Source organism: Streptococcus raffinosi (genome assembly GCF_030284685.1).
GTDB lineage: Bacteria > Bacillota > Bacilli > Lactobacillales > Streptococcaceae > Streptococcus > Streptococcus raffinosi.
Map to the genome: position 1 here is coordinate 178,020 of NZ_JASUZV010000002.1, position 57,671 is coordinate 235,690.

Annotated in this window: 48 protein-coding genes, 2 tRNA genes and 1 pseudogene (2 of these 51 cut by a window edge); 40 read left to right on the plus strand and 11 right to left on the minus strand. The window is 41.3% G+C overall.

The window, feature by feature from the left end; translation table 11 throughout:
- The 5 genes from QRD39_RS02320 to QRD39_RS02340 form a co-directional block, all read right to left on the minus strand.
- On the minus strand, positions 1-156 hold the start of the coding sequence (locus tag QRD39_RS02320) for a redox-sensing transcriptional repressor Rex (RefSeq protein WP_002889417.1). The gene continues 504 nt to the left of window position 1, outside the view; 156 of the gene's 660 nt are visible here — the first part of the coding sequence; it begins with the start codon at positions 154-156; the stop codon falls past the left edge of the window.
- A 143-nt stretch (positions 157-299) separates the two neighbouring features.
- Positions 300-647: a DUF1831 domain-containing protein gene (locus QRD39_RS02325; protein ID WP_002889416.1), complete on the minus strand. Its 348-nt coding sequence runs from the start codon at positions 645-647 to the stop codon at positions 300-302.
- A gap of 1 nt (position 648) precedes the next feature.
- The gene (locus QRD39_RS02330) at positions 649-1,761 is read right to left on the minus strand and encodes a cysteine desulfurase family protein (RefSeq protein WP_285955525.1); all 1,113 of its coding nucleotides are present in this window, start codon (positions 1,759-1,761) and stop codon (positions 649-651) included.
- Positions 1,762-1,764: 3 nt separating this feature from the next.
- Positions 1,765-2,736 carry a ribose-phosphate diphosphokinase gene (locus QRD39_RS02335; protein ID WP_143568001.1) on the minus strand — a complete coding sequence of 324 codons (972 nt, stop codon included), beginning with the start codon at positions 2,734-2,736 and terminating at the stop codon, positions 1,765-1,767.
- A gap of 314 nt (positions 2,737-3,050) precedes the next feature.
- On the minus strand, positions 3,051-3,626 hold the full coding sequence (locus QRD39_RS02340) for a CYTH domain-containing protein (protein ID WP_285955526.1): 576 nt from the start codon (positions 3,624-3,626) through the stop codon (positions 3,051-3,053).
- 95 nt (positions 3,627-3,721) lie between these two features.
- Here QRD39_RS02340 and yjbM point away from each other — a divergent pair, with 95 nt between their 5' ends.
- The 10 genes from yjbM to QRD39_RS02390 all read left to right on the plus strand — a co-directional run bounded on the left by yjbM (position 3,722) and on the right by QRD39_RS02390 (position 14,269).
- Entirely contained in the window at positions 3,722-4,396 is a 675-nt protein-coding gene (yjbM, locus tag QRD39_RS02345; protein ID WP_037608995.1) for a GTP diphosphokinase, read from the plus strand.
- On the plus strand, positions 4,368-5,204 hold the full coding sequence (locus QRD39_RS02350) for an NAD kinase (protein ID WP_021146215.1): 837 nt from the start codon (positions 4,368-4,370) through the stop codon (positions 5,202-5,204). The genes yjbM and QRD39_RS02350 overlap by 29 nt, the downstream gene beginning before the upstream one ends.
- Positions 5,201-6,100 carry an RluA family pseudouridine synthase gene (locus tag QRD39_RS02355; RefSeq protein ID WP_285955527.1) on the plus strand — a complete coding sequence of 300 codons (900 nt, stop codon included), beginning with the start codon at positions 5,201-5,203 and terminating at the stop codon, positions 6,098-6,100. The genes QRD39_RS02350 and QRD39_RS02355 overlap by 4 nt, the downstream gene beginning before the upstream one ends.
- A gap of 9 nt (positions 6,101-6,109) precedes the next feature.
- On the plus strand, positions 6,110-7,093 hold the full coding sequence (gene pta / locus QRD39_RS02360) for a phosphate acetyltransferase (RefSeq protein WP_002889407.1): 984 nt from the start codon (positions 6,110-6,112) through the stop codon (positions 7,091-7,093).
- Positions 7,094-7,325: 232 nt separating this feature from the next.
- A complete protein-coding gene (locus tag QRD39_RS02365; RefSeq protein ID WP_285955528.1) occupies positions 7,326-9,296 on the plus strand; it encodes a peptide ABC transporter substrate-binding protein in 1,971 nt (656 codons plus the stop codon).
- A 342-nt stretch (positions 9,297-9,638) separates the two neighbouring features.
- Positions 9,639-9,836: a hypothetical protein gene (locus QRD39_RS02370; protein WP_021152352.1), complete on the plus strand. Its 198-nt coding sequence runs from the start codon at positions 9,639-9,641 to the stop codon at positions 9,834-9,836.
- On the plus strand, positions 9,833-11,326 hold the full coding sequence (locus QRD39_RS02375) for an ABC transporter permease (protein ID WP_002889404.1): 1,494 nt from the start codon (positions 9,833-9,835) through the stop codon (positions 11,324-11,326). Before QRD39_RS02370 ends, QRD39_RS02375 begins: the two co-directional genes overlap by 4 nt.
- Positions 11,326-12,252: an oligopeptide ABC transporter permease OppC gene (gene oppC, locus QRD39_RS02380; protein ID WP_008535160.1), complete on the plus strand. Its 927-nt coding sequence runs from the start codon at positions 11,326-11,328 to the stop codon at positions 12,250-12,252. The genes QRD39_RS02375 and oppC overlap by 1 nt, the downstream gene beginning before the upstream one ends.
- A gap of 9 nt (positions 12,253-12,261) precedes the next feature.
- Entirely contained in the window at positions 12,262-13,347 is a 1,086-nt protein-coding gene (locus QRD39_RS02385) for an ABC transporter ATP-binding protein (protein WP_285955529.1), read from the plus strand.
- Entirely contained in the window at positions 13,340-14,269 is a 930-nt protein-coding gene (locus QRD39_RS02390) for an ATP-binding cassette domain-containing protein (RefSeq protein ID WP_285955530.1), read from the plus strand. Before QRD39_RS02385 ends, QRD39_RS02390 begins: the two co-directional genes overlap by 8 nt.
- 53 nt (positions 14,270-14,322) lie before the next feature.
- Here the strand turns inward: QRD39_RS02390 and QRD39_RS02395 are convergent, their stop codons facing one another.
- The 3 genes and pseudogenes from QRD39_RS02395 to QRD39_RS02405 form a co-directional block, all read right to left on the minus strand.
- On the minus strand, positions 14,323-15,108 hold the full coding sequence (locus tag QRD39_RS02395; RefSeq protein ID WP_285955531.1) for an ABC transporter permease: 786 nt from the start codon (positions 15,106-15,108) through the stop codon (positions 14,323-14,325).
- Between the two features lie 11 nt (positions 15,109-15,119).
- A pseudogene (locus tag QRD39_RS02400) lies at positions 15,120-15,847 on the minus strand (ABC transporter ATP-binding protein).
- Positions 15,848-15,851: 4 nt separating this feature from the next.
- A complete protein-coding gene (locus QRD39_RS02405; RefSeq protein ID WP_008535155.1) occupies positions 15,852-16,229 on the minus strand; it encodes a GntR family transcriptional regulator in 378 nt (125 codons plus the stop codon).
- Between the two features lie 182 nt (positions 16,230-16,411).
- On the opposite strand from QRD39_RS02405, the gene QRD39_RS02410 reads away from it, so the two are divergent.
- From QRD39_RS02410 to QRD39_RS02530, 25 genes are all read left to right on the plus strand, one after another.
- Positions 16,412-17,206 carry an HAD family hydrolase gene (locus QRD39_RS02410; protein WP_285955532.1) on the plus strand — a complete coding sequence of 265 codons (795 nt, stop codon included), beginning with the start codon at positions 16,412-16,414 and terminating at the stop codon, positions 17,204-17,206.
- Entirely contained in the window at positions 17,199-18,017 is an 819-nt protein-coding gene (locus tag QRD39_RS02415; protein WP_285955533.1) for a Cof-type HAD-IIB family hydrolase, read from the plus strand. The genes QRD39_RS02410 and QRD39_RS02415 overlap by 8 nt, the downstream gene beginning before the upstream one ends.
- Positions 18,018-18,027: 10 nt before the next feature.
- Positions 18,028-19,500, plus strand: a complete 1,473-nt coding sequence (gene ftsY, locus QRD39_RS02420; protein ID WP_285955534.1) for a signal recognition particle-docking protein FtsY — start codon at positions 18,028-18,030, stop codon at positions 19,498-19,500.
- 233 nt (positions 19,501-19,733) lie between these two features.
- Positions 19,734-20,363: a guanylate kinase gene (gmk, locus tag QRD39_RS02425; RefSeq protein ID WP_008535152.1), complete on the plus strand. Its 630-nt coding sequence runs from the start codon at positions 19,734-19,736 to the stop codon at positions 20,361-20,363.
- A gap of 21 nt (positions 20,364-20,384) precedes the next feature.
- Positions 20,385-20,699, plus strand: a complete 315-nt coding sequence (gene rpoZ, locus QRD39_RS02430; protein ID WP_002889391.1) for a DNA-directed RNA polymerase subunit omega — start codon at positions 20,385-20,387, stop codon at positions 20,697-20,699.
- Positions 20,700-20,840: 141 nt separating this feature from the next.
- Positions 20,841-23,237, plus strand: a complete 2,397-nt coding sequence (locus QRD39_RS02435) for a primosomal protein N' (protein ID WP_285955535.1) — start codon at positions 20,841-20,843, stop codon at positions 23,235-23,237.
- 17 nt (positions 23,238-23,254) lie between these two features.
- Positions 23,255-24,190 carry a methionyl-tRNA formyltransferase gene (gene fmt / locus QRD39_RS02440; protein WP_285955536.1) on the plus strand — a complete coding sequence of 312 codons (936 nt, stop codon included), beginning with the start codon at positions 23,255-23,257 and terminating at the stop codon, positions 24,188-24,190.
- Entirely contained in the window at positions 24,180-25,502 is a 1,323-nt protein-coding gene (gene rsmB / locus QRD39_RS02445) for a 16S rRNA (cytosine(967)-C(5))-methyltransferase RsmB (RefSeq protein WP_285955558.1), read from the plus strand. Before fmt ends, rsmB begins: the two co-directional genes overlap by 11 nt.
- A 43-nt stretch (positions 25,503-25,545) precedes the next feature.
- Positions 25,546-26,283 (plus strand): Stp1/IreP family PP2C-type Ser/Thr phosphatase, encoded by a 738-nt coding sequence (locus QRD39_RS02450; protein ID WP_037613505.1) that lies wholly within the window; start codon positions 25,546-25,548, stop codon positions 26,281-26,283.
- Positions 26,283-28,148, plus strand: a complete 1,866-nt coding sequence (gene pknB, locus QRD39_RS02455) for a Stk1 family PASTA domain-containing Ser/Thr kinase (RefSeq protein WP_285955537.1) — start codon at positions 26,283-26,285, stop codon at positions 28,146-28,148. Before QRD39_RS02450 ends, pknB begins: the two co-directional genes overlap by 1 nt.
- Positions 28,149-28,457: 309 nt before the next feature.
- Entirely contained in the window at positions 28,458-29,156 is a 699-nt protein-coding gene (gene liaF, locus QRD39_RS02460) for a cell wall-active antibiotics response protein LiaF (RefSeq protein WP_002889373.1), read from the plus strand.
- Positions 29,153-30,163, plus strand: a complete 1,011-nt coding sequence (locus QRD39_RS02465; protein ID WP_002889372.1) for an envelope stress sensor histidine kinase LiaS — start codon at positions 29,153-29,155, stop codon at positions 30,161-30,163. Before liaF ends, QRD39_RS02465 begins: the two co-directional genes overlap by 4 nt.
- The gene (locus QRD39_RS02470) at positions 30,153-30,797 is read left to right on the plus strand and encodes a response regulator transcription factor (protein ID WP_008535144.1); all 645 of its coding nucleotides are present in this window, start codon (positions 30,153-30,155) and stop codon (positions 30,795-30,797) included. Before QRD39_RS02465 ends, QRD39_RS02470 begins: the two co-directional genes overlap by 11 nt.
- Positions 30,798-31,095: 298 nt before the next feature.
- Positions 31,096-31,167, plus strand: a tRNA-Gln gene (locus QRD39_RS02475).
- 29 nt (positions 31,168-31,196) lie between these two features.
- Positions 31,197-31,268: transfer RNA gene (locus QRD39_RS02480), tRNA-Glu, on the plus strand.
- A gap of 276 nt (positions 31,269-31,544) precedes the next feature.
- Positions 31,545-32,063 carry a ribosome maturation factor RimM gene (rimM, locus tag QRD39_RS02485; protein WP_285955538.1) on the plus strand — a complete coding sequence of 173 codons (519 nt, stop codon included), beginning with the start codon at positions 31,545-31,547 and terminating at the stop codon, positions 32,061-32,063.
- Positions 32,053-32,772, plus strand: a complete 720-nt coding sequence (gene trmD, locus QRD39_RS02490; protein WP_021146191.1) for a tRNA (guanosine(37)-N1)-methyltransferase TrmD — start codon at positions 32,053-32,055, stop codon at positions 32,770-32,772. Before rimM ends, trmD begins: the two co-directional genes overlap by 11 nt.
- Position 32,773: 1 nt before the next feature.
- Entirely contained in the window at positions 32,774-33,772 is a 999-nt protein-coding gene (locus QRD39_RS02495; RefSeq protein WP_285955539.1) for an NAD(P)/FAD-dependent oxidoreductase, read from the plus strand.
- 99 nt (positions 33,773-33,871) lie between these two features.
- The gene (locus QRD39_RS02500; protein WP_285955540.1) at positions 33,872-36,286 is read left to right on the plus strand and encodes a DNA translocase FtsK; all 2,415 of its coding nucleotides are present in this window, start codon (positions 33,872-33,874) and stop codon (positions 36,284-36,286) included.
- A gap of 199 nt (positions 36,287-36,485) precedes the next feature.
- Positions 36,486-38,681 carry a type I pullulanase gene (pulA, locus tag QRD39_RS02505; protein WP_285955541.1) on the plus strand — a complete coding sequence of 732 codons (2,196 nt, stop codon included), beginning with the start codon at positions 36,486-36,488 and terminating at the stop codon, positions 38,679-38,681.
- A gap of 121 nt (positions 38,682-38,802) precedes the next feature.
- On the plus strand, positions 38,803-40,677 hold the full coding sequence (gene glgB / locus QRD39_RS02510) for a 1,4-alpha-glucan branching protein GlgB (protein ID WP_002889364.1): 1,875 nt from the start codon (positions 38,803-38,805) through the stop codon (positions 40,675-40,677).
- Positions 40,678-40,847: 170 nt separating this feature from the next.
- Positions 40,848-41,990 (plus strand): glucose-1-phosphate adenylyltransferase, encoded by a 1,143-nt coding sequence (locus QRD39_RS02515; protein WP_285955542.1) that lies wholly within the window; start codon positions 40,848-40,850, stop codon positions 41,988-41,990.
- On the plus strand, positions 41,980-43,116 hold the full coding sequence (glgD, locus tag QRD39_RS02520) for a glucose-1-phosphate adenylyltransferase subunit GlgD (protein ID WP_285955543.1): 1,137 nt from the start codon (positions 41,980-41,982) through the stop codon (positions 43,114-43,116). The genes QRD39_RS02515 and glgD overlap by 11 nt, the downstream gene beginning before the upstream one ends.
- Positions 43,113-44,543: a glycogen synthase GlgA gene (glgA, locus tag QRD39_RS02525; RefSeq protein ID WP_285955544.1), complete on the plus strand. Its 1,431-nt coding sequence runs from the start codon at positions 43,113-43,115 to the stop codon at positions 44,541-44,543. The genes glgD and glgA overlap by 4 nt, the downstream gene beginning before the upstream one ends.
- 485 nt (positions 44,544-45,028) lie before the next feature.
- Positions 45,029-47,434 (plus strand): glycogen/starch/alpha-glucan phosphorylase, encoded by a 2,406-nt coding sequence (locus QRD39_RS02530; RefSeq protein ID WP_285955545.1) that lies wholly within the window; start codon positions 45,029-45,031, stop codon positions 47,432-47,434.
- A gap of 148 nt (positions 47,435-47,582) precedes the next feature.
- Here QRD39_RS02530 and QRD39_RS02535 read toward each other — a convergent pair whose 3' ends face one another.
- Together QRD39_RS02535 and QRD39_RS02540 are read right to left on the minus strand one after the other, a co-directional pair.
- Complete coding sequence (locus QRD39_RS02535) at positions 47,583-48,425, minus strand: nucleotidyl transferase AbiEii/AbiGii toxin family protein (RefSeq protein WP_285955546.1); 843 nt, start codon at positions 48,423-48,425, stop codon at positions 47,583-47,585.
- Positions 48,422-49,012: a type IV toxin-antitoxin system AbiEi family antitoxin domain-containing protein gene (locus tag QRD39_RS02540; RefSeq protein ID WP_021146178.1), complete on the minus strand. Its 591-nt coding sequence runs from the start codon at positions 49,010-49,012 to the stop codon at positions 48,422-48,424. Before QRD39_RS02540 ends, QRD39_RS02535 begins: the two co-directional genes overlap by 4 nt.
- A 189-nt stretch (positions 49,013-49,201) precedes the next feature.
- Between QRD39_RS02540 and QRD39_RS02545 the strand changes: the two genes are divergently transcribed.
- The 3 genes from QRD39_RS02545 to QRD39_RS02555 all read left to right on the plus strand — a co-directional run bounded on the left by QRD39_RS02545 (position 49,202) and on the right by QRD39_RS02555 (position 51,969).
- Positions 49,202-49,762 (plus strand): GNAT family N-acetyltransferase, encoded by a 561-nt coding sequence (locus QRD39_RS02545; protein ID WP_143567981.1) that lies wholly within the window; start codon positions 49,202-49,204, stop codon positions 49,760-49,762.
- Positions 49,763-49,862: 100 nt separating this feature from the next.
- Positions 49,863-51,407 (plus strand): DUF1310 family protein, encoded by a 1,545-nt coding sequence (locus QRD39_RS02550; protein WP_285955547.1) that lies wholly within the window; start codon positions 49,863-49,865, stop codon positions 51,405-51,407.
- On the plus strand, positions 51,331-51,969 hold the full coding sequence (locus tag QRD39_RS02555; protein WP_285955548.1) for a hypothetical protein: 639 nt from the start codon (positions 51,331-51,333) through the stop codon (positions 51,967-51,969). Before QRD39_RS02550 ends, QRD39_RS02555 begins: the two co-directional genes overlap by 77 nt.
- A gap of 61 nt (positions 51,970-52,030) precedes the next feature.
- Here the strand turns inward: QRD39_RS02555 and gshAB are convergent, their stop codons facing one another.
- Positions 52,031-54,307, minus strand: a complete 2,277-nt coding sequence (gene gshAB / locus QRD39_RS02560; protein WP_285955549.1) for a bifunctional glutamate--cysteine ligase GshA/glutathione synthetase GshB — start codon at positions 54,305-54,307, stop codon at positions 52,031-52,033.
- Positions 54,308-54,938: 631 nt separating this feature from the next.
- Between gshAB and QRD39_RS02565 the strand changes: the two genes are divergently transcribed.
- Both QRD39_RS02565 and QRD39_RS02570 read left to right on the plus strand, forming a co-directional pair.
- Positions 54,939-56,684: an ABC transporter ATP-binding protein gene (locus tag QRD39_RS02565; protein ID WP_285955550.1), complete on the plus strand. Its 1,746-nt coding sequence runs from the start codon at positions 54,939-54,941 to the stop codon at positions 56,682-56,684.
- A protein-coding gene (locus QRD39_RS02570) for an ABC transporter ATP-binding protein (RefSeq protein ID WP_285955551.1) crosses the window boundary here: on the plus strand, positions 56,674-57,671 show its 5' portion. 871 nt of this gene lie beyond the right edge of the window; the window shows 998 of its 1,869 coding nt (coding positions 1-998); the start codon lies at positions 56,674-56,676; the stop codon falls past the right edge of the window. Before QRD39_RS02565 ends, QRD39_RS02570 begins: the two co-directional genes overlap by 11 nt.

The window sequence follows — 57,671 nt, forward strand, 5'->3', positions numbered from 1 at the left end:
GTCCCGACGAACAGTAGCAGGGTCAATCCCGATAGCTTCAGCAATTTGCTTGGAGCTTGCTTTTTCAATATTTTCACGATGGAATCGTTTGAAAATACGATAGTAGAGAGAGAGACGTTTGGCGGTGGCGTTTGGGATGTTTTTCTCAAAAGTCATTGATCGCTTTCCTTTCTTGAATTAGTTTGAATATCTTATATTTTAAGAAAAGATTGTGAAGATTGCAACAAAAGAGTGTAAATGAAGCGATATAAAAAACCTATCACAAGGATAGGCGCTTTCTATGTAGCTAGAAAAATGTCTTAGACTTCTTCTTGCTCAAATACTTGACGATCAACTAGACTCTGCATCAAGAAATAAAATTTTTCTTGTAAGATGTGGTGGTCTTCTTTTTTAAAGATATTAACGTTACGAAGACCAGATTTGTCTGTGATGGACAATTTGAAGCCGGTCAAGTCTTTGTTAATAGTGATTTTAAGTGGGAAACCTTCGCCTGAGTTAGGTACTTTTTCGAGTAGGCGGTGTAACTCGTAGTTTCCGATTTTATTTTGCACAAAAGTCGTGTCACGTAGGGTGAATTTTTTGACATTGGGGCTGATGCTATAACGGTATTTGCAGTCAGCTAAATGAATGCTTTTTTCAAATGCCATGTTAGTCTCCTATGATTTGATTAAGTTTTTCGGCCAGAGCTAGAAGTTCTTCAGCAGTGTTATCCTCTGATAAACTAATACGGATAGCAGTCTTAAGCTTGTCAGAATCCTTGCCATAGAGGGCTTGAATGACATGGCTGGGGTCAACAGTTCCGGCAGTACAAGCAGAGCCCGTTGAGACAGCGAAACCAGCCAAATCTAACAGAGTTAAGAGAGGACCATTTTCCTTACCAGGAAAACTGATGTTGATAACGTGAGGTAGGCTAGGACCAGCGCTATTAATCTCGTAAGGAACGGTAAGAGCGTCTAGGAAAGTCTGACGAATTGTTTCCACATGTTGGTAATTGTCTTGGTAGTGGTCGCTGGCTTGCTTGTAAGCTGCGGTCATCCCTACAATTCCGACTAGATTTTCAGTACTGGCACGACGTTTTTCCTCTTGTTCACCACCATGGAGAAGGTTGTCAAAGTGCAAGTCATTATGATAGAGCATGCCGACACCTTTAGGTCCATGGAATTTGTGGGCGCTGATAGAGACGAAATCGGCACCGAGTTCCTCAGGGTGAATAGGAAGTTTCCCTGCAACCTGAACGGCATCCACATGGAAAGCAGCCTGGTGGTCAGCGAGTAAGTTCCCAATTTCCTTGATAGGAAGCAGTTGGCCAGTTTCGTTATTGGCATACATGACAGAAACGAGAATGGTATCGTCACGTAGAGCGTCAGCGATTTGTTGGGCTGTGATAACCTGATTTTTCGGTTGAATATAGGTTACTTCAAAACCAAAGCGTTCTTCCAGATAGGCCATGGTGTGAAGGACCGAGTGGTGTTCAATGGCCGTCGTAATCAAATGTTTCCCCTTAGCTTGATTGGCGAGGGCGTAACCTTTGATAGCTGTATTATTTCCCTCGGTCCCACCAGAAGTGAAGATAAGCTTGCGGGCAGGAACGTCGAACTGTTTGGCCATTTCCTCACGTGCTTCACGGAGTTCTCTGGAAGCTTGGCGCCCATAAGCATGAAGACTCGATGGATTTCCAAAGGTTTCAGTCATGACATGGGTCATAGCTGAGATAGCAGCGGCATTCAATGGTGTTGTCGCTGCATTGTCCAAATAAACCATAACTTAGTCCTCATTAGATTTATAAGCAAAGAGTGGGCTAAGTGGTTGGCGTTCAAAGATACGAGTAATAGCGTTGGCAATGAGCTTACTTGCTGAAATGTATTTAACGTTTGTTGGAACTTTTTCTTTAGTTGCAACGGAGTCTGTCACCAAGATTTCTTTGATTGGTGCAACGTTGAGGATTTCAGCAGCTCCACCTCCGAAGAGACCGTGGCTAGCTACGGCATAGATGTCTTTCACACCAGCACGTTCAAGGATTTTGGCAGCTTCGGCAAAAGTTTTACCAGTATTAAGAATATCATCAACAATGATGGCTGTTTTGCCTTCAACTTCACCGATGATATAGCCTTCTTCACGTTCAGCGTCATCTTGGGCGTAGTCGATGATAGCGATTGGGGCATCAAGGTATTCTGCCAAGCCACGAGCACGTTTGACACCAGAGTTTTTAGGACTAACAACGACAATATCACTACCTGTGAATCCTTTTTCGTTGTAGTATGCCGCAAATAAAGGCATCGTGAAGAGATTATCCACTGGAATGTCAAAGAAACCTTGAACTTGGACAGCGTGAAGATCAAGAGTCAAAATGCGGTTAACGCCAGCTTTAACAAGCATGTTGGCAATCAATTTAGCAGTGATTGGTTCACGTGAAGCAGCGATACGGTCTTGACGTGCGTAACCAAAATAAGGCATTACCACGTTGACAGAGTTTGCACTGGCACGTTTGCAGGCATCAATCATGATTAGTAATTCCCAGAGGTAGTCGTTGACAGGTTTATTAGTAGATTGGATGATATAGATATCGTCCCCACGAACAGACTCTTCGATGTTAATCATGATTTCTCCATCAGAGAATTGACGTGAAGAAACTTTACCAAGTGGCAATCCGGTAGCCTCAGCAATTTTTTCAGCAATTTCGGGATTTGAGCTGAGAGAGAACAATTTCAATTGTGGGTTTGCTTTTTGATGTACCATGATAATGGTGACTCCTTTAATAAATAAGTGCTAAGCCCAGTTAGGGCTATTATAAATTAAACTACAGATAGTTCTATTTTAGCAAAAAGCAGCAGAAATTTCAGCCATCAAACTATGATATGAACGAAAATGACGAACCTTTAGAGAAAAATTGTCTCTTGTATGCGTTTTTAGACCAAACAGTAATGGTATTTCTGGCTACTCCTTTGGTTATCAAAAAAGACAAGGCACAAACCTTGTCTCAGAAATGGAATGAATTTTTTTATAGACTGGCATCGTAACTAATGAGCAGATTTTTTATCAGCTATTGTTAATTAGTCTTTATCGCGCTTGAGAGTAGCTACAAAGCGTGCTACCTTACTTTTGGCATATTTAAAGTTAATGTTATTTTCTTTAAGAAAGGCATCGAAGTCATCTTTGCCTTTTTCGGCATCCAAAACTTCCAACTCCAGTTCATAGTCTTTCTTGTCAGCGTAAACATTGACATCAAGGGCCATAAGCCCAATGTTGGTCTGGTATTCACGACGGGTTGTGGTTAAATGCCCGAGAATGGTCAAGTCCTCTAACGTAACCCCACGCTCCAGAAGAATGGACTTGATTTGGCAATCGGGAAAGTCAAGTGACTTGGTCATAGCCTTAGCCTCTGCACAATCCATGGTGACGTTGTACTCCATGTTTCCAACCTTCTCAGGAATTTTCAGAGTCAGTTCTCCATGAGTCGGAAGCGTTCGGATGCGTAAAGACAACTTTTTGCTCTTCATATCACCCTGAATGGTGTCAATGTAATAGTTTGTTTGTGTAACAGGTGTTACATGGGAGAAAAGCATAGCCAAACGATTATACTCATCTTTGGTGAGTAGAGTTTTGTACTCTATCTCTAAATGGTTCATGTGTGTCCCTCCCTCGTCCTTTAAATATGGTATAATATAACAGATTGTTTTTATTTTATAAAAAACTAAAGCTTTTGACAAGGAGGAGTCCTATCTTGACCATGGATTGGGAAGAATTTTTAGACCCCTATATTCAGGCCGTAGGTGAGCTCAAAATTAAGCTCCGAGGCATTCGTAAACAATTTCGTAAGAAAAATCGTCACTCGCCCATTGAATTTGTGACGGGCCGTGTGAAGTCAGTGGCTTCCATTGAGGAAAAAATTGCCCTACGTGGCCTGTCTGTTGAGAATTTGGCCAAGGAAATGCAAGATATTGCTGGACTGCGTATTATGGTCCAATTTGTCGATGATGTGGATGAGGTTTTGGCTTTGCTTCGTCATCGTAGTGATATGACTATTGTTTCAGAGCGAGACTATATCAGAAACCGTAAACATTCGGGTTATCGCTCTTATCATGTTATCGTGTCTTATCCTGTTGATACCATTGATGGTCGTAAGGAAATCCTTGCCGAAATTCAAATTCGGACTTTGGCCATGAACTTTTGGGCCACTATTGAACATTCCCTTAATTATAAATATCAGGGAAATTTTCCAGAGGAGATTAAACTCCGCTTGGAAAATACGGCACGCATGGCCTATCAGCTTGATGAAGAGATGCGTAAGATACGTGATGATATTCGAGATGCTCAGTTGCTCTTTGATCCAATCAACAGAACTTTGAAAGATAGTGTAGGAAATAGTGATGACACAGATGAAGACCTTTTCGGATGAGATGAAGGTGGCTATTATTGCTAATGGCAAGCCCCAGAGTAGGCGTGTTGCCTCAAAACTTTTTAATGCCTTTCGAGACGATCCTGATTTTTATTTAACTAAGAAAAATCCTGATGTGGTTATCTCTATCGGTGGTGATGGCATGTTGCTATCAGCCTTTCATATGTATGAAAAAGAGCTTGCTCGTGTCCGTTTTGTTGGCATTCATACGGGGCATTTGGGATTTTATACAGATTATTTAGATGGTGAGGTTGAGCAGTTGATTGAAACCTTGCGTAAGGATCGTGGCGAGAAGATTTCTTACCCGCTCTTAAATGTCAAGCTAACCTTGGCTGATGGCCGTTCCTTTACATCAATTGCGCTCAATGAAGCAGCTATTAAACGTAATGAAAAAACTATGGCAGCTGATGTCTGCCTCAATGACATCTTATTTGAGAGCTTCCGTGGGGATGGACTGTCTGTAGCAACACCGACAGGTTCGACTGCCTACAATAAATCCTTGGGTGGTGCAGTTCTTCATCCCACTATTGAGGCCCTGCAATTGACTGAGATTGCCAGTCTTAATAACCGTGTTTACCGTACCTTGGGCAGTCCACTTATTGTTCCTAAGAATGAGAAAATTACCGTTTATCCTACCCGAATGGGGAGCTACACGCTTTCGGTCGATAATAAAACCTACACTAATCGTAATGTGCAAAAGGTAGAGTTCTCAATTGACCAGCGTAAGATTTCCTTTGTGGCTAGTGCCAGTCATACCAGTTTCTGGGAGCGTGTACGTGATTCCTTTATCGGAGACATGGAAGAATGAGATATGAATTTACTGTGGGACGTTCCTGCCGAGTAAAGACCTTTTTGAAGGAGCATGATGTTTCCAAAGGACTTTTGGCTAAGATTAAGTTTGAGGGCGGTCATATCTGGGTCAATGGTGAGGAGCAGTTTGCGACCTACCCTGTTCATGAGGGAGATGTGGTCGCTATAGAGATTCCTGATGAGGAACCACATGATACCTTAACTCCCATCCCGTTTGACTTGGATATTGTCTATGAAGATGATAACTTCTTGGTGGTGAACAAGCCATATGGTTATGCTAGTATTCCAAGTGTCAATCATGACAACACCATGGCTAATTTTGTTAAATATCACTTTGTTAGCAATGATTATCCCAATCAGCGAGTGCATATTGTGACACGTCTGGACAAGGACACGTCTGGACTCATGCTTTTTGCCAAGCATGGTTATGCCCATGCACGTATGGATAAGCAGTTGCAGCAGAAGTCCATTAAGAAGCACTACTATGCCTTGGTGGAGGGTGATACTAAACTTGAGGAACAGGGAGAAATCATTGCACCCATTGCGCGTGATGTGGATTCCATCATCACACGTCGGGTCCATAAATCAGGGAAATATGCTCATACCAGTTATCGTTTGGTAGGTGATTATGGGCGAGTTAAGTTGGTTGATATTAACCTTCATACTGGACGGACGCACCAGATTCGTGTGCACTTTGCTCATTTGGGCCTTCCTCTTTTGGGAGATGACCTTTATGGGGGCTCTCTAAATTATGGGATTGAACGTCAGGCCTTGCATTGTCACCGTCTTGCTTTTGTCAATCCCTTTACCAAGAAAGAGATGGTCTTTGCGTCTTCCTTGACAGATGACTTTGAAACCGTTATCATGGACTTACAAACTAAAAAGATTGATTGAGGAGTATTTATGCGTAGTCTATTTGGTGAACTTCGTGAACGTATTTTAGGAAAGAACATTAAGATTGTTTTTCCTGAGGGTAATGACGACCGTGTGGTTCGTGCAGCTGCCCGTTTGAAATTTGAAGGATTGGTGGATCCTATTATCTTGGGAGACCCAGCTGAGGTTCACAAAATCTTGAATGATCTTGGTTTTGCAGATTTTAACTATACGATTATTAATCCTGAAACCTATGAAGGTCTTGAGGAAATGAAGGAAAAATTTGTTGAAATCCGTAAAGGAAAAGCGACAATTGAAGATGCGGACAAGTTGCTTCGTGATGTTAACTATTTTGGTGTTATGTTAGTGAAACTTGGTCTTGCTGATGGTATGGTTTCAGGTGCTATTCACTCAACAGCCGATACAGTACGTCCTGCCCTTCAAGTTATCAAGACAAAACCAGGCATTTCACGTACTTCAGGTGTTTTCCTTATGAACCGTGAAAACACTAACCAACGTTTGGTTTTTGCTGACTGTGCTATTAACATTGATCCAAATGCTCAAGAATTGGCAGAAATTGCTGTTAATACTGCTGATACAGCTGCCATTTTCGGGCTTGATCCTAAAGTGGCCATGCTTAGCTTCTCAACAAAAGGTTCTGCCAAATCACCAAAAGTGGATAAGGTTGTTGAAGCAACAGCTCTTGCTAAGGAGATGCGTCCTGACTTGGCTATTGATGGTGAGTTGCAGTTTGATGCAGCTTTTGTTCCAGCAACAGCGGCTATTAAGGCACCAGATAGTGATGTAGCAGGACAAGCTAATGTCTTTGTCTTCCCAGGTTTGCAGGCTGGTAATATTGGCTATAAGATTGCCCAACGATTGGGAATGTTCGAAGCTATTGGGCCAATCTTGCAAGGTCTCAATAAACCAGTTAACGACCTTTCTCGTGGTGCTAGTGCCGAAGACATTTACAATCTAGCGATTATCACAGCTGCTCAAGCACTTAATAATTAAAAGTAATGATAAAAGGAGGTCTGGCCGAGTGGCTGGGCCTTTTTATGCAACTTTTGTGATTAAAAATAAATCAACTTAAACTAAAGGAAACCCTTTATTGATAAGGAATCGCAGTGGTTTTCGTGTTTACAAATGTTATCGAATTGTACAAAAGATTCTAATAATAACTGTTCTTTTTGATTATTTATGCTATAATGAAGCTGTAAAAAATTTTATATTTTGGAGAAATCTTATGAAAAAAAGTAAATGGTTAGCCTTAGCAGGCGTTGCCGTCCTTAGTGTTGGTATTTTGGCGGCTTGTTCATCTAAGTCTAGTACTAGTGGTACTACTTATGGTTACGTTTACAGTTCAGATCCTGAAACTTTGGATTACATTACCTCAAATACAGGACCTACAACAACTGCTGTGACAAATGGTGTTGATGGTCTTATGGAAACAGATAAATATGGTAATCTTGTACCTTCAGTGGCTGAAGATTGGTCTGTCTCTCAAGATGGTCTAACCTATACTTATAAAATCCGTAAAGGGGTTAAATGGTATACCTCTGATGGTGAAGAGTACGCTGATGTTACAGCTAAAGACTTTGTAACTGGTCTTAAGCATGCGGCAGACTCAAAAGCTGGTGCTCTCTATTTGGTTCAAGATTCTATTGCTGGTTTGTCTGACTACCTATCAGGTGCCAATAAAGATTTCTCAAAGGTTGGTGTTAAGGCAATTGATGACCATACCTTGCAATATACACTTAAACGACCAGAGCCATACTGGAACTCTAAGACAACTTATGGTTTGCTTTTCCCAGTCAATGCAGACTTCCTTAAAACTAAAGGAAAAGATTTTGGTAAGTCAACAGACCCAACCTCTATCCTCTACAATGGTCCTTTCCTTCTCAAATCTTTGACAGCTAAATCATCAATCGAGTTGACTAAGAACGAAAACTACTGGGATAAGAAGAACGTTCACTTTGATGCTATCAAATTGACCTATGATGATGGTTCTGATCCAGAATCTTTGGAACGTAGTTTCACTGATGGTGCTTATAGTATTGCTCGTGTCTACCCAATGAGCTCTAACTATGCATCTGTCGAAAAGAAATATAAAGATAATATCTTCTATACTGCAGCAGGTGCGTCAACATCAGCCATGAGTGTCAATATTGACCGTCAAAGTTACAAATACACTGCTAAAAAGACTGATGCTGAAAAGACTTCAACGAAAAAAGCTCTTTTGAATAAAGACTTCCGTCAATCAATTAACTTTGCTATTGACCGTACGGTATATCAATCACAAGTCAACGGTAAGGATGGAGCAGCTAAAGCTATTCGAAATCTCTTTGTTCCTTCTGACTTCGTTAGTGCAGGAGATAAGACCTTTGGAGATCTTGTTACTGAAAAGATGAGTTCATATGGTGATGAGTGGTCAGGCGTCAACTTTGCTGATGGTCAAGATGGTCTCTACAATGCAGAAAAAGCCAAAACTGAGTTTAGTAAGGCTAAAGAAGCTCTCCAAGGAGAAGGTGTTCAATTCCCAATCCACTTGGACCTTCCAGTTGACCAAAGTTCTAAACTTAATGTTTCTCAAGCGCAATCTTTGAAACAAACCATTGAAAAATCATTGGGAAGTGACAATGTGGTGATTGATATCAACCAATTGTCATCTGATGATATGCAAAATGCAACCCTTAATGCGCCAAATGCGGCTGCAGAAGATTGGGATATCTCAAATGGTGTTGTTTGGAGTCCAGACTATCAAGACCCATCAACTTATCTTAATATCTTTAAGACAACATCAAATGAAAACACTAAGACCTTCATGGGATATGATAACCCAAATAATGCGGCAGCAGCCCAAGTAGGACTTAAAGATTATGATGCCTTGCTTGACTCAGCAGATTCTGAAACAACAGATCTCAATGTACGTTATGATCGTTATGCTCAAGCTCAAGCTTGGTTAGAAGATAGTTCACTTGTCATTCCTTTGACGGTTGGTAACGGTGCAGCTCCAGTTGTCTCACGTTTGACACCATTTACAGGTTCATATACTCAAGTGGGTGATAAGAGTTCAGGTGACTACTTCAAATATGTTAAACCACAAGAAAAAGTAGTTACTAAGAAAGAATATGAACAAAGTCGTGAAAAATGGCTTAAAGAAAAGAAAGTATCTAACGAAAAAGCTCAAAAAGATCTTGCCAAACACGTTAAATAATGCAATGGAAAGAGGCGCGAGCCTTTTTCTTTTGGCCAAAGATCTATCAAAATACCTTTGAAAGTAGCTATCAATTGTGAGAAAGAAGGCATAAGACAAAATATTCTGACAATTGCTGTTATTTCGATTTTTATGGTATAATGGTGACATAACTATGATTTTTTGGAGAATGCTTATGAAAAAAAGAAGATAGTGCGTTACGAATGTTAAACTGAAAGACAAGCAAAGTTGTGGGGAGGTCATCCTCAGGCTACTTTGGTGAATCAGAGTGTCCTACCAGCGCATGCTTGATTGATAACAGACTCTGGTGACTACTCAAGTAGGAGCTGAGGGTTCTGGCAGATGTTCACACATCTTGAACCTAAAAAAGCTGTTGTCACTAAGAAAAATGATGATAAAGCCCGTGAAAACTGGTTTAAAGAAAAGTCTAAGTCCAACGAACACGCTCAAAAAATCATGAGAATGACGTTAAATAAAAGGACGATAGAACTTTCTCATTTGATTGGGAAAGTTCTTTTGGAGTTAAAGGAAGAGACATGAAAAAATACATTTTATTGAGAACCCTTCGTTCTCTATTGTCAATATTTGTCGTGACGGCCTTGACCTACACCATTATTTATACCATGGTGCCGAGGCGTCTGATTTTCAGACAGGACCCTAACTACAACAAGATTGCAAAGACAGCCGATTCGAAGGCTAACTATGAAAATACAATCTATGAGCGAATGGGTTATATTGATTACTATGACACCAAGGAATTGCAGGAAAAAGCAAGCTCGCTTGATAAGTCTGTAACGACTAAACCAACCAAGGCCAATAAGGCTATCTACCAAAAATATGTGGATAGTTTGGGACGTGGCTGGCATTTGCAGCAGTTTAAGGAAAGTAAGCAATTTTATGCGACACGTGATGTGCCAGTACTTGAACGTGTATTTGGCTTCTATAAGCACCTCTTTGAATTTGACAATACAGGATGGGTAAAAGATAAAACAAATCCAAACTTGAAACGTTACATTCGAATTGAAAATGATCCCGCTATTGGTTGGTCAGTGGTTGGTTCAGGGACTAAGCATAAATATCTGCTTTACTTTAATGGTCAGTTCCCATTTGTTCACCAAAACTTCGTGAAGATGAACCTTGGTACGTCTTATCCAACCTATGCTGATCAGGGTGTTCTTGATGTCATTACGCAGGGCCAAGGACAAACCTTAACAACTGATGTGAATTTCCCAACGGGTAAAAAGCCATCTTCAGTGGATATTTACTCTCGTACCTATAAATCACCAAGTCAGGCTGACGAAAGAGACCGTTCTTTGTTTGGCAATGATCCTTATACAGCAACGAAAAGTCATTACCAGTATCCATCAATGGTGACAAGCTCTGCTATTGCTGGATTGATTGGCTTGGTCTTGTCTTATGCCTTGGCGATTCCATTAGGGTCATACATGGCCCGCTTAAAGAACACCCTCTTTGATAGCGTGTCAACAGGTATTCTGACCTTCTTGCTTTCTCTACCAACTATTGCCTTGGTTTATATCATTCGATTGATTGGTTCTGAAATTGGGCTTCCGGATTCCTTCCCAATCTTGGGAGCAGGTGACTGGCGTTCTTATGTCTTGCCATCTGTTATTCTTGGACTCTTGTCAACGCCAGGACTTGCCATTTGGATTCGTCGTTATATGATTGACCTGCAATCTCAAGACTTCGTTCGTTTTGCACGCGCCAAAGGGTTGTCAGAAAAAGAAATTTCAAACAAACACATTTTCAAAAATGCGATGGTATCCTTGGTTTCAGGAATTCCAGCATCTATCGTAAGTGTTATCACCGGAGCTACCTTGACAGAAACTATTTTTGCCTATCCTGGTATGGGTAAAATGTTGATTGATTCTGTTCGTGCTTCAAATAATGCTATGGTTGTGGGTCTGGTGTTTATTTTCACAGCCCTCACCATCTTCTCATTGCTTGTGGGTGATATCCTTATGACAGTGATTGACCCACGTATCAAATTGACATCTAAAGGAGGTAAATAATGGCTTCAATTGATAAAAGTAAGTTCCAATTTGTAAAGCGCGATGATTTTGCCTCTGAAACAATTGATGCACCGGCTTATTCTTATTGGAAATCGGTGATGCGTCAGTTCCTTAAAAAGAAATCAACAGTAGTCATGTTGGGTATCTTGATTGCCATTGTTTTGATGAGTTTTATCTACCCGATGTTTTCAAAATTTGATTTCAATGATGTCTCAAAAGTTAATGATTTCAGTTTGCGTTATGTCCATCCTAATGCTCAATATTGGTTTGGTACCGATAGTAATGGTAAGTCTCTATTCGACAGTGTTTGGTTTGGTGCGCGTAATTCAATCCTTATCGCTGTTATCGCTACCTTCCTTAATGTTGTCATTGGTTTGCTTGTGGGTGCTGTTTGGGGGATTTCTAAGACCTTCGATATGGTTATGATGGAAATCTACAACATCATCTCAAATATCCCTGACCTCCTTGTGGTTATTGTCTTGACTTATTCATTGGGTGCTGGTTTCTGGAATATGATTTTTGCCATGACTGTGACAGGTTGGATTGGGATTGCCTATAGTATCCGTATTCAAATCATGCGTTACCGTGATTTGGAGTACAACTTGGCTTCCCGTACACTGGGAACACCAACGGCAAAGATTGTGGTTAAAAATATCATGCCGCAACTTGTGTCAGTTATCGTGACCATGGCTAGTCAGCTCTTGCCAGGATTCATCTCTTACGAAGCTTTCCTTTCCTACTTCGGTTTGGGGCTTCCCGTTACAACACCTAGTCTAGGTCGTTTGATTTCAGACTATGCTCAGAACGTTACGGTCAATGCTTATCTTTTCTGGATTCCATTGACAACCTTGATTCTCGTTTCTCTTGCCCTCTTTATTGTTGGTCAAAACTTAGCGGATGCTAGTGACCCACGTACGCATAGATAGGAGTCCAATATGACAGAAAATAAAAATGTAATATTATCGGCTCGCGATATCGTCGTGGAATTTGACGTTCGTGACCGTGTTTTGACAGCTATTCGAGGGGTTTCCCTTGATTTGGTTGAAGGTGAGGTTTTGGCCTTGGTTGGTGAGTCTGGTTCAGGTAAATCAGTCTTGACTAAAACTTTCACAGGGATGCTTGAAGAAAATGGCCGTGTAGCTAGTGGATCTATTAATTATCGTGGTCAAGATTTAACAAAACTTAAGAGTCACCAAGATTGGGCACCAATTCGTGGAGCTAAGATTGCAACAATCTTCCAGGATCCTATGACCAGTCTGGACCCTATTAAGACTATCGGTAATCAAATTGTTGAAGTCATTGTCAAGCATCAAGGTAAATCGCCTAAGGAAGCTAAGAAAATGGCCATTGACTATATGGACAAGGTCGGTATTCCTGATGCGGAGGAACGTTTCAATGAATATCCTTTCCAATATTCTGGTGGGATGCGTCAACGTATCGTTATTGCCATTGCCCTAGCTTGTCGTCCTGATATTCTTATCTGTGACGAGCCAACAACGGCTCTTGACGTGACCATTCAGGCTCAAATCATTGACCTCTTGAAATCACTTAAAGAGGAGTATGGTTTCTCTGTCATTTTCATTACCCATGACCTTGGTGTCGTAGCCAGTATCGCTGATAAGGTTGCGGTTATGTATGCTGGTGAAATCATTGAGTTTGCTACGGTTGAGGAAATTTTCTATGAACCTTGCCATCCCTATACTTGGAGCTTGCTGTCAAGCTTGCCACAGTTGGCTGCTGATAAGGGTGAACTCTTCTCAATTCCAGGGACACCACCGTCACTTTATACACCGGTTGTTGGGGATGCCTTTGCCTTGCGTTCAGACTATGCTATGCAGATTGACTTCGAGGAAAAAGCGCCACAATTCCAAGTTTCAGATACTCACTGGGCTAAGACCTGGCTCTTACATGAGGATGCGCCAAAAGTTGAAAAACCTGAGGTCATCCAAAATCTACATGAAAAAATCCGTGCCAATATGGGATTTGCACATTTAGAAGATGAGGAGGAAGGCAATGCCTGAGAAGTTAGTTGAAGTAAAAGATGTGGAGATTTCCTTCGGTGAGGGAATCAAGAAATTCGTTGCGGTCCACAATGCTAATTTTTTCATCAACAAGGGTGAAACCTTTTCCCTCGTTGGTGAGTCTGGTAGTGGTAAGACGACTATCGGGCGTGCCATTATTGGTCTAAATGATACAAGTAATGGCGACATTTTATTTGACGGTAAGAAAATTAATGGTCACTTATCTCACTCTGAGAAAAATGACCTTATCCGTCGTATTCAGATGATTTTCCAAGACCCTGCAGCGAGTTTGAATGAACGTGCGACGGTTGACTATATCTTGTCTGAGGGTTTGTATAACTTCCATCTTTATAAGGATGAAGAAGACCGTAAGGCTAAAATCAAGGAAATCATCAAAGAAGTAGGGCTTCTCGAAGAGCACTTGACACGTTATCCTCACGAATTTTCTGGGGGACAACGTCAACGTATCGGGATTGCGCGTTCCTTGGTTATGCAACCTGATTTGGTTATTGCCGATGAACCGATTTCAGCCCTTGACGTGTCAGTCCGTGCCCAAGTCTTGAACTTGCTTAAGAAATTCCAAAAAGAGTTGGGATTGACCTACCTCTTTATTGCTCATGACTTGTCAGTGGTCCGTTTCATTTCTGACCGTATCGCTGTTATTTACAAGGGGACAATTGTGGAAGTTGCAGAAACGGAAGAACTCTACAACAATCCTATTCACCCTTACACCAAGTCACTCTTGTCTGCTGTTCCTATTCCAGACCCAATCTTGGAACGTAAGAAAGTTTTGAAGGTTTATGATCCAAACCAACACGACTATTCTGTCGATAAACCAGAAATGGCTGAAGTACGCCCAGGACACTTCGTTTGGGGGAACAAGGCCGAAATCGAGACTTACCGTAAAGAACAAAGCAAATAAGTCTTTTCAATGCAAAAAAAAAATCGTGTTCCAAAAGGAACACGGTTTTTATTTTAGTCTAAATTCAAGCGCTTGGTCATGATATAGTAGGTACCAAAGTAGCTTGCAACGATAATAATGATAGACTGAATGATACCCAAAATATATGTCAAATTGTTCATTGAATTACTTGTAATATTTGAAGTCAAAGCAGCGCTAAATCCAAAGAAGAAACCAATAAAGAATAGGATAGACTGAATAGCGAAATAAGCGACAAACCCCATAAGAATTTTGTTAGTGTTGAAGAGATTTCCGATGCTAATACAGAGGTAATAAAGTAGAATACCGGCAATTGTTCCTAAAATTGTAGCAGGAATGAAGAGGTAGAGGGCCCCCATTTCTTTTAAGATTTGACCAAAGTAGCTGGTAGTCAGGAGGATATCTTTCATATCAAGGTTGAAAGCGGCTATAATTCCAATTGAAGTGAGTACAACGAGAGATGAAATCGTATCTAAAATAAAGGCTACAAAGAGTTTAGACAAGACAAGCTGGTGTGCTGAAACAGGAAGCGTGTTGCTTAGGTAGCCTTCTCGTCCGAAGACGCTGGTCGCAAAGCGTTTGATGATGAGGACAATAGTTGCGATATAGATGGTTCCCCAAACAACAATGGTAGCAATAACAATCAGTGTAAAGAAGGCCATAAAAAGTAGGCTTGGTTCCTTATGGCTATGTTCAAAGGAGACTATTAATTTTTGAAGCATTAAGCCCAAAGGTATAGACAGTAGGATGGCAATCCCGTAGATGCCAAGGTACCACTTGCGGACTGATTGTAATTCATACTTAACTAATTTCCAAAACATGCTCATACCTCCTAGTTGTGGAACATCTCTCTGAAGAGCTTGTCAATAGACTTGCCATGGGCTTGGCGGATATTATCGGCATCTCCTTGAAGTTCAATCTGACCGTATTTTAAGAAAACAACCTCGTCTAAAATAGATTCAACATCTGAAATCAAATGAGTTGAGATGATAACAGAAGCTTTTTCCGAGTATTGGTTGATGATGGTCCTGAGGATATAGTCACGAGATGCAGGGTCAACGCCACCAATAGGCTCATCAAGAAGATAGAGCTTGGCCTCTCGGCTCATAACCAAAATCAACTGAACTTTTTCCTTGTTTCCTTTTGAGAGGTCTTTGAGACGAAGATTAGGTTGAAGGTGTAGATCCTCCAGAAGTTGCAAGGCAAGAGGATAGCGAAAGTCGGCATAGAAATCTTGGAAGAAGTCCAAGTAGTATTGGATGGTCTTACTTTCATCTAAATAGGTTGTGTCAGGCAGATAAGCCACTTGTGACTTGGTGATAGGTGATGGCTCAAATCCGTTAATCGTTACAAGACCAGAAGTTGGCTGAAGGAGGCCATTCAAAATCTTAATAAGGGTAGTTTTACCACTTCCATTTGGTCCTAGGAGACCAACAATCTTTCCTGAAGGGATAGTCATAGTCACATCTCTTAGGAAGGGATAGTCATAGTCACATCTCTTAGGGCTGGAATACCATTGTAGGTTTTGGTGAGATTTGTTAAAGTTACAATATCAGTCATCAGTCTATAACTCCTTTCCTCTTTGTTCAATGTAGTCGGTGATAATGGTTTTAATTTCAGGTGAACTGAAGCCAATAGCCGACATTTCAGTGACAAAGTTCTTAATCAGGTTTTGAGCAATTTCGTGTCGTTTTTGGTTAATGAGTTTCTCGTCTTCGGTGACAAAGCGACCAGAAGTACGGGCAGAGTAAACCAAACCTTCTTTTTCCAGTTCTTGGAAGGCCCTTTGTACGGTGTTTGGATTGACACCGGCTTCTTGAGCGAATTCTCGAACGGGTAAAAGTTGTTGCCCCATGCTTAATTCTTTAGAAGCAATTTTAAGTTTTACACGATAGGCGATTTGAAGATAAATGGGTGATTTTTCATCAAATGTCCAAGCCATAAGAGACTCCTTTCTAGGAAATATCATTACATTATTTTTGTACTACAGTAATGATACAACTTAAAAACATAATTTGCAAGTGAAATACTATATTTTCTCTCATAACTATGGCTTTTCCCTAACTTATGTTTCTATTTTTGGTACAATAGGGGCAAGTGTATTCGACCTGAAGGGAGATTATTTTGAAAATTTTAGCAACAGATATGGATGGTACTTTTTTGGATCATCATGGTACTTATGATAAAGCACGTTTGGATAGCCTGTTGGATGCTTGTGAGGCCAAGGACTATGTTTTTACAGTTGCCTCTGGACGGGCTCTTTTAGCCTTGGAGGAGCTTTTTGACGGGTTTGTGGACCGTATTGCTGTCATTGCGGAAAACGGAGCCTTGGTTCAGTATAAGGGTCAGGTCTTGTTTGAGTCCAAGCTAGAACCTAAAGATTATTTGGAAATTGCAGACACGACTTTAGCCTTGCCAACCTGTGAAGGAATACTTCTGTCAGGCCGCCAGGGAGCTTACGCACCTAACGACGCTGATCCTGCCTATCTTAAAGCTATGGAACGTTATTATAAAAATGTCGTGGCGACAGACCTTGAATCAGTGACGGATGATATTTTTAAGGTGACAGCTAAGTTCCAAGGGGATACCATCATGGAGCGTGGTGACTATCTCAACACGATTTTTGAGGATATGACGGCTGTGACAACTGGCTTTGACTCTATGGATATTATTCTTAAGGGTGTGGATAAGGGCTTTGGCCTCTACCATCTCTGTCAAGAGTTAGGGCGTCAGGCTTCTGATGTTGTGGCTTTTGGTGATAATCTCAATGATATGGAGATGTTGACCTTTGCGGGTCGTGCCATTGCGATGGGAAATGCGCGTGATGAGATTAAGGCTGTAGCTGATGAAGTGATTGGTCACCATAAAGATGGTGCCGTCTTTGACTATATGGAAGGGTTGGTAGGTTCAGATGTCTGATATTAAACTACTGGCCTTGGATTTGGATGGGACGCTTTTTACTAAGGATAAGCAGGTTACTGTTGAAAATAGAGAGGCTCTAAAAGCGGCAGAGGATAAGGGGGTTCACGTGGTGATTACGACTGGTCGTCCTCTTCCTGCAATCGACCATATTTTGAAAGATTTGGACTTGTTGGACGACAAGCATTACAGCGTGACTTTTAATGGTGGCTTGGTTCAGCGCAATAACGGTGATATCCTCGTAAAGAAGGAGATGAGTCGAGAGGATATAGAGCAGGTTTATGCTGCTTTTGAACCTCTGGGACTTCCCATGGATGTTCTCAGTGATGGCATCGTCTATGGTGTGCCAAGTAAAGGAAACCACTCTCTCTACCGCCAGGCTAATCCAGCCCTAACCTTTGTTGATGTGAATAGCATTGATGACATTCCGAAGAATATCGTCTATAATAAGATTGTTACGGTCTGTGAGGAGGCGTTTTTGGATGCACAAATTCCCAAATTGCCTAAACAGCTTTCCGAAGACTTTGAAGTTTTTAAGTCTCGAGAAATTATCCTTGAAGTGATGCCTAAGGGTGTTCATAAGGCTGAGGGCTTGAAACTATTGTCAGATTATCTGGGCATTGACCAAAGTCAAGTCATGGCCATGGGTGATGAAGAAAACGATTTGACCATGTTGAAATGGGCTGGTCTCGGTGTGGCTATGGCTAATGGTGTTGATAAAGTCAAGGCTGTCGCAGATGCTGTAACAACCCAAACGAATGAAGAATCTGGTGTGGCTGAGGCCATCCATAACTATATTTTAGAGAAATAAGGAGAACCAAATGGGTCTATTTGATCGATTATTTGGACAGAAAAACGAACAGTCACAGGAAGCTGCAGAAACTGTTGCCAGCAATGATTTAACAGATGATATTTCAGAAACAGAGTCTCTTGACAATCAAGACTTGCAAAACTTTGACTCAGAAGTCGAGTTCCTTGATCATCAAGACTTATCAACAAGCGAGTCAGCTAGTGAGAGTCAAACTGAGCAGGTAAGTCAGTCAGAAAATCCAGAAGAAGCTTTATCCACAGAATCTGTTGATGAAGTGGCTGACGCTGTAGACGTGGACAGCGAAGAAGTATCTGAAGAAGAAACGGTTGAAGATTTTTCTGAGGATAGTATTGCTTCTAGTGAGTCAGCAGTAGGTCAAGAGCCTGAAGAAAGTCAAGCTGCTGTGGATAACCATTTTGCTGATGTCATGGCTGACTATTATGCCAAGAAAGCTCAAGTAGCTGCTGCTGCCGAAAAAGGTGAGACAGTTACTTTTGAAGCGGTTCAAACCCGTCAAGTTGAGGAAAAACCCGAAGAAGTTGCTACTTCTCAAGTAGAAACAGAACAAGAAAAGTATGATCGGACACTCAAAAAGACCCGTACTGGTTTTGCTGCCCGTCTGAATGAATTTTTCGCTAATTTCCGTCGTGTTGATGAAGAGTTTTTCGAAGAATTGGAAGAAATGCTAATTCTCTCTGACGTTGGGGTCAATGTTGCGACACAATTAACGGAAGACTTACGCTATGAAGCTCGCCTTGAAAATGTCAAAAAGACTGAGGATTTGCAACGCTTGATTATCGAAAAGCTTGTGGATATCTATGAGAAGGACGATGTTTACAATGAGCAAATTAACTTCCAGGATGGCTTGACTGTTATGCTTTTTGTTGGGGTCAATGGTGTAGGTAAGACGACATCTATCGGTAAGTTGGCACACAAATACAAACAAGAAGGCAAAAAAGTCATGCTGGTTGCTGCTGATACCTTCCGTGCAGGGGCTGTTGCCCAGTTGGTCGAGTGGGGGCGTCGTGTAGAGGTGCCAGTGATGACTGGTGCTGAGAAGGCTGATCCTGCTTCAGTAGTCTTTGATGGTATGGAAAAGGCTCTTGCTGAGGACGTTGATGTTCTCATGATTGATACGGCAGGTCGTTTGCAAAATAAAGACAACCTCATGGCAGAGCTTGAAAAGATTGGCCGTATTATCAAACGTGTGGTCCCAGAAGCTCCTCATGAAACCCTCTTGGCTTTGGATGCTTCAACAGGTCAAAATGCGCTTAGTCAGGCTAAGGAATTTTCAAAAATCACACCCTTAACTGGTCTTATCTTGACTAAATTGGACGGTAGTGCCAAGGGTGGGGTAGTTCTAGCCATTCGCCAAGAATTGGATATCCCAGTAAAATTGATTGGTTTTGGTGAAAAAATTGATGATATTGGTGAATTCCATTCGGAAGAATTTATGCAAGGTCTCTTGACTGGCTTGGTTTAAAAGATAAGAATAAAAGAGTGAGTGCTAGGAAAATAGGATTCACTCTTTTTAATGGTTCCCTCACCTTGAAAAAAGTCGCTTTTATTGGTAGAATAGTAAGGTAAAAGGCATGCTCCAGTGAGTGAGCTGTCACGGAATCAATCAACAACCCCCAAGCTGTAGAAATGAGCATCTGCTTTTCTGTTTTTACGGCAAGTTTAAAGAGATTTTTAATCTTAGTTTAAGGAGAAGACATGTCTGATCGTGGACTTTTAATTGTTTTTTCAGGGCCTTCTGGTGTCGGAAAAGGAACTGTCCGTCAGGAAATTTTTTCAACACCTGACCACAAATTTGAATACTCAGTCTCAATGACTACACGTGCCCAGCGTCCTGGTGAGGTTGATGGAAAGGATTATTTCTTCCGTTCTCGTGAGGAATTTGAGGAGCTTATTCGCAACGGTCAAATGTTGGAATATGCTGAGTATGTTGGTAACTACTATGGAACGCCGTTGACATATGTTAATGAGACCTTGGATAAGGGCATTGATGTGTTTCTTGAAATCGAGGTACAAGGAGCCCTCCAGGTTAAGAAAAAAGTTCCAGATGCTGTCTTTATCTTTTTGACACCACCAGATTTGAACGAACTTCAAGAACGTTTGGTTGGTCGTGGAACAGATTCTGAGGAAGTGATTGCTAAACGTATTGAGCGTGCCCGTGAAGAGATTGCTCTTATGAGCGAGTACGATTATGCTATCGTCAATGACGAGGTGCCTTTGGCTGCTGAACGTGTCAAACGTGTCATTGAAGCAGAACATTTCCGAGTAGATCGTGTGATTGGCCGCTATCGTAATATGATTTCAGAAAAGAAATTATCAGATAAATAAATTAGAAATAGGTATAGAATTATGATGTTGAAACCCTCTATTGATAAGCTTTTGGATAAAGTGCCTTCGAAATATTCATTGGTTATTTTGCAGGCCAAACGTGCTCATGAATTGGCAGCTGGTGCTGAACCAACTCAAGAATTTTCAGCTGTCAAATCTACGCTTCAAGCCCTTGAAGAAATTGAATCTGGAAATGTCACAATCCACCCAGATCCAGAAGGTAAACGTGAATTGGCACGTTTGAAAGTTATCCAAGCACGTCTAGCTGCTGAGGAAGAAGAACGTAAAATCAAAGAACAAATCGCTAAAGAAAAAGAAGAAGGCGATAAAATCTAAAATCAAAGTCTAGCTTTGGTTTATGAGGACAGGGGGAGCTGAGGCATAGTGCCTCAGCTTCCTTCTTTATGATGATAATCCGACTCAGGAGGTCCTGAGCACTAAAAATACTGGTCTTAAGGCAGTGATGGGAGGAGATATATGGTTTTAGTTGCACAAATAATTGTAGATGTTCCTCTGATGCAGACGGACAGGCCTTACAGTTACTTTGTACCCGAATCAATGCAAGGTCAAATTGCCATCGGTATGCGGGTTCATGTCCCTTTTGGTAAGGGAAATCGTCTCTTGCAAGGCTTTATCCTTGGTTTGGAAGAACAGGAAAATGGAGGCAATCTTCCAGAGTTGAAGCCTATTGCGGAGCTTTTGGATTATGAGCCGGTCCTAAATCAGGATCAGCTGGACCTGGCTGACCAAATGCGACAAACGGTCTTTTCCTATAAGATTTCCATCTTGAAGTCTATGCTTCCAGGTCTTCTTAATTCTCAGTATGACAAAGTGATCATGGCGACTGATAAGCTGAGTGAAGAGGAGAGGTGCACTTTTCTTCAGGGGCGAGACCACATTCTTTTCTCCCAATTATCAGAGAAACAAGGTCAAGCTATTCCTCGTCTGGTGCAATCTGGTTGTGTAACGGTTGATTACATTGCCAAGGATAAGCAAAATATAAAAACGGAGAAGCATTATAGTGTTCAAAAGGGCATTTTAGAGACTTTGGACATTTCGCAACGAGCCAAGAAACGGTTAGAGTTAAGGGACTTCTTGCTAGGAAAAAGTGAATCTGGGAAGTTGGCTGACCTCTATAAATTGTTTTCTCGAGATGTGGTTAAGTTTTTCATTGAAGCTGGAGCTTTGGTCATCACTGAGGTTGAGGTTAATCGTGCCGATAGCTACTTTGAAAAGGTAGCAAGGACAGATTTTCTGGAGCTGAATGCGCAACAGGCGCATGCTGTTGAAGTCATGACAGGTCAGATTGGTCGTGGTGGCAAACCGTTCTTGTTAGAAGGAGTGACGGGTTCGGGTAAGACTGAGGTTTACCTGCATCTTATAGAGAGAACCTTGACCATGGGGAAAACAGCCATTGTCTTGGTTCCAGAGATTTCCCTGACCCCCCAAATGACCAATCGTTTCATCTCTCGTTTTGGCGACTTGGTAGCCATTATGCATTCAGGCTTGTCAGACGGTGAAAAATTTGACGAGTGGCGTAAGGTTAGGTCTGGTCAAGCCAAAGTTGTTGTAGGGGCACGTTCGGCTATCTTTGCTCCCTTGGACAATATCGGAGCAATCATTATTGATGAGGAACATGAGGCTACTTACAAACAAGAGTCCAATCCTCGCTACCATGCTAGAGATGTGGCCTTGCTTAGGGCTAAGAGTCATGGCGCTATTCTTGTCCTTGGCTCAGCGACGCCTTCTATTGAGACACGAGCGAGGGCTCAGAAAGGGGTTTACCATTTTCTTGAGTTGACGGAGAGGGCCAATCCTAAGGCTAAAATTCCACAGGTAGAAGTGGTGGATTTTAAGGACTTTGTTGGGCGTCAAGAGGTGAGTGATTTTACGCCACCTCTCTTGGAAAAAATCAGAGAACGCTTGGCACGTAAGGAACAAGTCGTATTAATGTTGAACCGTCGTGGGTATTCCTCTTTTGTCATGTGTCGTGACTGTGGCTATGTGGATGATTGTCCCAACTGTGATATTTCATTGACCTTGCACATGGATACCAAGACCATGAATTGTCACTATTGTGATTTTCAAAAAGCAATACCACACGTCTGCCCTAACTGTCAGAGTCGTCAGATTCGCTATTATGGGACTGGAACACAGAAAGCTTATGACCAGTTGACAGAACTCTTGCCTGAAGCCAGAGTGATTCGGATGGATGTTGATACGACACGTAAGAAAGGGGCTCACGAGAAACTCTTGGAGGCTTTTGGAAGTGGCAAGGCTGACATTTTGCTTGGGACCCAAATGATTGCCAAGGGTTTGGATTTTCCAAATGTTACCTTGGTAGGGGTCTTGAATGCGGATACGTCCTTGAATTTACCGGATTTTCGTTCGGCTGAGCGTACCTTCCAACTCTTGACTCAGGTGGCTGGTCGTGCCGGTCGTGCGGACAAGGAAGGAGAGGTTATTATTCAGACCTATAATCCTAGCCATTATGCCATTCGGTTTGCCCAGCAACAGGATTATGAAGGTTTTTATGCCTATGAGATGGGGATTCGCCGTCAGTTGGCCTATCCGCCATATTTTTATACGGTAGGAATCACGCTTTCTCACAAGGATGAAGACTTTGTAGTCCGCAAGAGCTATGAGGTTATGGCTTATTTGAAAGAGCACTTGTCTGACAAGGTGACTTTTCTGGGACCAACGCCTAAGCCTATTGCTCGAACACATAACCTTTATCATTATCAGATTATTATCAAATACCGTTTTGAAGATAACTTGGAAGAAACGCTTAATGGGGTCCTTGATATGACCCAGGAACCTGAAAATAAGGACCTGCGTCTGATTATTGATCACGAACCTCAGAGTTTTACTTAATCTAGAAAAGGAAAAATATGACAAAATTAGTATTTATGGGAACGCCTGCCTTTTCAGCGACAGTGCTGGAAGGACTTTTGACAGATGAGCGTTACGAAATTGTCGCTGTTGTCACACAGCCAGACCGTGCTGTCGGCCGTAAAAAAGAAATCCGCATGACACCAGTTAAGGAAGTGGCCTTGGCGCATGATTTGCCTATTTATCAACCTGAAAAATTGTCGGGTTCAGAAGAGATGGCTCAAGTAATGGCACTAGGTGCTGATGGGATTGTGACTGCGGCTTATGGACAATTTTTGCCAAGCAAGTTGCTTAATAGCATGGATTTTGCGGTGAATGTTCACGCTTCTCTCTTGCCAAAATACCGTGGTGGGGCACCGATTCACTATGCCATTATCAATGGTGACGCAGAAGCTGGTGTGACGATTATGGAGATGGTCAAGGAAATGGATGCTGGGAACATGGTCAGCCAAAAGGCCTTGCCGATTCTTGACGAGGATAATGTTGGTACCATGTTTGAAAAATTGGCCGTCTTGGGTCGTGACCTTTTGCTTGAGACCTTGCCTGCCTATATTGCAGGAGAAGTTAAACCTGTTCCTCAAGATGCTAGTCAGGTAACCTTTTCACCAAACATTAGCCCAGAAGAAGAACGCCTTGATTGGAACAAGTCAGCACGCGACATCTTCAATCAAATCCGAGGAATGTATCCATGGCCTGTGGCCCATACTTTGCTTGATGGCAAACGTTTCAAGATTTATGAAGCAGACTTGGTAGAAGGTCAAGGACAGGCTGGTCATATCATTGAAAAAACCAAGAAGAGCTTGGTCGTTGCGACTGGTCAAGGAGCTATTTCGCTTAAGACTGTTCAGCCTGCAGGTAAGCCACGTATGGCTATTACTGATTTCCTTAATGGGGTAGGTCGCAATCTTGAAGTAGGTGATGTATTTGGCCAATGATTGGAAAAAAACAGCTCGTGGACAGGCACTTGAAGTCTTAGAAGAAGTCTTTCAGGAAGGGGCTTACTCAAATATTGCCCTCAATGCACGTCTGAGCAAGTCGCATCTAACAGATAAGGACAAGGCCTTGGTGACGGAAGTTGTTTATGGGACCGTTGCCCGTAAGATTACTTTGGAATGGATCTTGGCCCATGTTATTGAGGATCGAGACAAACTTGAAGCTTGGGTCTACGACCTCTTGCTTTTGAGTCTTTACCAGTTGGCTTACTTAGATAAAATTCCAGCCCATGCGGTGGTTAATGATGCCGTTTCTATTGCTAAAAATCGAGGTAATAAAAAGGGTGCTGAGAAGTTGGTCAATGCCGTTCTTCGGAAATTGTCTAGTCAACCATTGCCAGACCCAAGTAAGATTAAACGTGTCAATAAGCGCTATTCTGTTCAATATTCCCTACCTGTATGGTTGGTGAAGAAACTTATTGACCAGTATGGGGAAGACCGTGCCCTTGCTATTTTCCAAAGTCTTTTTGTGAGAAACAAGGCCAGTGTTCGTGTGACAGATGTGTCTCGTATGGAAGAGATTGCGGATGCAACTGGTGCTGAACGTTCAGAACTGTCACCAGTTGGGCTTGTTAAGTCCTCTGGTTACTTTGCTGGGACAGAATATTTTAAAGAGGGCTTGTTAACCATTCAGGATGAGACCAGTCAATTAGTTGCGCCAACTTTAGCTATTCAAGGTGAGGAAGAAATTCTTGATGCCTGTGCGGCTCCTGGTGGTAAGACGGTGCATATGGCTTCTTATTTGACCAGTGGACATGTAACAGCGCTTGATCTTTATGATCATAAACTAGACCTCATTAAGGAAAATGCGCAACGACTTGGTTTGGCAGATAGGGTTAAGACACAGAAACTGGATGCTAGTCAGGTTCATCAAATCTTTCCGGCTGATAGTTTTGATAAGATACTCGTGGATGCTCCTTGCTCAGGAATTGGTCTCATCCGTCGGAAACCAGACATTAAGTACAATAAGGATCTCCAAGACTTTGCATCACTTAAGGCTGTACAGTTGGATATCTTATCCAGTGTTTGTCAAACCCTACGCAAAGGTGGTATAATAACATATAGTACATGCACCATTATAGCTGAAGAAAATCAAGAGGTGATTCAAGCTTTTCTTGAAACCCATTCTGATTTTGAGCAAGTTGCCTTAGACCATCCATGTCAAAACATAATGGTTAATGGCTGTTTGGCAATCACCCCCGAACAGTATCTAACTGATGGCTTCTTTATCGCACAGTTGCGTAAAAAGGCCTAGGGTTACAGAGGAGGAAATGCTGACGCAAGTCAGAAAGAAGATTATGGAAATTTCATTATTAACGGACATTGGCCAAAAGCGGTCAAATAACCAAGACTTTGTTAATAAATTTGTTAACCAGGCTGGTGTTACCCTTGTCGTTGTTGCAGACGGAATGGGTGGACACCGAGCTGGTAATATTGCCAGCGAAATGTCAGTAACGGACCTTGGTCGTGATTGGATCAACACAGATTTTCGTGAATTAAGTAAGATTCGTGATTGGATGATTGCTGCTATTGATGCAGAAAATCGTAAAATTTATGAACTCGGTCAAAATGAAGAGTACAAGGGCATGGGAACAACTATTGAAGTTCTTGCCTTTGTTGATAATGCTGTGATTTTTGCCCATGTTGGGGATTCACGTATTGCTCACATTCGTAATGGTGAATACAAACAATTGACAAGTGACCACTCTTTGGTAAATGCCCTTATCAAGGCTGGTCAATTGACAGAGGAAGAGGCAGCTGTCCACCCGCAACGTAATATCATTACGCAATCTGTAGGACAATCTGCCCCAATTGAGGCGGACCTCGGTGTGCAACAATTGGAACCTGGAGACTATATTTTAGCGAATTCAGATGGATTAACAAATATGATTTCAACTGATCAGATTGTTCATATTGTCAACAGTCCTGGATTTGTCGAAGAAAAGACTAGCCGTTTAGTGGCAGCTGCTAACGAGGCAGGTGGTCTTGATAATATCACAGTTGCTCTTGTTAAGATAGAAAGTGAGGAAGGATAATGATCCAAGTCGGCAAATTGTTTGCTGGACGTTATCGAATCCTTAAAGCTATCGGACGTGGCGGTATGGCGGATGTTTATCTGGCTAACGACCTGATTTTGGATAATGAAGAAGTGGCTATCAAGGTGCTTCGGACCAATTACCAGACCGATCAGGTGGCTGTGGCGCGTTTCCAACGGGAAGCGCGTGCCATGGCAGAACTTAGTCATCCAAATATTGTTGCGATTCGAGATATTGGCGAAGAAGACGGCCAGCAATTCTTAGCGATGGAATATGTGGATGGTTCGGACTTGAAGAAATATATTCAAGATCATGCACCTCTATCTAACCAAGACGTTGTGCGTATCATGGGAGAAGTTCTCTCTGCCATGACTCTTGCCCATCAAAAAGGGATTATTCATAGGGATTTGAAGCCGCAAAACGTTCTTTTAACAAAGGATGGAACGGCTAAGGTGACCGATTTTGGTATTGCAGTGGCCTTTGCTGAAACGAGCCTGACTCAGACCAATTCTATGTTAGGTTCAGTCCACTACCTGTCTCCAGAGCAAGCGAGAGGGTCTAAAGCTACTATTCAGAGTGACATCTATGCTATGGGTATCATGCTCTTTGAGATGTTGACAGGACATATTCCTTATGATGGTGACAGTGCAGTTACCATTGCCCTTCAACATTTTCAAAAGCCCTTGCCATCGATTTTGGCTGAGAACCATAACGTTCCTCAAGCTTTGGAGAATGTGGTTATTCGAGCGACAGCTAAAAAGTTAGAAAACCGTTACCACAGCACTCTGGAAATGAGCCGTGACCTTGTGACGAGTCTTCATCCTAGCCATAGTCGTGATGCTAAGGTAGTCTTTGATGACATGACGGATACCAAGACCTTGCCTAAGGTTGATCCAGTTCCGTCAGCAACCCTTGAGAAAAAGGCTGCTGCTCAACCATCAGAGCCTACACCAACCCAAAGTAAACACCCAAGGAAAAAAACTTCTCCAGCTAAAAAGAAGAAAAATCTCTTTTCAACTCTACTCAAGGTTTTCCTAGGACTAGTCTTTATTGGCATTATCATCTTTGCTTATTTGGTATTTACTAACCCAGATAATGCTCAGGTGCCAAATGTTGTCGGACAAGAGTTGTCAACGGCTCAGACGAAACTTGAAAGTGCAGGCTTTAAGGTCGGTGATGTCAAAGAAGTCGAGGATGATTCTGTCGACAAGGGCAAGGTAATCAAGACAGATCCTACAGCTGGAACGACTCGTAAAGAAGGAACAAGCATTGATGTCTATGTTTCTTCCGGTGACAAAGGATTCACTCTGAAAGATTACAAGGGCAAAAACTACAAGGATGCTGTCAAAGACTTAACCTCAAATTATGGGGTATCTGAAGATCAAATTGATATTCAAAATGTCGAAGATGATAGTGCCGATGAAGGTGAAATCTTGTCTCAGAGCCCTGGTAAGAACAAGACCTTTAATCCTAAAGATTCTAAGGCTAAGATTAAGTTCCGTGTGGCAACACCTAAGACTATCAGTATGCCTGATGTAACAGGTTTGACAGTTTCAACAGCAGTGCAGACCTTGAACCGTAAAGATATTTCAAGTAGTAATATTGAATATCACGACTATAATACAGGTGCCAAGTTGGATAAGGATAAGGTTCCTAGTAGTACTGAGGTTCTTTATCAAGATCCACAAGTTGGTACTGCTGTTGATGGTACGGTGATTCTCTACGTTTCTATCACAACAGCAAGTTCAAGCCTTCAATCAAGCACAACAAGTACGACTCATTCGTCATCTACCAGCTCAAGCACTGAAAGCACATCTTCAAGTACAGAAACATCTACAGAAGCTACCCACACAGAACAACAATAGACTGCTTGTCATTGAGACGCACTGAAAAGAATGTTAATTGTTTTATTTGTGCGAACGAAGCAAGCATAAACCGAGACTTTCGACTACGATAACTATGCCTGAACTTTAAAGTTTTAGACGTTCGGAAGCTTCATGATTGTAGTCATGAGACTCCAAAGGGTTTTGCTGACGTTTATCTTTATCTAAGGAAAATATCAACAAAATCAATATCAAAGAGAGGTTGTGTGACCTCTCTTTTTTTGCACTTTTTGTCAATTGGCCTAAAATTTGATAGAATGAAGCCTGTATACTTTTATGTGAGAGGTCCTTATGACCAAATTTAATTTTTTCTTGGTAGTGGAAGCCTTACTTTTGACTCTTGGCTTAATCACTATCTTTAACAATGATATTACCAGTTTTATTTTTATTTTAGTCTTGACTCTCTTGGCTATCCGTTTCTTTAATAAAGAGTCTAAGAGTGATTTTGTCTTGACCATTAGTTTAATTTCACTTTTTTTGGTTTCCATGTGGAATGTCTATGTGGTGCTTGCTATCTTGGTGGGTGTAGCCTATGTCATGATTAACCATTTTTCACAGGTTAAGAAAAAGAATCGCTATGCCCTTATCAAGTTCAAAGAAGACGATTTAGATCCCCGGGCTGTGCGAAATCAGTGGATTGGGACACGTATGGAGCCAGTGAGTGATCGCTATGACTTTGATGACATCAATATTATCCGTTTCTTTGGGACAGATGTGATTGATTTGACTCAGGTTATTGTTTCAGGTAGAGACAATGTTGTGATTCTTCAGAAACTTTATGGGCCAACGACGGTCTTGGTGCCCATTGATGTCTCCGTTAAACTTAACATATCTGCTATTTATAGTTCTGTTACCTTCTTCAATGAAGATGAATATGACCTTCGCTATGAAAGTTTGACCTTGCAAGGTGCGGAGTATGAGCATGCCTATAGAACAGTCAAATTGATTCTCAATGTGGGAGCCGGGCCAGTGGAGGTACGTCGCAAATGAAGAAACAGTACCTATTTTTAATCCTTATTTACTCGGTTGTTGTCCTGGTCGGTGTCACCTTGGTTGTGATGGACAGTTTCAATCTCAATTTTTCATTGGTTTTTGGTAGTCTTTCCCAAGCGTTTCACTTTCTTTTTAACATGTTCTTTGTGGTTCTGAGTTTGCTCATTCTGCTCTATATCCTGTGGGCTATTGCTAATGATAATAGTATGCGTTCGGTCAATCAGGATTTGCGTCGGATTATCAATAACCAATCTGTTAAGCGCCAGGGAGATATTGAGTTAGACAAGAACATGATGCGTCTGTCTCATAAGATGCGCAAATTGACTGAAGACCTGCAAAAGACTGAGAATGCTCAGGCCCTTCAAAGCCGTGATATTATCAAGAAGGAGCGAGGTCGTATTGCTCGTGATCTTCATGATACGGTGAGTCAGGAACTCTTTGCGGCTAGTATGATTCTGTCTGGGGTCTCTCAAATGGTGGATCAGCTGACTAAGGAGGACCTCCATAATCAGATACAGGCGGTGGAGGCCATGCTTACTGACGCTCAGAATGACATGCGTGTTTTACTCTTGCATCTTCGCCCGACTGAGCTTGAAAACAAGACCTTGCAAGAAGGTTTGCAGATGATTCTTAAGGAGCTAACCGATAAATCCAATATTCGTGTGATTTACAAGGATATGGTTAAGAAAGTGCCTAAGCGGATTGAAAATAATCTCTTTAGGATTGCCCAAGAGTTTATCTCTAATACCCTAAAACACGCCAAGGCTAGTCAAATAGAGGTTTATCTCTACCAAAATAGTCAGGAGATTCAGTTGAAAATGCTGGATAATGGTGTTGGTTATGATTTGAATGCCTCGACTGACGAAATGAGTTACGGACTGAAAAATATCCAAGAACGTGTCGATGAAATGGCTGGAACCGTACAGTTCCTATCTGCAAAAGGTAAAGGAACCTCCATTGATGTTCGTGTGCCAATATTGAGAGGAGAAAACAATGTCGAATAAAATAAGTGTGATTTTGGTCGATGACCATGAAATGGTCCGCTTGGGCCTCAAGAGCTTCTTGAATCTTCAAGGAGACGTAGAAGTGGTTGGAGAGGCAGGTAATGGCCGTGAAGGTGTCGACCTGGCTTTGGAATTACGTCCAGATGTGGTTGTAATGGATCTTGTTATGCCTGAGTTAGATGGCGTACAAGCAACTTTAGAATTGCTCAAAGAATGGCCTGAAGCTAAAATTTTGGTTTTGACCAGTTATTTGGACAATGAAAAAATTTATCCGGTTATTGAAGCAGGTGCTAAAGGTTACATGCTCAAAACTAGCAGTGCGGCAGAAATTCTCAATAGTATCCGTAAGGTTTACCGTGGTGAGGAAGCTATCGAGACTGAGGTAGACAATAAGATTAAGTACCACGATAGTCATCCGGATTTACATGATGACTTGACAGCACGTGAACGTGATATCCTGGCACTTTTGGCTAAAGGCTATGACAATCAAACCATTGCTAATGAACTCTTTATTTCGTTGAAGACTGTCAAAACGCACGTTTCGAATATCCTGGGTAAACTCAACGTAGATGATCGTACTCAAGCGGTAGTCTATGCTTTTAGACATCATCTAGTTTCACAAAACGATGATTAAGGTGGCTCATGTCAACTCGACTGTAAAAAAAGACCAAGAGTATTTGCTTAAAGAAAATTTTTTCTGATTTTGTCAGTCAAATATATTGACTTTATGTCTAGCAAGACATACAATAGAACTATCCTAAAACTTTTCTTTTTTCATATGAGGTCACTCAACCTCGTATCATCCATCTAAGTGCTCTTAGATGATGAAATCTCCTAATTCAAAGCAATCGGTTAACCGATTGCTTTTTTTGAAAAAATGTTAAAAAGTGTTGACAGTCATCCTATCTTTCTGTAAAATAGTAAGAGTCTTTTGGGGTATAGCCAAGCGGTAAGGCAAGGGACTTTGACTCCCTCATGCGTTGGTTCGAATCCAGCTACCCCAGTTTTATCTGAGGGTAAAAAGATAAACTATGGTCCGTTGGTCAAGGGGTTAAGACACCGCCTTTTCACGGCGGTAACACGGGTTCGAATCCCGTACGGACTATTAGTACCAGCTAGAGAAAGCTGGTTTTTTTGTATCCTTTTTGATAGAATAGAGGAGCTAATTGGCCAAAACAAGACCATTCATGCTACTCTAAAATTAAAGTCAATAGAAGCATCTGACGTGACTAAAAAGACTCATGTGATGATGACAGACATAGGTTCGCCTTGCCTTAAAATAAGAATGCCCAAGCGATTCACTGAAGTCTTTCACCTTTCTAGCAAGGAAGAGTTTAAGTCACTGCTTACTTTGATTGAGAAAAATAAATAAGGAATTTAAATGACATACTATAACGTTGGAAAGATTGTAAACACACAGGGATTACAGGGGGAACTCCGTGTTTTGTCTGTAACGGATTTTGCGGATGAACGTTTTAAGAAGAAGAGTCTCCTAGCCCTTTTTGATGACAAAGATAACTACATCATGGATGTTGAAGTTGCCAGTCACCGTAAACACAAGAACTTTGATATTGTTAAGTTTAAGGGACTCTATCATATCAATGATGTCGAAAAGTACAAGGGGTACAGCCTCAAAGTTGCTGAGGAAAATCTAACAGATCTAGGTGATGGGGAGTTTTACTACCATGAAATCATTGGTCTTGATGTTTATGAAGGGGATACCCTCATCGGTCAGGTTAAAGAGATTCTCCAACCGGGGGCCAACGACGTTTGGGTAGTGAAACGCAAAGGCAAGAAAGACTTGCTCCTGCCTTATATTCCACCAGTGGTTCTCGATGTTGATGTTGCCGCTGGCCGTATTGAGGTTGAACTCATGGAAGGGTTAGACGATGAAGATTGATATCTTGACGCTATTTCCAGATATGTTTGCTCCCTTAGAGCACTCCATCGTAGGCAAGGCCCAGGAAAAAGGTCTCTTAGAAATTAACTATCATAACTTCCGTGAGAATGCAGAGAAGGCTCGTCATGTGGATGATGAACCCTACGGTGGCGGACAAGGCATGTTGCTGCGTGCTCAGCCAATTTTTGATACCTTTGATAAACTACAGGTGACCAAACCTCGTGTCATTCTCTTAGATCCTGCAGGACGTACCTTTGACCAGGCCTACGCAGAAGAATTGGCTCAAGAAGAGGAGTTGGTCTTTATCTGTGGCCACTATGAGGGCTATGACGAACGCATCAAAACCTTAGTGACGGACGAAATCTCACTAGGAGACTTTGTCTTAACAGGCGGAGAGTTGGCTGCTATGACCATTGTAGATGCAACTGTCCGCTTGATTCCAGAGGTTTTGGGTAAGGAAGCCAGCCATAAGGATGATAGTTTTTCATCAGGGCTTTTGGAGTTTCCACAGTATACGCGTCCAGCTGAATTTCGTGGCATGAAGGTACCTGATGTTCTCTTGTCAGGACATCATGTCAATATTCGACGCTGGCGGATGGAGCAAAGTTTGCGTAAGACCTTAGAGCGTCGACCAGATCTTTTGGAAAACTATGATTTTACAGATGAAGAACGTCAGATTTTAGAAGAGATAAAAGCAGAAGGAAAATAAAATGTCAGAAGAAAAGATTTACGATATTACCATTATTGGTGGTGGACCAGTCGGTCTTTGGGCAGCTTTTTATGCTGGCCTACGTGGCATGACTGTTAATATTATTGAGAGCTTGTCAGAGCTTGGTGGACAGCCTGCCATTCTCTACCCTGAGAAGAAAATCTACGATATTCCGGCCTTTCCTCAAACGACAGGTGCGGAATTGACAGAGAACCTCTTGATTCAGCTCAAGCGTTTTGAAGACCGTGTCGATATTCATTTGAAAGAGGAAGTACAAACCTTTGAGAAGACGGATGGTGTCTTCACTATAACGACTAGTAAGGGTCAACACTTGTCTAAGGCTATCGTCATTGCTTGTGGAAATGGTGCTTTCGCTCCACGTCCTTTGGGTGTGGACAATGAAGAAGATTATGCGGACAATAACTTGTTCTATAATGTGCATAGTCTGGACCAATTTGCTGGCAAGAAGGTTGTAATTGCTGGTGGTGGCGATTCAGCCGTTGACTGGGCCAATCACTTGGATGGTATTGCTGAGAGTGTGACCTTGATTCACCGCCGTGATGCCTTCCGTGCCCATGAGCACAGTGTTGAGTTACTTCATCAATCGTCAGTTAACGTGATGACGCCTTATGTACCGCTTGAAATTAAAGGCGAAAATGGTCTCGCTCAAAGTTTGACGGTTCAAAAAGTGAAGTCAGACGAGGTTGAGGAATTGCCATTAGATTCCCTGATTGTCAGCTTTGGTTTCTCAACTAATAACAAAAATCTTCGCAATTGGAATGTCGATTATAAACGCTCAAGTATTGCTGTCAATCCTAAGTTTGAAACGTCGCAAGAAGGGGTTTACGCTATCGGTGATGCAGCAGAATATGACGGTAAAATTGATTTGATTGCAGTTGGTATGGGTGAAGCCCCTATCGCTATTAACCAAGCTATCCAATATATTAATCCAGATGGTAAGAACCGCCCAGTTCACTCAACATCTTTGATTGAAGAATAATTTTAAAAGAAGGAAAGGCTCAAAAGAAGACTTTGCTTTCAATTTCAAGAGAGACTTGTCTCTCTTTTTTCATGTTTAAAAACGTGGTATAATACAGCTATGGCTAGAACGAAAAAAACAAAAAAGGGGACGGATTCTAAGAGCAGTAAGAAGCGGCCCACAAAAGCAGAATTAGAAAGACAGAAGGCGATTAAGCGGATGCTATGGACCTTCTTTTTTGCCTTTGTCTTAATTTTCCCAGTCTTTCGATTGGGTTTCTTTGGGATAACACTCTACAATTTCTTTCGTGTGTTTGTAGGCAGTCTGGCTTATCCATTGATTTTTGCCATCTATGTCTATCTTTTTGGGTTTAAATGGTTGCGTAAACATAGCAATTATGTGACGGGATTTTGGATGGCTTTTGTAGGCCTCTTGATAGAGTTTCATGCCTATCTCTTTACCTTAGATCGTATGGATGGTCTAGATATTTTCCCTGGAACGATGGATTTGCTTTTTGGGGAATTTGTGAGTGTGCAGGTAGCTCGCTTCACAGGGGGAGGTTTGTTAGGTGCTCTCTTGTATAAGCCTAGTTACTTCCTCTTTTCAAATCTTGGTAGTTTCATGATTGGTGGCTTGTTCATTCTCTTGGGTGCTTTTATTATGAGTCCCTGGGATGTTTTGGATGTCATTGATTATGCTAAAGCAGTATGGCAACGAGGTGCTGAAAAGCGTTTGGAACGAACAGCTCTACGGCAGGAGAAGAAGGCAGAGCGTCAGGCCCAGAAAGAGCGTGAAGCGCAAGAACGTGCAGAGGAAGAACGTCTGGCTGATTTGACCGTTGATGAAGAGACTGGCGAAATTTTAGAGGACGAAGCAGAGGAATTACCGCAAGAAGCTGAGATTTATACTCCCGAACCAGAAATCAGTGATTATGCCTCTGAGGTCTACGATGACAATTTTCCTCCAGAGGATTATGAGGATTTTCAAGCAAACTTTCCTCCTTATCCAGAGGATTTGCCAACCGAAGAGTTTCCACCCTCTATGGTGGTTGAGGGCGATGATGCTCCTGTTGAGGTAGATTTTACACCTAAGGAGCTCTTGCAGTACAAACTCCCTACTATCGATCTTTTTGCACCGGACAAACCTAAAAGTCAGTCTAAAGAGAAAAACATTGTTCGTAAGAACATACGTATCCTTGAGGATACCTTTAAGAGTTTCAACATTGATGTCAAGGTTGAGCGGGCCGAAATTGGGCCATCTGTGACCAAGTACGAGGTCAAACCTGCTGTTGGGGTTCGGGTCAATCGTATATCCAATCTAGCGGATGACTTGGCTTTGGCTCTTGCCGCAAAAGATGTCCGTATTGAGGCGCCTATTCCTGGAAAATCTTTGGTTGGTATCGAAGTTCCTAACTCTGAGATTGCGACGGTGTCTTTCCGTGAACTTTGGGAGCAGGCTAAGACAGATCCTAATAAACTCTTGGAAGTTCCTCTTGGTAAGGCGGTTGACGGTTCGGCTCGTAGCTTTGATTTAGCTCGCATGCCTCACTTGTTAGTGGCTGGGTCAACAGGTTCTGGTAAATCAGTTGCGGTTAACGGAATCATCTCAAGTATTCTGATGAAGGCTCGCCCAGATCAGGTTAAGTTACTTATGGTTGATCCTAAGATGGTTGAGCTCTCTGTTTACAACGATATTCCACATCTTCTCATCCCTGTGGTGACCAACCCACGTAAGGCGGCTAAGGCCCTTCAAAAAGTGGTGGATGAGATGGAAAATCGTTACGAACTCTTTAGTAAATTTGGTGTACGTAACATTGCTGGCTACAATGCCAAAGTTGAAGACTGGAATGCCCAATCGCAAGAGAAACAGATTCCTTTGCCTTTGATTGTGGTTATTGTCGATGAGTTAGCTGACTTGATGATGGTGGCCAGCAAGGAAGTGGAAGATGCTATCATCCGTCTGGGACAAAAGGCGCGTGCAGCAGGTATCCACATGATTCTTGCCACCCAACGGCCATCAGTTGATGTTATCTCTGGCTTAATTAAGGCCAATGTACCTTCTCGTGTGGCCTTTGCCGTGTCTTCTGGAACAGATAGTCGTACCATTTTGGATGAAAATGGAGCTGAAAAATTACTCGGACGTGGGGACATGCTTTTCAAACCTATTGATGAAAACCATCCCGTTCGTTTGCAAGGCTCTTTCATTTCTGATGATGATGTGGAACGCATTGTGACCTTTATCAAGGAACAAGCCTCAGCTGACTACGATGAGAGCTTCGACCCTGGTGATGTTTCTGAAAATGATTTTGGAGGAGCTTCATCTTCTAATGGTGGGGGTTCAGAAGGCGATCCGCTTTTTGAGGAAGCCAAGGCTCTGGTATTGGAAACGCAAAAAGCAAGTGCATCCATGATTCAACGTCGTCTATCAGTTGGTTTCAACCGTGCCACTCGTTTGATGGAAGAATTGGAAGAAGCAGGTGTTATCGGACCAGCCGAAGGTACCAAACCTCGTAAGGTTTTGATGACTCAAGAATAATGATTTAAAGTGGCCTGTAGCCTATAATATTCTAAAATGACTAAAGGATATGAGAAATAACTGCGTTTAGTGGATTTCTCATATCCTTTTTTTATTGGTAGGGAGAATAGTTCTTACTTTAGAAAAAAACGCTTTCAAATTCACCTTTATTTTGTGTTATAATGAGTGTATGTATTACTTAGATAGAAAAGGAGAAAAAATGGACAACAGGGTAATCGTTCATTTTCACAGTATGAACGGTGAATATTCAAAATATAGCATGTGGAGGTGGCTAGATGGCTACTGGGGAAAGGATGCGTTTTTTTCAGGCCAAGATGACTTTGGCTTAATTGGAGAAGTATCATTTCCAGCATCCCGTTTTATTGATTCTGTAAATTTGTTAGTAAAAAGCGGGAACTGGTCTAGTCAAACACATGATTATCATATTCGTCGTTTTTTGGGGGATGCTCCCAATGAGATTTGGTTGGTAGAGGGAGATTCTGAAGTTTACTATTCAAAGCCAGCTGCTTTAACTAGCAGTTGCTTTACTGAACGTGATCACCATGCCTTTGACATGGCCATTCGTAAGAAAGAATTCGACCAAAAATGGGGCTTTCAAGGCTGGTTAGGTCACAAATACCATGCCAAAGAAACAGAATTCCGTTTGTGGGCACCTTTGGCGCATCGTGTTCAGGTCCTCATCTATAGAAAAGATGGAAAACGTCCTCGCATCATTAAAATGAAAAGAGGGACAAGTATCAACAAGGATCACCATCAGTTAAATAATCAGGGTGTGTGGACAGCTAAAATCAAACAAAACTTAGATGGAGTGGCTTACCAATATCGTGTGTATCATGAAGAAAGATTCTACCAAGACACACGAGATCCTTACAGCCTGGCACTTAGCTTAGATAACAAAAAGAGTCTGGTCGTCAATCCAGAACGAATGATTCCAAGGGGCTATCAAAAAGTCACAAAAGCCAATGCCCACTGGCGAACAAAAAATCCTTGTTCTGCAGTCATTTGTGAAATGCATATCCGTGACTTCTCTAAGTCAAAGACTTCAGGGGTCAAAGAAAAATACAGAGGAACCTACCTCGGTGCTTGTCAAGAGGGAACAAAGAATGCTCATGGTGATGTGACTGGATTTGATTACATCAAGGGGATGGGATACAATTACATACAATTGCAACCTGTTTTTGACCACCATAAGACCTATGACGAAAAGGGCAATATTCTATACAACTGGGGATACGATCCTGAAAACTATAATGTTCCCGATCGCCAGTTTGCCGCTGACCAAAAGAATCCTTTAGCCCCTATCTTAGAACTGAAGAATATGATTCAGGCCTATCATAAGGCAGGTATTGGAGTTATTATGGACGTTGTTTATAATCACACCTATTCTTCTTACAGTTCACCCTTCCAATTGTCTGTACCAGCTTATTATTACCGTATGCATGACAATGGTTCGTTTCAAGATGGTTCTGGTTGTGGAAATGAAACAGCGAGTGACAAGGAAATGTTTCGTAAGTATATGATTGATTCCTTGACTTACTGGGTTGAAGAATTTGGTGTTGATGGTTTTCGTTTTGACCTAATGGGATTGCATGATGTTGAAACAATGAATGCTGTCCGCTCAGCCATGGATGCTATTGATTCCCGTATTTTACTCTATGGTGAAGGATGGGATATGGGAATAGGTTTAGCCAGTGAACAAAAGGCTAAGAAGGATAATGCAGCCCTCCTTCCTCGTATAGGTTTCTTTAATGACAATTCACGTGATGCCGTTAAAGGGGCAGAAGTATATGGCCATATCAGTAAAGGTTTTGTTTCAGGTGCTCCAACAGAAGATAAAATTGCTAAGAGTCTCTTGGGAAGTCGTGGCTTTGTCAATTACTTGATGCCAGGACAAGTATTAAATTATATTGAGGCTCATGATAATTATAATCTTAACGATCTCATGAATCACTTACATCCTGAAGATTCTGAAGAAGATATTGAAAATCGTATTTACTTAGCTAATGCTTTAAATCTGAGCATGCAGGGAATGTGCTTCATGCAACTTGGTCAGGAGTTTCAACGGACTAAGATGGTGGGAACTGGACCTGATGGTGCCATTACCAATGAGGATGAACAACGTGCTATGAATAGCTATAATGCGCCAGATGAAGTTAATCAGGTGGACTGGAACCAAGTTACGCTTAAAAAAACTTTGATTTCCAAGGTTGCTAAGTTGATTGAAAGAAAAAAAACAAGTCCTGAATTTTCATACCATAGTTTCGCAGAAATTTATGATAATCTTTTTGTATTTAAAGCGGAGTATGACTCAGGTATTGTGGAATTACATGTTTCTGGTCATCTAAATAAAGCATTTGTTTTTAACAATGTGAAAAAAAGTTTAGATATTTTCTGACAGGGCATAGAAAATATGATATAATTTAGTAAACGCTTACATAGAGGCTTTGATAGCTCACGCATTATCTAGAAAAGTTTTAGTGTAGTAGAATTATCAATTTTCAGGAAGGAGAGATGATATGAAACATGATGAAGCTATGTATACATTTGGAATAGGTGAGAATTTCCATTTACAAAATTATCTAGGTTCACATGAGATAGATGGTAGTGAAGAGGGCTATGTTTTCCGTGTCTGGGCACCCCATGCTGAAAATGTTCAGGTGATTGGTGACTTTACAGGATGGTTTGACGAACCCTTAGACATGGTTAAAAATCATATTGGTGTTTGGGAGGTAACGTCAGACCTCCCAGAAGAAGGTCAGCTTTATAAGTTTTTGGTTAAGCGCAAGGGTGGTCAAGTGGTCGAAAAAATGGATCCTTTTGCCACTTACTTGGAACCTAGACCAGGAACAGGAGCTGTGATTCGTAAAAAAGTTGACAAAAAATGGAAAGATGGCCTTTGGATGGGCCGTCGTAAGCGTTTAGGTTTTCAAAAACGTCCCGTTAATATTTATGAAGTTCACGCCTCTTCTTGGAAGTTAAAAGAAGACGGTCAACCATACACCTTTAAAGAACTCAAAGAAGAGTTGATTCCATACTTGGTTGAGATGAAATACACACATGTTGAGTTTCTTCCTTTGATGGCTCACCCTCTAGGGATGAGTTGGGGTTATCAACTGATGGGGTATTTCGCTTTTGAACACACCTACGGTACACCAGAAGAATTCCAAGATTTCGTTGAAGCTTGTCACCAAAATAACATTGGTGTTCTGGTAGACTGGGTTCCAGGGCATTTCACTCAAAACGATGATGCCTTGGCATACTTTGATGGAACGCCAACATTTGAGTATCAAGATCATGACCGTGCCCACAATTATCGTTGGGGAGCCTTGAATTTTGATTTAGGAAAAAATCAAGTACAGTCTTTCCTTATCTCAAGTGCACTTTATTGGATTGAAAATTATCATATCGATGGTATCCGTGTAGATGCTGTATCTAATATGCTCTATTTGGACTACGATGAAGGTCCATGGCTACCAAATAGGGAAGGTGGAAATCGAAACTTAGAAGGCTATGGCTTCCTACAAAAATTAAACCGAGTCGTTAAAGAACGTCATCCAGGTGTTATGATGATTGCTGAAGAATCAACGGCAGCAACACCAATTACTCAGCCTATTGAAGAAGGTGGTCTAGGCTTCGACTTCAAATGGAACATGGGTTGGATGAATGATATTCTTAAGTTCTACGAAGAAGATCCAGTTTATCGTCAGTATGATTTCAATCTTATGACCTTCAGCTTCATGTACTGTTTCAATGAGCATTATGTCTTACCATTCTCACATGACGAAGTAGTACACGGTAAAAAGAGCATGATGCATAAGATGTGGGGCGATCGCTACAATCAATTTGCCGGCCTACGTAATCTCTATACTTATCAGCTTTGCCACCCAGGTAAAAAGTTGTTGTTCATGGGTTCTGAATTTGGCCAATTCCTAGAATGGAAGTATGACTACCAATTGGAATGGGTGAACCTTGAAGATAAATTGAACCAACAAATGCAAGAATTTACTAGCTTTGCTAATGGTTTCTATAAAGACCATCGAGCATTGTGGCAGATAGATGATTCGTACAGCGGTTTGGAAATCATTGATGCTGATAACCGTGCTGAAAGTGTTCTGTCATTCATTCGTTGGAGCGAAAAGGGTGAGTTCTTGGTATGTGTCTTCAACTTGGCACCAGTAGAGCGTAGAAACTTCACCATTGGATTACCAGTAGCGGGTATCTACCAAGAAGTTCTTAACACTGAAATGGAAGAATTTGGTGGTGTTTGGAAAGAAGGAAATCCTAATACGAAGACGAAAAAATCTAAGTGGAAGGATTATGAAAATACCCTTACCTTCACTTTGCCTGCACTTGGTGCAAGTATCTGGCGTGTGAAACGTCGTCTAAAATAACATTTTTAGTAACGATTTAGTTTTGCTATTATCGTGGAACGTAACAATAGCTTTATATTTATAATTTGTCATACTCAACTTCGTGAAAGAAAAACGTTAATAAGGAGTTTTATCCATCGCCGTCTTTCTCTTCAAACGATTAGAGGCTAAAACTAATTGGAGGAATTTACATGAAAAATGAAATGTTGGCTTTGATTCTTGCCGGTGGGCAAGGAACTCGTCTTGGGAAATTGACCCAAAGCATTGCCAAACCTGCGGTACAATTTGGTGGTCGCTACCGTATCATTGACTTCGGTTTGTCTAACTGTGCCAACTCTGGCATTAACAATGTTGGTGTTATTACTCAGTACCAACCATTGGCTTTGAACAGCCATATTGGTAATGGTTCAAGTTGGGGCTTGGATGGTGTAAATTCTGGTGTTTCAATTCTTCAACCATATTCTGCAAGTGAAGGAAACCGTTGGTTCGAAGGAACTAGCCATGCCATCTACCAAAACATTGATTATATCGACACTATCAATCCTGAGTATGTCCTTATCTTGTCTGGTGACCATATCTACAAAATGGACTATGATGAAATGCTAGAATCACATAAGGATCATAATGCTAGTCTTACGGTAGCTGTATTAGATGTACCACTTAAAGAAGCAAGTCGCTTTGGTATCATGAATACTGATGTAAATAATCGCATTGTAGAATTTGAAGAAAAACCAGAACATCCAAAATCTACGAAAGCATCAATGGGTATTTACATCTTTGACTGGAAACGTCTACGCAACATGTTGGTATCAGCAGAAAAAGGTGGCATTGAAATGTCAGACTTTGGTAAACATGTTATTCCTGCTTACTTGGAAACTGGTGAAAGCGTTTATGCTTATGAATTTTCAGGTTATTGGAAAGATGTCGGTACTATCGAATCCCTTTGGGAAGCAAATATGGAATACATTTCACCAGAAAATGCTTTGGATAGCCGTAACCGCCAATGGAAGATTTACTCACGTAACATGATTGCTCCACCAAACTTCTTTGGTGAACATGCCCATGTTGAGGATTCCCTTGTAGTCGACGGTTCATTAGTTGATGGAACAGTTAAACATTCTGTCCTTTCAACCAATGCTCAAATTCGTGAAGGTGCTGTGGTTGAAGATTCAGTAATCATGAGTGGTGCAGTCATTGCTAAAGGTGCAAAAATAAAACGTGCCATTATCGGTGAAGGAGCACACATTTCTGAAGGCGTTGAAATTGACGGAACAGAAGAAGTGCAAGTCGTAGGATACAATGAAGTAGTGGGGATACCAAAAGATGAAGATTGATAAATATTCAGCAATTCTAGGAAATACCGTAGGGTATCATGACATGGATGGTTTGACGGAACACCGTCCTATTGCCAGCCTACCATTTGGTGGAAAATATCGCCTCATCGACTTCCCTCTCTCTAATTTGGCTAATGCTGGTATTCGTAGCGTCTTTGGTATCTTCCAAAACGAAAACATTAGCTCAGTTTTTGACCACATTCGTTCTGGTCGTGAGTGGGGCTTGTCTACTCTCTTGAGTCACTACTACCTTGGTATTTACAATACTCCTGTTGAAAGCTCAACTGTTGATGAGGAATACTACCGTCAAATTTTGACTTATTTGAAACGTTCAGGATCAGATCAGACTGTAGCACTTAACAGTGATGTATTGGTTAACATTGACCTTAATCAAGTTTTCCACCTTCATAATACTACAGACCAAAAAATTACAGTAGTTTATAAGAAATTACCAAAAGAACAGATTTCATCAGTTAACAGTGTGTTTGAAATCGATGAAACTGATAAGATTATTTCGCATGAACTCTTCCAAGACAATGGTAAAGAAATTTATAACATGTCAACAGATATCTTTGTAGTTGACACTCCTTACCTGATTGAAAAATTGGAAGAAGAAGCTGCTAAAGAAGAACCTCGTAAACTACGCTATGTTCTTCGTGATTTGGCAGCTGCTGAGGGTGGATTCGCCTATGAATACACTGGCTATCTTTCAAATATCCATTCTGTAAAATCTTACTTTGACGCTAACTTGGATATGTTGGATACTCAAAAATTCTATTCACTCTTTGCTCCAAATCAAAAAGTGTATACAAAAGTGAAAAACGAAGAGCCAACTTACTACTCAAATAGTTCTGATGTTAAACGTTCTCAGTTTGCATCTGGTTCTATTGTACGTGGTCATGTTGAAGATTCAGTAGTGTCTCGTAATGTAGGCTTGCAAGAAGGTTCTAGTGTGACGCACTCAGTTGTTTTCCCTCGTGTTGAAATTGGTAAAAATGCAACCGTTAATTACGCTATCATTGATAAAGGCGTAACAGTTGCTGATGGTGTAACCATTCGAGGAACTGAAAACAACCCTGTTGTTATTACAAAAGGAAGCGTTGTAACAGAGGATATTGTACGATGAAAGTTTTATTTGTAGCAGCTGAAGGTGCACCTTTTGCTAAAACAGGTGGTCTTGGTGATGTAATCGGTGCTCTTCCTAAATCATTAGTTAAAGATGGAAATGAAGTTGCCGTTATTCTTCCTTACTACAATATGATTGCCGCAAAATTTGGTGATCAAATGGAAGATTTGGGCTACTTCTACACGAAATTGGGATGGCGTTGGCAATATGTTGGCATGAAGAAAACAACCCATGAAGGCGTTGACTTCTACTTTGTAGATAACGAACAATACTTCAATCGTGGAGCAGTTTATGGTGAATGGGATGACGGCGAACGTTTTGCTTATTTCCAATTGGCTGCCTTGGAGATGATGGAAAAAATTGACTTCGTTCCAGATGTTCTTCATGTGCATGATTACCACACAGGGATGATTCCTTTCTTGCTTAAGGAAAAATATCACTGGATTAAGGCATACAAAGACATCAAGACTGTCTTTACTATTCATAATATTGAATTCCAAGGTCAATTTGATAGTGGCATGTTGGGCGATCTTTTCGGCGTGGGCTATGAACGTTATGAAGATGGAACACTTCGTTGGAACAACTGTCTCAACTGGATGAAAGCTGCTGTGCTTTATGCCGATCGTGTAACAACTGTTTCACCATCATATGCAGAAGAAATTAAAACACCTGAATTTGGTAAAGGCCTAGACCAAATTATGCGTATGGAATCAGGTAAGTTATCTGGTATTGTTAATGGTATCGATACAGACCTCCTTGACCCAGAAACAGATACTCATATTCCTTATCATTTTTCCGTTAAAGATTTGTCTGGTAAGGCCAAAGATAAAGCTGCACTCCAAGAACGTGTTGGATTGCCGGTACGCAAAGATGTACCTTTGATTGGTATGGTTTCACGTTTGACTGACCAAAAAGGATTTGACTTGGTTGTTAATGAATTGCACAACATTTTGCAACATGATGTTCAGGTTGTTCTTTTGGGAACAGGTTATGGCGATTATGAACATTCTTTCTCTTGGTTTGGACAAGCCTATCCTCAAAAAATGTCAGCCAATATCACATTTAACCTTGAATTGGCACAACAAATTTATGCAGGCTGTGATATTTTCCTAATGCCTTCTGCTTTTGAACCATGTGGACTTTCTCAAATGATGTCTATGCGTTATGGTACTTTGCCAGTAGTTAGCGAAGTCGGTGGCTTGCGTGATACGGTTGAACCATACAACGCTGTCACTGGTGAGGGTACAGGTTTCTCATTTGGTAACTTCTCTGGTTACTGGATGGTACAAACCCTTGAAAAAGCGCTTGATCTTTATGAAGATGATCCTAAGGCTTGGAGAAAATTGCAAGATAATGCAATGACTCGTGACTTCTCATGGGATACTGCAAGCTTGGCATATGTTGATTTATATAAGCAATTAGTTTAAAACGATGATAACTTTTCTCAATTTGAGAAAAGTTATTTCGTGTCATGAGAAAGATTACTCACATTTTAACCATGACAGGGAATGTCTTGTAAAGGCGAATGAAGTTCTAGAGCTTCTTCACAAAGTTCATTTTTTGACCTACAAGGATTTGCTCTGTTATGGTATAATCTACATAACTAGTCTGTAGTCTGCTTGAACATACTAGAATACGAAGAGATATTCTCCAAAAATAAGTGATGACATTCTCCTCATATTACTTTGTGATTGGGATGATAGGTCTTATCTAATAACGCCTTTAAAAGGGGCAATGTGATCTTAGTCCTCTCTGCCGTCTATGATTGGTGTTTTATCAGAAAAAGATTTCCCCTTTCGTCTGTGCCATTAATTATGGTAACTCTCGAAATAGGATGTCCTATTTAGGGGATGTCTTGTGATTTACTGCTTTAAATTGCATTTGAGATAATGGCAATTAAGAAAGGATTTCTATGCAACTTGAAAATTTAACTCCAGAACAATTTATTCGTGACTTTAAAGATACACTCCACCAAGAACAACTTATCAAGGTTGCCAAAGCAACACCTACTGAAATTTTTACAGCCTTGGCTGGTTTGATTCGTAAGTATTACACGAACACATGGATTGCACGTAATCATGAACTTTCAGAAAAACAAGAAAAGATTGCTTACTACTTTTCAATTGAGTTTCTTCCAGGTCGTATGTTGGAAACTAACCTTCTTAACCTTGGTATTCTTGATGTTGTTAAAGAAGGTTTTGCGGAACTTGACATTGACTTCCGTGAAGTTGTAGAAGCAGAGCATGACATGGCTCTTGGTAATGGTGGTCTTGGTCGTTTGGCAGCTGCCTTCATGGATTCACTTGCGACTACTGGTTACCCAGGTTTCGGTAATGGTCTTCGTTACCGTTATGGACTCTTTAAACAACGTATCGTTGATGGTTACCAAGTGGAACTGCCAGATGGTTGGTTTGGTTCAACAGGAAATGTTTGGGAAACTCGTAAAGACCATGATATTGTAAATGTTAAACTTTATGGTGATGTTTACCTTGAAGCTAACGAAGAAGGCCGTATTGTTCCAACTTATAAGAACGCTCAAGTTCTTCGTGCGGTTCCTTACGATGTGCCACAAATTGGTTTCCAAAACGACGTCATTAACAACCTTCGTCTTTGGGATGTTGAAATTCCTGAAGAATACGAATTGGACTACAGAACATTGGAAGATCGCCGTCGTGTGAAAAATATCACAGCTATTCTTTATCCAGATGATTCAACTGTCGAAGGAAAAGAATTGCGTTTGGTTCAAGAGTACTTCATGACAAGTGCAGGTCTTCAAACAATCATTAAATCTTATCTCAAGATGGGCTTGCCATTGAAAGATATCCATAAAAAAGTCTCTGTCCATATCAATGATACTCACCCAGCGGTTGCGCCAGCTGAATTTATGCGTCTCCTTCTTGACGAATACGGACTTTCATGGATTGATGCTTGGAATGCCACTGTTAAGACCATGAGTTACACTAACCACACTATTCTTCAAGAAGCCCTTGAAAAATGGGATCAAGAACTCTTCAAACGTGTTCTTCCACGTGTTTACCAAATTATTTTGGAAATCGACAACCGTTATGTGGCTGAAATGGCTGGACGTGGTGTTGCTGCGGATGTTATCGAACGCACACGTATTGTGAAAGACAACCAAGTGCACATGGCTAACCTTTCAATCATTGGTGGTCACTCAGTCAACGGGGTTGCTAAACTTCACACAGAGCTTCTTAAAGAAGATACTCTCCACGATTTCTATACTATTTATCCTGAAAAATTCAATAACAAGACTAATGGTATTGTTCAACGTCGTTGGACACAAATTGCAGCACCAGAACTTTCTGCAGCGATTGATGATGTGATTGGTAACGGTTGGCGTAAAGACATCCATGAGCTTGAAAATCTGACAACTTACTTGGATGATAAAGCAGTCTTGAACCAATTCTATCAAGTTAAGACAGCAGCTAAACAACGTTTGGCAGACTACATCAAGGAAAGTACAGGCATTGAAGTATCTACAGATGCTATCTTCGACGTTCAAGTTAAACGTCTTCACGCTTACAAACGTCAATTGCTTAATCTCCTTCACATTATCAAACTTTACTGGGATCTTAAAGATAATCCAGATAAAGACATGGTACCACGTGTCTTCATCTTTGGTGCTAAAGCTGCTCCTGGATATCACTTCGCTAAATCAGTTATCAAACTTATCAATGAAGTGGCTAACCTTGTCAATAATGATGAAAGCCTCCAAGGCAAACTTAAGGTTGTTTTCCTTGAAAACTACCGTGTAAGCTTGGCTGAAATTATTATCCCAGCAGCTGATGTCTCTGAACAAATCTCATTAGCTTCTAAAGAAGCATCTGGTACATCAAACATGAAATTCATGATGACCGGTGCCATTACTTTGGCAACACTTGACGGTGCCAACATTGAGATCAAAGACGAAGTTGGCGATGAAAATGTTGTCATCTTCGGTATGAACAAAGACGAAGTTTACGAACACTATGCTCGTCACGATTACTATTCTCGTGCAGTTTATGAAAATAATCCTGTCATTCGTCGTGTTGTTGATACTTTTGTCAATGGTACTATTCCAAATGCTCAGTCAGAAGGTACTGAAATCTATGAAGCACTTATCACACATAACGATGAGTACTTCCTCTTGGAAGACTTTGCAGCTTATGTAGAAGCACAAGAGAAAATTGATGCCCTTTATCGTGACCATGACAAGTGGGCACGCATGAGCTTGGCTAATATTGCTAAATCTCATAAGTTTACTTCTGATGATACTATCACAGAATACGCTAAAGAAATTTGGGAATTGAAAAAATAAGCGAAAGCTAATACATCAAAAAAACAACGGCTAGAAATGGTCGTTGTTTTTGATTGCAGACAAAGTATCAGTATATGTAGGTTTCTAGGTTTCATCCTGAAAAAATAACTTTGTATATATTGTGAATAAAACCAATCAAATGACTTTATCAGTCCCTACTAAAAGGAAGCTGAGTTAACAACATGATTATTTCATCAAGAACTTCTTTAAATGAGATACCATTAGTATAACTGTATTTTCTTGCGTAGTTTTGCCATTGTTGGTTTTGGGTTTCATCATTTTTAAATGATTTAAGAAGTTCAATATTTTTATTGTAATTAAATGTGGTACCACGAGATGCAAATGTTCTTTTTATGGCTAATTGGAGCTGTAAGGTGTCAATTTCTTCTCTCTTCAATTTTGAAAGAATATAAATGTCATAAAAGTCTTTGCTACGGCTATTCAAAAAGTTTCTAGAGTATATCGTTTGTAGCTTTTCAGCAATAATGGTCTCAATGAGATAAGCAATGATTGGGAAGTGGTCATCTTCAAAAAGAGATTTATAGTCGTAATGAATAGGGTGTGGCGTTACAATATCCCCTGTTGCGATATCTAAATGAACCATTTGTTTGATGTTTTCTAGCTGGCAAAGAATGCTTGCCCGGTACCCACTGTAAAGGTCACTTTCTTTAATAGAAGCTATAGATTGGAGCGTAAAATTGATACCCTCTATTGGAATCGCAAGAATATCCTTGAGTTGCTTCTCAACATTTTCAAATGATAGTGTGATGTTCTGGAATAGAAAGTCAATATCGACAGTACTACGTGATTCAACGCCAATGACATTCGAGAGAAGAAAGCCTCCTTTAAAGATATAGTTTCTTGAGTATGAACTCTGGCTTAACTTTTTTAAGATCATTTCAAGAAAATAATAGGTCATCACGGAGTTAAAGGTTAAGCCAGTTTGCTTAGAGATTTTGTGGCAGAGTAGGGTTAATGTTGTTTTGTTCACATAAGAACCTCCAGAGTTTGCTTGATATCTTTTATGGCCTGCATTTTAGTAGCATAGTCATAAAGTTTACCTATATTCTTATTCGGATTTTTAGCAAAACTCTGAAGTGTTTTCACAAAAAGTTCTGTATCAATGTGATTTCGGTTAATAATTAAATCGCAAATAGTTCGCTCTAGGTCATAAGCCTGAACGTAGTTTCCCATTGGAGTTTTAATGCGTGTGACCCCAATCTCGATAAAATTCTTAGTTGTCGTATGGATTAGGAGATTGGAAGGAGGGGTGTTAAAGCGATAACCTCTAGGTACAGTTACCTCAAAATATTGAGGAATCTCGTCAGTAACGCCTAATAGATATAATGCAGATGTGTAAGAGTAGATAGCCTTTGAAAATCTATATTGAAAAAAGTAATAGTCGTCATAGTCCCCGTTAGCATCTAGATAAATTCCTTTTTCAACTCGAAAAATAGTTCCTTCCTGTTCTAACCTAGTTAGATAGACAGTGGGTATGCCAAGAGTTTTACAGTCTTTATAAGTAATGATGCCATTATGATGTGCAAGATGGTGCAGCATTCTTTCTTTATTTGACATACTATCCCTCCTTTTGTTGCGTTTATACATCAATTTTATCTTTTTTGTAGTGTAGACGCAACATTTTTCGATGCTAGTTGTTTCTGAAGTCTTCGGAATCTTTTAGTCATCCTTCTTTAAAGTTTGCAACTGTTCGCTAAGATGATATAATGGCCTATAGATAGATGCATCAGAAAAGGGGGAAATGTTATGGCTTTACGTAGCCAATTAATTACCAAGGAGTTTCCAGATTTAGATAGGGTGGAGCGTTTGAATAATGAGGCCTTTCCAGAGGAAGAACGTATTCCTTTGAGTGAGTTCTTACAACTGGATGGTCGTGAGGATTATCATTTCTTTGCCTTTTATGACGAAGATGATTTTATTGGCTTTGCCTCAGTTCTCTATAATGCTAAGGTTTTTTATGTTAGCTTTTTTGCTATTGTTCCTCAAATGAGGAGTCATGGCTATGGTAGTGAAATCATTGATAAATTAGTGGAGTTTTATGGGCCAACACGATCCATGGTTTTAGAGGTGGAGCGTTTGGATGAGCCTAATGATAATCCAGAGCAACGTGCGGCTCGTTGGGATTTCTACAAGCGTAATGGTTTTAAGACGTCAAATGCCTTTCTGGAATATGAGGGCTTGAGTTTTGAGATTCTCTATCGTGGAGATCACTTTGATGAAGAAGCTTACAGAGAGATTTTCCAAAAACTTCAGGAAAATGCTTATTTTGACTTTAAGATTAAACATCGTCACTTGAGTGATTTATAAGGCAGGGAAGCAGGTTAGATACGACCTGCTTTTCATCTATTTTCAGGATTGTCAACCGTTTTCAGTATAATTTGCTGTCCTATGATATAATGGAAGTACTATGAAGAAAGCAATTTTACAGTATTTGGCAAGTGCCTTGGCTGTAATCCTTATACTTGGTCTTGTGGTTTTCGACCGTCGTCGAAACCAATATCTGGTCAAGAGGGTCAAGGACCCAGAAATTTCCTACATTTATCAGGCTTCTTTGGAAAATTTAGACAGACTGGCTCTGAGTCAGGCTGGGGTCATCCAATCTTATCAAATTGATCCGATGTCGGTGCATAAGGAGGATGGAAAGATTCGTCTAGCCCTCCATATCAATCATTCCTATGATAAACAGGTCAATCTTGTCCTAAAGTCGGATGCTTATGGTGATTTGTCAGTAGTTCAAGCGACGCCGTCGGATGCTCTGAAGCTAGCCTTGACAGATGAGGCCTATCAGAAACGCTTGGCTGTGATTTCGCAAAAAGCCGATGCGATTATAGCCCGTGACCACTGGGATCAGGCGATTAAGCCGGCCTATGTGGCTCAGGTAAGAAGTAAAATGAAAAAGACTTCTCTGGACCACTTTGACAACACCTTGAATGACATTGATCAAGAAAGTAAGGAAGTTGGTTCTGATACTTATGCAGCCTTTTTCCAAGCTTCCCAGTTACCTAACCATGACAAGCTTAATTTGGTTATGAACCATATGCAGGTTTATGTGGATAAGTACCAGTTTCTCCAACTTGGGAAGTCGGGTTATAAATTTTCCAAACAACTTGAGCCAACCAGTCCGTTTTATAGCTACTTCCGGGAAGCTATCATGGAAACCTATCAGACGGATCAGGGCTTGGGTGTGGATGAGTTAGGCATCAAGCTCCATCTATTCAGATCTTGGATTGACAAACAGTCTATGGACTATATTAGAACCAACTACAAGGGCAAGACGGATTTGGATAAGCTTTTGGCCTATAGCAAGGACAAGAAGATTAATCTGGATTACACCACAGGTGCTTCCTTCCATAATCGAACTTTAGGTGATTTCACCTATCCGCATAATATGAAAATTCAGTTGCCTCAGACCAGCATTATGGGGCCCTACGGTGTTAGTAATGCCCGTTTTATTGAATTCATTGTCAATATGGATACAGGAAAATTTGTATCCGAATGGAATGTTTACAAGAAAAAGAAAGATGGTAGCATCGACTCTAATCCTAAGCATTATAAGATAGAGGATGGGGCTGATATTGCCGATACAGACTCGGCTAACTATGGTCTGTCTAAGGGACTCAATGCCGATTTACCGGCTTACCTCAATAACAGCCACACTTATCTGGATGTTCATCATCCTGCTGATAATGCCATCAGACGGAAAATGGTTAAGAAGTGGAAAAATCCGAGGAATGTGCTAAACGGTGGAAACTATGCCGATATTGTTAAAAAAGGAGGCTTGAAAGATCTTGAAACATGGAGACACGTTAAAGCTGAAGACCGCCTTCAGGTCTACAATGCCTATCTGGATCATATTCGCTCTACTTTTGTGCTTGATGGTTTTGACAGCTTTTACCAAGAAACCTACAAGTTCCAAGGTCAAGGAAGAAGCCAAGCAAACGGAAACCCTTGATAAGGCTCTCGTATCTAAAAATTTCTATCGGGTCAGAGATGCCTACGCCATCAAACTTTATGGACAGGATGAGGGAATGTCCTTTGATGTGGCTAATCAAAAACTCTTTGGATCAAACATTGCCATTAAGGATGGTATCTTGTATGGGTCTAGTCTTGGTGATTTGACGATCGAGGATTATTTCCAAGGGGAGTTGTCCTACCTCTTAGGGGCGACTCAAAAGCTCCCTGTGGATAAGGCTCGCATTAAAGCCGACCACTATAGACAGGATATCCGGTTGAATCGGGTTTGGTCTGATCTTAAGGATCAAGAAACTTCCAACAGTATTATTTCGCAGTTTCAGGACAAGACTTTACTCAAGTTGCGTATTAGTTATAACAAGGATTTCCTTCCTACTAAGATTCAAGGCTTTTACAATAGTCCAAAGCTTAACGGCTGGCAAGACTTATTTTACATTGACTACCCCTATGCCAATCAGGCGGCTTTTGAACAGGCTCAAGGTGTCTATATCCAAAATATTCAGTACTTGGAAGCTCATCCCAAAGAGGAGACAGGTGACTAGTACTTGCATAGAAAAAGCGCCTTTATCACATGTTGATAAAGGTGCTTTGCTTTATGACATTTTAGTTTTGATGTTTAAGGGCTACTAATTCTGGGAAAAGCTTGTCCAGAATTTTTGGAGTGATAGCTTGACCAGGACCTTCAGCACAGTAGGTGTGCATATACATAGAAGGGTTAAAGTTAAGCTCAATGCAGGTGCAATGAGGATTTTCCTTGCTGGCAATTTGGGTTTCATCTGGAATGATCAGGTCAACCCCACAAGCCCAGGCTCCCATGCTAGTTGCCATAGCTGCGGCCAATTCTTGGTAAGAGGAATCCATAGTCTCAGTGACATCAATAGAGTCCCCACCTGTAGAGATGTTAGAGTTACGGCGTAGGTTAACCTTCTCTCCATCAGGAAGGATATCGTCAGGTGTGTAGCCTTGTTGGGCCAACATTAGTTGTTCGATGTCCCCTAAGGCAATGATTTCAAGCGGTGAACGGTGGTCGTGACCACGCAATGGATTGGCATTTTTATGAGCAACCAATTCACGGATAGTGTGTTTGCCATCCCCAACGACATTTGCAGCAACACGAAGGAGGACAGCTTCACAATGCCCGTCCAAGATGAAGAAACGGTATTCAGTACCCGGGATAAATTCTTCAACCAGGACTGCGGTATCTTCTGCGAAGGCAATTTCAAGGGCTTTTTGATAGTTTTCAAGACTGGCAGGTTCTTGGAAAATGGAGATTCCCAAACCAAAGTTGGTTGATTTGGGTTTGACAACGATTTGTTTGTTCTTGATTAGAGGGTAATAGGCAAGCCCTTGCTCAAGGCTGGTAAATTCGTCACCAGCAGGAACTGGAAAGCCAGCATCTGCCAGAATCTTCTTAGTCACAGTTTTATTGGCCATGGCAAGAGGGACCACGTAGTTGTCTTTTGAAGTCATATTACCGTTCTTGACGTATTCGACATGGTCTTTGTGCCAGAGTTTGAGGAATTGGTCCTGTTCATCCAAAATGTCGAAATTGATTCCCTTTTGGATAGCATCAAAAAGCAACATCTGTGTAGAGAGCTCCATCTCTTCGTAGCCCTTGAGGGCATAATGAGCGGTCCAATCATAGTCCTGATAGGCCAGCGCCTTGTTCAAAGCAAAGTCAGCTAGGGACTTGTCTTTGATATAAGGTAAGAGTTGAGCAGAGAGCGTCTGTTTTGGATCCGCAAAGGTTGCCTTGACTTGCTTAACCAAATCTTGATGATAGTCACCAAGTCCAAAGTGTTGAACCAATTGGTCTAGGGCTTTAATAATATCCTTAGTTTCGGTCATAGCTTGATCAGGTAGTGGTTCTAGCGGATGAGAAAGAGCAATTTTCTCATTTAGAGCGTGACCTTGAGCTAGAACTTGATCGACATTTTCAGGGCTATCAAGCCAAAGAAAGGCTAAAATGAGCAAGTGTACAGTGTCCATAGTAGTCTGGCTAATACCGATACGCTCAAAGGGATTGAGGTCGAAATTACGGAATTCCAGATAGGTGATTCCCTTGTCCAGGAAGGAACGATTAGCCTTTTGGCCACGGAAACGAACAGCTGAATAAAATTCCTTCTCGGCAATCAAATCACCATTGGCAATATAGGTTTCGATGTCGGAGACGTAGTCCTCAAGATTATCAAAGGATACTTGGATTTCTTCCTTATTGACATAGCCGTGGTCACTGTTACGGAAGGAACGCACAGGTTCTGGAACTTCCTGGTCGAAGAAGCCTTGCTCAGCAATAGGTGCAGCCCCAAAGAGATAGGTAATCACCCAACGGTAGCGCAAGTAGTTTTGAGCCAACTTAAGATAGAGGGCATTCTTGAAGGCAATCATATCGGTCTGATCACTTTCTTGGAACAAGGCCTCAACCAAATCTTTACCCAGTTCCATATTATAGTGGATACCTGAGATAGCTTGTAGTTTAGTTCCGTATTTTTCAGCCAAGTAGTTGCGATAATGGCGTTCGAATTCATTTTCCAGTTGGGCAACTTGAATCTCTTGAGCTTTGATGCGAGGTGGCATAGAGAGGGGCCAGAGAACCTCGTCTTGAGAAATAGAACGTCCGGTCACATCGGTAATAGCTCCTAGAAGACGACGGGCCTCAGTGGTGGATTTGGCAACTGGCGTAATGAGCTCCATCTGAAACTCACAAAAGTCAGTCTGAATATAGGGGTGGAAACTACGAGCTCCCAGACAGGATGGGTGAGGCGTTTGCGCCAGCTGTCCTTGCCTATCGACACGCAGACTCTCACGCTCGATTCCAAAGTTCGCTTGGAGAATGGGGCTGGTAGACTCCAGCTTTTGAAGCAGTTGGTTTATAGTCATAGAATCACCTTTTCATCTAATGTTAGTGATAGTCTATTATAAATAGGAAAATAAAACAACTTTCCGCTACGGTTAAGGGGAATTTCCGAATATTGTAGATAAGTTTGTGAAAAATGAACAGGTTTTGGGCGGAAAAATGAGGAAATCAGAACAAATCCTAGTCATATAGTATTTTACTTGCAATTTAAGTCACATTAACCTATACTATAAGTAACATCTATATTAAAATGAAGTCTCCCTAGGGCCCATCCCTCAGGGGCTTTTATATGCCCTCAAAAGTGGATAACTGTTCTTTTATAGATAAAATATGAGCATTTAGACTGTTCTTATGAAACTTTGCTCTGCATAGAGCAGGCGATATTTTTCGCCGTGGCAATAGTTGTCTAGATCTGCTCAGTCTTGTTTAGAGCAGAGTAAGATGCTAACAGTTCGCTCTGCTTAGGAGAGATGCTTTCGCCGTGATGATATTCCTATAACTGCAGAAGCAGTTATAGGAAGCGGAGTTATCGAGACTTTGGCTCGATAACTAGTCATGGAACGACTGTGTCGGTCGCTGACGTCCGCCATCACTTAAGAAAGCATCAAAAAAGTAAAAATATCAAAAGAAAAAGAATAAAAAACGGAGGTAACTATGTTTCAAACCCTGATCGCCCAGATAAAGGAATACAAGAAACCCTCAATCCTAGCGTCCCTTTTCATGATGCTAGAGGTCATGTTTGAGATTTCCATTCCCTTTGTCATGGCTAATCTTTTGGACAAAGGTGTCCAGCAGTCCAACATGTCTAACATCTGGTTCTATGGTGGCCTCATGTTAGTCTGCGCCTTTCTATCCCTATTCTGCGGTATGCAGTCGGCTCGCTATGCGGCCTTTGCCTCTGCTGGATTTGCCAAGAATCTACGTCAGGCCATTTTCAGAAAGGTTCAAAGTTTCTCCTTTGAAAATATCGATAAGTTCTCAGCTGGTGGTCTGGTAACTCGTATGATGACTGATGTTACCAACGTTCAGAACTCTTATCAAATGATTATCCGCATCTGTGTGCGTGCCCCACTCAATCTGATTTTTGCCATTACTGCTAGTTTCCTTATCAACGGTCAGATGGCTTGGATTTTCGTTGGCGTAACGCTCTTCCTTGGTGTGATTCTAGCGCTTATTACCAAGATTGTATATCCTCTCTTTACTCAAGTATTTGAGGCTTATGACAATCTTAACAACAGTATCAAGGAAAATATCACCAACATGCGTGTGGTGAAATCCTATGTTAAGGAGCAGGAAGAGACTGATAAATTCAAGAGGGCCTCACGTCGCATTTATCAAATGTTTATGCGTGCTATTCGTGTGGTTGTCATGTCTAACCCAGCCATGATGTTGTCAATGTATGCGTCCTTCCTCATGATTTCTTGGTTTGGTGCCCACCTTATCGTTGTCGGTAACCTATCTACAGGTGAATTAACCTCTATGTTCAGCTACACCATGACTATCCTCATCTCACTCATGATGTTTATGATGATCTTTGTCATATTGTCCATTTCTATGGCTTCTGTGGAACGTATTAATGACGTCCTCAGTACTGAAGCGACTATCCTTTCACCTGAAAATGGTTTAACAGAAGTTGCAGATGGTTCTATCAGCTTTGATCATGTGGATTTCTCATACACGGATGAAAATGGTGACAAGACCCATGTCCTCAAAGATATTACGCTGGATATTAAGTCTGGTGAAGTTATCGGTATTCTTGGTGGAACGGGTTCAGGAAAATCTAGTCTGGTTCAGCTGATTCCTCGTCTCTATGATGTGGAAGCTGGTCAAGTCAAGGTTGCCGGGCACAATGTTAAGGACTATGATTTGGATAGCTTGCGTAAGCAAGTAGCCATGGTGCTTCAAACCAACGTTCTTTTCTCAGGAACCATTAAGGAAAATATGAGCTGGGGGAATAAACAGGCAACAGATGAAGAAATCATACAAGCTTGTAAGATTGCCCAAGCTGATGAATTTATCCAAGAGTTTAAGGATGGCTATGACACTATGATTGAACGTGGTGGCGCCAATGTCTCAGGGGGACAACGTCAACGTCTTTGTATTGCACGTGCTCTCCTCATGAATCCGAAAATCTTGATTCTGGATGATTCGACATCGGCAGTTGATACCAAGACAGATAGTTTGATTCGTCAAGGTTTAGCTTCAAGTCTTAAGGACACGACTAAAATCATCATCGGCCAACGGATTTCATCTATCCAAGATGCAGACCGTATCATCGTCATGAATGATGGCCGTATCGATGCCATTGGTAGTCACGACGACTTGGTGGCTAATAATGCCATTTATCGTGACGTTTACAAGATGCAAACACAAGGGAAAGGAGTAGCAGATGCAGAATAAGAAAAAAGCCAGCTGGGGCTCACTAGCACGACTGCTACGCTTTTTGTGGCAAGACTACAAGCTTTCACTTTCTATCTCCTTTGTCCTTATCGTTGTAGCTTCTTTGGCAACGGTTAATTTGACGGCTTCAATTCAGTCCTTGGTGGACGTTTACGTTCAACCCATGGTCAAGTCTGGTAGTCATAATTTTGGGCCACTGTTACGTTTCTTGACATCAGTTGGGGTCTTTTGTCTTATCGGTGTGGTTGCCAACTATGTGGCTTCCCTCCTCATGGCGACGATTTCACAAGATTCCTTACGTTCCCTTCGTAATCAGCTTTTTGCTCGTATGCAAAAGCTCCCTATTCGTTACTTTGACACTCATAAACACGGAGACATCATGTCCATCTATACCAATGACATCGATGCCCTCCGTCAGGCCATTGAGCAATCCATTCCCCAACTCTTGCAAACGGCCATTACCCTTATTGGTGTGACAGTAACCATGCTTACCGTGAGTCCACTTCTCTTTATCGTGGTCCTAATCATGGTAGGCATCATGTTTATGGTTATTAAAAATGTATCCGCTAAATCAGGCCGTTACTTCGGTGAGCAACAAAAGAATCTAGGAATTGAAAATGGCTTTATCGAAGAAATGATGTCAGGTCAAAAGGTAGTCAAGGCCTTCGTCCACGAAGAAGAAAGCATGGCTGACTTTGACAAGATTAATGAAGAACTCTTCCAATCCTCATACTTGGCCAATCGCTATGCCAATGTTCTCATGCCAATCCTTGGGAACTTAGGAAATGTATCCTTTGTCTTGACTGCCTTGGTCGGTGGGGTCTTTGCCCTCAATGGTGTGGGTGGCTTGACTATCGGTGGTCTCATGGCCTTCCTACAATTGAACCGTTCCTTCAACGGCCCTATTACTCAGGTGTCTCAACAACTGAACTTTGTCCTTATGGCGCTTGCCGGTGCCGACCGTATCTTTGACCTTCTGGATGAAGC

What these genes read in the sequence shown, in the direction of transcription:
- QRD39_RS02325 (WP_002889416.1), bottom strand. Translation starts at nt 647, where the DNA reads ATGGCATTTGAAAAAAGCATTCATTTAGCTGACTGCAAATACCGTTAT.
- QRD39_RS02330 (WP_285955525.1), bottom strand. Translation starts at nt 1,761, where the DNA reads ATGGTTTATTTGGACAATGCAGCGACAACACCATTGAATGCCGCTGCT.
- QRD39_RS02335 (WP_143568001.1), bottom strand. Translation starts at nt 2,736, where the DNA reads ATGGTACATCAAAAAGCAAACCCACAATTGAAATTGTTCTCTCTCAGC.
- QRD39_RS02340 (WP_285955526.1), bottom strand. Translation starts at nt 3,626, where the DNA reads ATGAACCATTTAGAGATAGAGTACAAAACTCTACTCACCAAAGATGAG.
- QRD39_RS02350 (WP_021146215.1), top strand. Translation starts at nt 4,368, where the DNA reads ATGACACAGATGAAGACCTTTTCGGATGAGATGAAGGTGGCTATTATT.
- QRD39_RS02355 (WP_285955527.1), top strand. Translation starts at nt 5,201, where the DNA reads ATGAGATATGAATTTACTGTGGGACGTTCCTGCCGAGTAAAGACCTTT.
- pta (WP_002889407.1), top strand. Translation starts at nt 6,110, where the DNA reads ATGCGTAGTCTATTTGGTGAACTTCGTGAACGTATTTTAGGAAAGAAC.
- QRD39_RS02365 (WP_285955528.1), top strand. Translation starts at nt 7,326, where the DNA reads ATGAAAAAAAGTAAATGGTTAGCCTTAGCAGGCGTTGCCGTCCTTAGT.
- QRD39_RS02370 (WP_021152352.1), top strand. Translation starts at nt 9,639, where the DNA reads ATGTTCACACATCTTGAACCTAAAAAAGCTGTTGTCACTAAGAAAAAT.
- QRD39_RS02375 (WP_002889404.1), top strand. Translation starts at nt 9,833, where the DNA reads ATGAAAAAATACATTTTATTGAGAACCCTTCGTTCTCTATTGTCAATA.
- oppC (WP_008535160.1), top strand. Translation starts at nt 11,326, where the DNA reads ATGGCTTCAATTGATAAAAGTAAGTTCCAATTTGTAAAGCGCGATGAT.
- QRD39_RS02385 (WP_285955529.1), top strand. Translation starts at nt 12,262, where the DNA reads ATGACAGAAAATAAAAATGTAATATTATCGGCTCGCGATATCGTCGTG.
- QRD39_RS02390 (WP_285955530.1), top strand. Translation starts at nt 13,340, where the DNA reads ATGCCTGAGAAGTTAGTTGAAGTAAAAGATGTGGAGATTTCCTTCGGT.
- QRD39_RS02395 (WP_285955531.1), bottom strand. Translation starts at nt 15,108, where the DNA reads ATGTTTTGGAAATTAGTTAAGTATGAATTACAATCAGTCCGCAAGTGG.
- QRD39_RS02405 (WP_008535155.1), bottom strand. Translation starts at nt 16,229, where the DNA reads ATGGCTTGGACATTTGATGAAAAATCACCCATTTATCTTCAAATCGCC.
- QRD39_RS02415 (WP_285955533.1), top strand. Translation starts at nt 17,199, where the DNA reads ATGTCTGATATTAAACTACTGGCCTTGGATTTGGATGGGACGCTTTTT.
- ftsY (WP_285955534.1), top strand. Translation starts at nt 18,028, where the DNA reads ATGGGTCTATTTGATCGATTATTTGGACAGAAAAACGAACAGTCACAG.
- gmk (WP_008535152.1), top strand. Translation starts at nt 19,734, where the DNA reads ATGTCTGATCGTGGACTTTTAATTGTTTTTTCAGGGCCTTCTGGTGTC.
- rpoZ (WP_002889391.1), top strand. Translation starts at nt 20,385, where the DNA reads ATGATGTTGAAACCCTCTATTGATAAGCTTTTGGATAAAGTGCCTTCG.
- QRD39_RS02435 (WP_285955535.1), top strand. Translation starts at nt 20,841, where the DNA reads ATGGTTTTAGTTGCACAAATAATTGTAGATGTTCCTCTGATGCAGACG.
- fmt (WP_285955536.1), top strand. Translation starts at nt 23,255, where the DNA reads ATGACAAAATTAGTATTTATGGGAACGCCTGCCTTTTCAGCGACAGTG.
- QRD39_RS02450 (WP_037613505.1), top strand. Translation starts at nt 25,546, where the DNA reads ATGGAAATTTCATTATTAACGGACATTGGCCAAAAGCGGTCAAATAAC.
- pknB (WP_285955537.1), top strand. Translation starts at nt 26,283, where the DNA reads ATGATCCAAGTCGGCAAATTGTTTGCTGGACGTTATCGAATCCTTAAA.
- liaF (WP_002889373.1), top strand. Translation starts at nt 28,458, where the DNA reads ATGACCAAATTTAATTTTTTCTTGGTAGTGGAAGCCTTACTTTTGACT.
- QRD39_RS02465 (WP_002889372.1), top strand. Translation starts at nt 29,153, where the DNA reads ATGAAGAAACAGTACCTATTTTTAATCCTTATTTACTCGGTTGTTGTC.
- QRD39_RS02470 (WP_008535144.1), top strand. Translation starts at nt 30,153, where the DNA reads ATGTCGAATAAAATAAGTGTGATTTTGGTCGATGACCATGAAATGGTC.
- rimM (WP_285955538.1), top strand. Translation starts at nt 31,545, where the DNA reads ATGACATACTATAACGTTGGAAAGATTGTAAACACACAGGGATTACAG.
- trmD (WP_021146191.1), top strand. Translation starts at nt 32,053, where the DNA reads ATGAAGATTGATATCTTGACGCTATTTCCAGATATGTTTGCTCCCTTA.
- QRD39_RS02495 (WP_285955539.1), top strand. Translation starts at nt 32,774, where the DNA reads ATGTCAGAAGAAAAGATTTACGATATTACCATTATTGGTGGTGGACCA.
- QRD39_RS02500 (WP_285955540.1), top strand. Translation starts at nt 33,872, where the DNA reads ATGGCTAGAACGAAAAAAACAAAAAAGGGGACGGATTCTAAGAGCAGT.
- pulA (WP_285955541.1), top strand. Translation starts at nt 36,486, where the DNA reads ATGGACAACAGGGTAATCGTTCATTTTCACAGTATGAACGGTGAATAT.
- glgB (WP_002889364.1), top strand. Translation starts at nt 38,803, where the DNA reads ATGAAACATGATGAAGCTATGTATACATTTGGAATAGGTGAGAATTTC.
- QRD39_RS02515 (WP_285955542.1), top strand. Translation starts at nt 40,848, where the DNA reads ATGAAAAATGAAATGTTGGCTTTGATTCTTGCCGGTGGGCAAGGAACT.
- glgD (WP_285955543.1), top strand. Translation starts at nt 41,980, where the DNA reads ATGAAGATTGATAAATATTCAGCAATTCTAGGAAATACCGTAGGGTAT.
- glgA (WP_285955544.1), top strand. Translation starts at nt 43,113, where the DNA reads ATGAAAGTTTTATTTGTAGCAGCTGAAGGTGCACCTTTTGCTAAAACA.
- QRD39_RS02530 (WP_285955545.1), top strand. Translation starts at nt 45,029, where the DNA reads ATGCAACTTGAAAATTTAACTCCAGAACAATTTATTCGTGACTTTAAA.
- QRD39_RS02540 (WP_021146178.1), bottom strand. Translation starts at nt 49,012, where the DNA reads ATGTCAAATAAAGAAAGAATGCTGCACCATCTTGCACATCATAATGGC.
- QRD39_RS02545 (WP_143567981.1), top strand. Translation starts at nt 49,202, where the DNA reads ATGGCTTTACGTAGCCAATTAATTACCAAGGAGTTTCCAGATTTAGAT.
- QRD39_RS02550 (WP_285955547.1), top strand. Translation starts at nt 49,863, where the DNA reads ATGAAGAAAGCAATTTTACAGTATTTGGCAAGTGCCTTGGCTGTAATC.
- QRD39_RS02555 (WP_285955548.1), top strand. Translation starts at nt 51,331, where the DNA reads ATGGTTTTGACAGCTTTTACCAAGAAACCTACAAGTTCCAAGGTCAAG.
- gshAB (WP_285955549.1), bottom strand. Translation starts at nt 54,307, where the DNA reads ATGACTATAAACCAACTGCTTCAAAAGCTGGAGTCTACCAGCCCCATT.
- QRD39_RS02565 (WP_285955550.1), top strand. Translation starts at nt 54,939, where the DNA reads ATGTTTCAAACCCTGATCGCCCAGATAAAGGAATACAAGAAACCCTCA.